General features: G+C 62.4%; 54 protein-coding genes, 1 pseudogene and 1 riboswitch (1 of these 56 only partly in view). Of the genes and pseudogenes, 31 read left to right on the top strand and 24 right to left on the bottom strand.

The window, feature by feature from the left end; translation table 11 throughout:
• On the top strand, nt 1-411 hold the final stretch of the coding sequence (locus CIW50_RS23360; RefSeq protein ID WP_149533575.1) for a DUF2855 family protein. The gene continues 684 nt to the left of window position 1, outside the view; only the last 411 of its 1,095 coding nucleotides appear in the window; the start codon falls outside the window, past its left edge; its stop codon occupies nt 409-411.
• A gap of 10 nt (nt 412-421) precedes the next feature.
• On the opposite strand, the gene CIW50_RS23355 is transcribed toward CIW50_RS23360, so the two are convergent.
• Complete coding sequence (locus CIW50_RS23355; protein WP_149533574.1) at nt 422-2,176, bottom strand: chloride channel protein; 1,755 nt, start codon at nt 2,174-2,176, stop codon at nt 422-424.
• Between the two features lie 221 nt (nt 2,177-2,397).
• Between CIW50_RS23355 and CIW50_RS23350 the strand changes: the two genes are divergently transcribed.
• Nucleotides 2,398-2,955: an HNH endonuclease gene (locus CIW50_RS23350; protein WP_149533573.1), complete on the top strand. Its 558-nt coding sequence runs from the start codon at nt 2,398-2,400 to the stop codon at nt 2,953-2,955.
• Nucleotides 2,956-2,982: 27 nt separating this feature from the next.
• On the opposite strand, the gene CIW50_RS23345 is transcribed toward CIW50_RS23350, so the two are convergent.
• The 4 genes from CIW50_RS23345 to CIW50_RS23330 are packed head-to-tail and all read right to left on the bottom strand — an operon-like array spanning nt 2,983 to nt 6,542.
• The gene (locus CIW50_RS23345) at nt 2,983-3,960 is read right to left on the bottom strand and encodes a Bug family tripartite tricarboxylate transporter substrate binding protein (protein WP_149533572.1); all 978 of its coding nucleotides are present in this window, start codon (nt 3,958-3,960) and stop codon (nt 2,983-2,985) included.
• Between the two features lie 57 nt (nt 3,961-4,017).
• Nucleotides 4,018-4,914 carry a polysaccharide deacetylase family protein gene (locus CIW50_RS23340; protein ID WP_149533571.1) on the bottom strand — a complete coding sequence of 299 codons (897 nt, stop codon included), beginning with the start codon at nt 4,912-4,914 and terminating at the stop codon, nt 4,018-4,020.
• A 35-nt stretch (nt 4,915-4,949) separates the two neighbouring features.
• Nucleotides 4,950-5,849 carry a fumarylacetoacetate hydrolase family protein gene (locus CIW50_RS23335; RefSeq protein ID WP_149533570.1) on the bottom strand — a complete coding sequence of 300 codons (900 nt, stop codon included), beginning with the start codon at nt 5,847-5,849 and terminating at the stop codon, nt 4,950-4,952.
• Between the two features lie 9 nt (nt 5,850-5,858).
• Complete coding sequence (locus CIW50_RS23330; protein ID WP_149533569.1) at nt 5,859-6,542, bottom strand: GntR family transcriptional regulator; 684 nt, start codon at nt 6,540-6,542, stop codon at nt 5,859-5,861.
• Between the two features lie 221 nt (nt 6,543-6,763).
• On the opposite strand from CIW50_RS23330, the gene CIW50_RS23325 reads away from it, so the two are divergent.
• On the top strand, nt 6,764-7,840 hold the full coding sequence (locus tag CIW50_RS23325) for a carboxylesterase family protein (protein ID WP_149533568.1): 1,077 nt from the start codon (nt 6,764-6,766) through the stop codon (nt 7,838-7,840).
• 102 nt (nt 7,841-7,942) lie between these two features.
• The gene (locus tag CIW50_RS23320) at nt 7,943-8,914 is read left to right on the top strand and encodes a S1C family serine protease (protein WP_149533567.1); all 972 of its coding nucleotides are present in this window, start codon (nt 7,943-7,945) and stop codon (nt 8,912-8,914) included.
• A 184-nt stretch (nt 8,915-9,098) separates the two neighbouring features.
• Here CIW50_RS23320 and CIW50_RS23315 read toward each other — a convergent pair whose 3' ends face one another.
• From CIW50_RS23315 to CIW50_RS23300, 4 genes are all read right to left on the bottom strand, one after another.
• Nucleotides 9,099-10,061 carry a DUF1775 domain-containing protein gene (locus CIW50_RS23315; RefSeq protein WP_149533566.1) on the bottom strand — a complete coding sequence of 321 codons (963 nt, stop codon included), beginning with the start codon at nt 10,059-10,061 and terminating at the stop codon, nt 9,099-9,101.
• A gap of 44 nt (nt 10,062-10,105) precedes the next feature.
• Nucleotides 10,106-12,310 (bottom strand): TonB-dependent receptor family protein, encoded by a 2,205-nt coding sequence (locus CIW50_RS23310; RefSeq protein ID WP_149533565.1) that lies wholly within the window; start codon nt 12,308-12,310, stop codon nt 10,106-10,108.
• A gap of 70 nt (nt 12,311-12,380) precedes the next feature.
• A complete protein-coding gene (locus CIW50_RS23305) occupies nt 12,381-12,764 on the bottom strand; it encodes a DUF2946 family protein (protein ID WP_149533564.1) in 384 nt (127 codons plus the stop codon).
• A gap of 77 nt (nt 12,765-12,841) precedes the next feature.
• Nucleotides 12,842-13,729, bottom strand: coding sequence for a cation diffusion facilitator family transporter (locus CIW50_RS23300; RefSeq protein WP_149533563.1), 888 nt, complete (start codon nt 13,727-13,729; stop codon nt 12,842-12,844).
• Between the two features lie 212 nt (nt 13,730-13,941).
• On the opposite strand from CIW50_RS23300, the pseudogene CIW50_RS29395 reads away from it, so the two are divergent.
• Nucleotides 13,942-14,052 (top strand): annotated as a pseudogene (locus CIW50_RS29395) (STAS domain-containing protein); the annotation flags it as partial.
• 332 nt (nt 14,053-14,384) lie between these two features.
• The gene (locus tag CIW50_RS23295; RefSeq protein ID WP_246664428.1) at nt 14,385-14,966 is read left to right on the top strand and encodes a L,D-transpeptidase; all 582 of its coding nucleotides are present in this window, start codon (nt 14,385-14,387) and stop codon (nt 14,964-14,966) included.
• Nucleotides 14,967-15,034: 68 nt separating this feature from the next.
• Here the strand turns inward: CIW50_RS23295 and CIW50_RS23290 are convergent, their stop codons facing one another.
• Nucleotides 15,035-15,775, bottom strand: a complete 741-nt coding sequence (locus CIW50_RS23290; RefSeq protein ID WP_149533561.1) for an SDR family oxidoreductase — start codon at nt 15,773-15,775, stop codon at nt 15,035-15,037.
• A gap of 125 nt (nt 15,776-15,900) precedes the next feature.
• Here CIW50_RS23290 and CIW50_RS23285 point away from each other — a divergent pair, with 125 nt between their 5' ends.
• The 3 genes from CIW50_RS23285 (at nt 15,901) to CIW50_RS23275 (ending at nt 19,053) form a co-directional block, all read left to right on the top strand.
• Nucleotides 15,901-16,794 carry a LysR family transcriptional regulator gene (locus tag CIW50_RS23285; protein WP_149533560.1) on the top strand — a complete coding sequence of 298 codons (894 nt, stop codon included), beginning with the start codon at nt 15,901-15,903 and terminating at the stop codon, nt 16,792-16,794.
• 10 nt (nt 16,795-16,804) lie between these two features.
• Nucleotides 16,805-17,689, top strand: a complete 885-nt coding sequence (gluQRS, locus tag CIW50_RS23280; protein ID WP_149533559.1) for a tRNA glutamyl-Q(34) synthetase GluQRS — start codon at nt 16,805-16,807, stop codon at nt 17,687-17,689.
• Between the two features lie 101 nt (nt 17,690-17,790).
• A complete protein-coding gene (locus tag CIW50_RS23275; protein WP_149533558.1) occupies nt 17,791-19,053 on the top strand; it encodes an ATP-binding protein in 1,263 nt (420 codons plus the stop codon).
• Here the strand turns inward: CIW50_RS23275 and CIW50_RS23270 are convergent.
• Entirely contained in the window at nt 18,980-19,873 is an 894-nt protein-coding gene (locus CIW50_RS23270; RefSeq protein WP_149533557.1) for a YihY/virulence factor BrkB family protein, read from the bottom strand. The genes CIW50_RS23275 and CIW50_RS23270 overlap by 74 nt on opposite strands.
• Nucleotides 19,874-20,038: 165 nt before the next feature.
• Between CIW50_RS23270 and CIW50_RS23265 the strand changes: the two genes are divergently transcribed.
• The 5 genes from CIW50_RS23265 (at nt 20,039) to CIW50_RS23245 (ending at nt 23,735) form a co-directional block, all read left to right on the top strand.
• Entirely contained in the window at nt 20,039-20,233 is a 195-nt protein-coding gene (locus CIW50_RS23265) for a twin transmembrane helix small protein (RefSeq protein WP_149533556.1), read from the top strand.
• Between the two features lie 33 nt (nt 20,234-20,266).
• Nucleotides 20,267-20,839, top strand: coding sequence for a cob(I)yrinic acid a,c-diamide adenosyltransferase (locus CIW50_RS23260; RefSeq protein WP_149533555.1), 573 nt, complete (start codon nt 20,267-20,269; stop codon nt 20,837-20,839).
• Between the two features lie 162 nt (nt 20,840-21,001).
• On the top strand, nt 21,002-21,751 hold the full coding sequence (locus tag CIW50_RS23255; protein ID WP_149533554.1) for an electron transfer flavoprotein subunit beta/FixA family protein: 750 nt from the start codon (nt 21,002-21,004) through the stop codon (nt 21,749-21,751).
• Nucleotides 21,751-22,686, top strand: coding sequence for an electron transfer flavoprotein subunit alpha/FixB family protein (locus CIW50_RS23250; RefSeq protein WP_149533553.1), 936 nt, complete (start codon nt 21,751-21,753; stop codon nt 22,684-22,686). Before CIW50_RS23255 ends, CIW50_RS23250 begins: the two co-directional genes overlap by 1 nt.
• Before the next feature lie 167 nt (nt 22,687-22,853).
• The gene (locus CIW50_RS23245; RefSeq protein WP_149533552.1) at nt 22,854-23,735 is read left to right on the top strand and encodes a 3-hydroxybutyryl-CoA dehydrogenase; all 882 of its coding nucleotides are present in this window, start codon (nt 22,854-22,856) and stop codon (nt 23,733-23,735) included.
• Nucleotides 23,736-24,024: 289 nt separating this feature from the next.
• Here CIW50_RS23245 and CIW50_RS23240 read toward each other — a convergent pair whose 3' ends face one another.
• A complete protein-coding gene (locus CIW50_RS23240) occupies nt 24,025-24,408 on the bottom strand; it encodes a tautomerase family protein (protein ID WP_149533551.1) in 384 nt (127 codons plus the stop codon).
• Between the two features lie 108 nt (nt 24,409-24,516).
• Between CIW50_RS23240 and CIW50_RS23235 the strand changes: the two genes are divergently transcribed.
• Entirely contained in the window at nt 24,517-25,368 is an 852-nt protein-coding gene (locus tag CIW50_RS23235; RefSeq protein WP_149533718.1) for a LysR family transcriptional regulator, read from the top strand.
• 70 nt (nt 25,369-25,438) lie between these two features.
• Entirely contained in the window at nt 25,439-25,633 is a 195-nt protein-coding gene (locus CIW50_RS23230; RefSeq protein ID WP_093757402.1) for a putative motility protein, read from the top strand.
• Here the strand turns inward: CIW50_RS23230 and CIW50_RS23225 are convergent.
• On the bottom strand, nt 25,630-26,619 hold the full coding sequence (locus CIW50_RS23225; RefSeq protein ID WP_149533550.1) for an AraC family transcriptional regulator: 990 nt from the start codon (nt 26,617-26,619) through the stop codon (nt 25,630-25,632). The genes CIW50_RS23230 and CIW50_RS23225 overlap by 4 nt on opposite strands.
• 68 nt (nt 26,620-26,687) lie before the next feature.
• Between CIW50_RS23225 and CIW50_RS23220 the strand changes: the two genes are divergently transcribed.
• The gene (locus CIW50_RS23220) at nt 26,688-27,902 is read left to right on the top strand and encodes an MFS transporter (protein ID WP_149533549.1); all 1,215 of its coding nucleotides are present in this window, start codon (nt 26,688-26,690) and stop codon (nt 27,900-27,902) included.
• A gap of 41 nt (nt 27,903-27,943) precedes the next feature.
• On the opposite strand, the gene CIW50_RS23215 is transcribed toward CIW50_RS23220, so the two are convergent.
• The 3 genes from CIW50_RS23215 to tlpA all read right to left on the bottom strand — a co-directional run bounded on the left by CIW50_RS23215 (nt 27,944) and on the right by tlpA (nt 29,529).
• Nucleotides 27,944-28,321, bottom strand: coding sequence for a VOC family protein (locus CIW50_RS23215; RefSeq protein WP_149533548.1), 378 nt, complete (start codon nt 28,319-28,321; stop codon nt 27,944-27,946).
• Between the two features lie 20 nt (nt 28,322-28,341).
• Entirely contained in the window at nt 28,342-28,701 is a 360-nt protein-coding gene (locus tag CIW50_RS23210; RefSeq protein ID WP_068729192.1) for a DUF1428 domain-containing protein, read from the bottom strand.
• Nucleotides 28,702-28,854: 153 nt separating this feature from the next.
• Entirely contained in the window at nt 28,855-29,529 is a 675-nt protein-coding gene (tlpA, locus tag CIW50_RS23205) for a thiol:disulfide interchange protein TlpA (protein WP_246297386.1), read from the bottom strand.
• 141 nt (nt 29,530-29,670) lie between these two features.
• Here tlpA and argH point away from each other — a divergent pair, with 141 nt between their 5' ends.
• The 4 genes from argH (at nt 29,671) to CIW50_RS23185 (ending at nt 35,507) form a co-directional block, all read left to right on the top strand.
• Entirely contained in the window at nt 29,671-31,068 is a 1,398-nt protein-coding gene (gene argH / locus CIW50_RS23200) for an argininosuccinate lyase (RefSeq protein WP_149533717.1), read from the top strand.
• 92 nt (nt 31,069-31,160) lie between these two features.
• Nucleotides 31,161-31,445: an LPS translocon maturation chaperone LptM gene (lptM, locus tag CIW50_RS23195; protein ID WP_149533547.1), complete on the top strand. Its 285-nt coding sequence runs from the start codon at nt 31,161-31,163 to the stop codon at nt 31,443-31,445.
• Between the two features lie 6 nt (nt 31,446-31,451).
• Nucleotides 31,452-32,717: a diaminopimelate decarboxylase gene (gene lysA / locus CIW50_RS23190; protein WP_149533546.1), complete on the top strand. Its 1,266-nt coding sequence runs from the start codon at nt 31,452-31,454 to the stop codon at nt 32,715-32,717.
• Between the two features lie 186 nt (nt 32,718-32,903).
• The gene (locus CIW50_RS23185) at nt 32,904-35,507 is read left to right on the top strand and encodes a TIGR02302 family protein (protein WP_149533545.1); all 2,604 of its coding nucleotides are present in this window, start codon (nt 32,904-32,906) and stop codon (nt 35,505-35,507) included.
• Between the two features lie 71 nt (nt 35,508-35,578).
• On the opposite strand, the gene CIW50_RS23180 is transcribed toward CIW50_RS23185, so the two are convergent.
• Entirely contained in the window at nt 35,579-35,956 is a 378-nt protein-coding gene (locus CIW50_RS23180) for a response regulator (RefSeq protein ID WP_149533544.1), read from the bottom strand.
• Between the two features lie 15 nt (nt 35,957-35,971).
• Nucleotides 35,972-36,835 carry an MJ0042-type zinc finger domain-containing protein gene (locus CIW50_RS23175; RefSeq protein WP_149533543.1) on the bottom strand — a complete coding sequence of 288 codons (864 nt, stop codon included), beginning with the start codon at nt 36,833-36,835 and terminating at the stop codon, nt 35,972-35,974.
• Between the two features lie 128 nt (nt 36,836-36,963).
• On the opposite strand from CIW50_RS23175, the gene ftsE reads away from it, so the two are divergent.
• From ftsE to CIW50_RS23155, 4 genes are all read left to right on the top strand, one after another.
• Nucleotides 36,964-37,623 carry a cell division ATP-binding protein FtsE gene (ftsE, locus tag CIW50_RS23170; protein ID WP_068729180.1) on the top strand — a complete coding sequence of 220 codons (660 nt, stop codon included), beginning with the start codon at nt 36,964-36,966 and terminating at the stop codon, nt 37,621-37,623.
• Nucleotides 37,616-38,587 (top strand): cell division protein FtsX, encoded by a 972-nt coding sequence (locus CIW50_RS23165; protein WP_149533542.1) that lies wholly within the window; start codon nt 37,616-37,618, stop codon nt 38,585-38,587. The genes ftsE and CIW50_RS23165 overlap by 8 nt, the downstream gene beginning before the upstream one ends.
• 81 nt (nt 38,588-38,668) lie before the next feature.
• On the top strand, nt 38,669-39,394 hold the full coding sequence (locus CIW50_RS23160) for a YdcF family protein (protein WP_149533541.1): 726 nt from the start codon (nt 38,669-38,671) through the stop codon (nt 39,392-39,394).
• A 28-nt stretch (nt 39,395-39,422) separates the two neighbouring features.
• Nucleotides 39,423-40,196 carry a lysophospholipid acyltransferase family protein gene (locus tag CIW50_RS23155; RefSeq protein ID WP_149533540.1) on the top strand — a complete coding sequence of 258 codons (774 nt, stop codon included), beginning with the start codon at nt 39,423-39,425 and terminating at the stop codon, nt 40,194-40,196.
• Nucleotides 40,197-40,206: 10 nt separating this feature from the next.
• Here the strand turns inward: CIW50_RS23155 and CIW50_RS23150 are convergent, their stop codons facing one another.
• Nucleotides 40,207-40,764 carry a gamma-glutamylcyclotransferase gene (locus tag CIW50_RS23150; protein ID WP_089267609.1) on the bottom strand — a complete coding sequence of 186 codons (558 nt, stop codon included), beginning with the start codon at nt 40,762-40,764 and terminating at the stop codon, nt 40,207-40,209.
• 127 nt (nt 40,765-40,891) lie between these two features.
• On the opposite strand from CIW50_RS23150, the gene CIW50_RS23145 reads away from it, so the two are divergent.
• The gene (locus tag CIW50_RS23145) at nt 40,892-42,082 is read left to right on the top strand and encodes a DUF2125 domain-containing protein (protein ID WP_149533716.1); all 1,191 of its coding nucleotides are present in this window, start codon (nt 40,892-40,894) and stop codon (nt 42,080-42,082) included.
• 72 nt (nt 42,083-42,154) lie between these two features.
• On the opposite strand, the gene CIW50_RS23140 is transcribed toward CIW50_RS23145, so the two are convergent.
• Genes CIW50_RS23140 through CIW50_RS23130 form a run of 3 tightly spaced genes read right to left on the bottom strand, consistent with a single transcriptional unit; the run spans nt 42,155 to nt 45,079 of the window.
• Entirely contained in the window at nt 42,155-43,096 is a 942-nt protein-coding gene (locus CIW50_RS23140) for a prephenate/arogenate dehydrogenase family protein (protein WP_149533539.1), read from the bottom strand.
• A gap of 1 nt (nt 43,097) precedes the next feature.
• Nucleotides 43,098-44,201 (bottom strand): histidinol-phosphate transaminase, encoded by a 1,104-nt coding sequence (gene hisC, locus CIW50_RS23135; RefSeq protein ID WP_149533538.1) that lies wholly within the window; start codon nt 44,199-44,201, stop codon nt 43,098-43,100.
• A gap of 26 nt (nt 44,202-44,227) precedes the next feature.
• On the bottom strand, nt 44,228-45,079 hold the full coding sequence (locus CIW50_RS23130) for a chorismate mutase (RefSeq protein WP_149533537.1): 852 nt from the start codon (nt 45,077-45,079) through the stop codon (nt 44,228-44,230).
• A 205-nt stretch (nt 45,080-45,284) separates the two neighbouring features.
• Nucleotides 45,285-45,364, top strand: a riboswitch (SAM riboswitch).
• Between the two features lie 87 nt (nt 45,365-45,451).
• On the opposite strand from CIW50_RS23130, the gene metX reads away from it, so the two are divergent.
• From metX to CIW50_RS23115, 3 genes are all read left to right on the top strand, one after another.
• On the top strand, nt 45,452-46,654 hold the full coding sequence (gene metX, locus CIW50_RS23125; RefSeq protein ID WP_149533536.1) for a homoserine O-acetyltransferase MetX: 1,203 nt from the start codon (nt 45,452-45,454) through the stop codon (nt 46,652-46,654).
• Nucleotides 46,655-46,656: 2 nt separating this feature from the next.
• Nucleotides 46,657-47,343, top strand: coding sequence for a methionine biosynthesis protein MetW (gene metW / locus CIW50_RS23120; protein WP_149533535.1), 687 nt, complete (start codon nt 46,657-46,659; stop codon nt 47,341-47,343).
• 341 nt (nt 47,344-47,684) lie between these two features.
• Nucleotides 47,685-48,329, top strand: a complete 645-nt coding sequence (locus CIW50_RS23115; RefSeq protein ID WP_149533534.1) for a TIGR02594 family protein — start codon at nt 47,685-47,687, stop codon at nt 48,327-48,329.
• Nucleotides 48,330-48,335: 6 nt separating this feature from the next.
• Here the strand turns inward: CIW50_RS23115 and CIW50_RS23110 are convergent, their stop codons facing one another.
• Complete coding sequence (locus tag CIW50_RS23110; protein ID WP_149533533.1) at nt 48,336-49,109, bottom strand: MOSC domain-containing protein; 774 nt, start codon at nt 49,107-49,109, stop codon at nt 48,336-48,338.
• Nucleotides 49,110-49,340: 231 nt separating this feature from the next.
• On the opposite strand from CIW50_RS23110, the gene clpB reads away from it, so the two are divergent.
• Nucleotides 49,341-51,980, top strand: coding sequence for an ATP-dependent chaperone ClpB (clpB, locus tag CIW50_RS23105; protein WP_149533532.1), 2,640 nt, complete (start codon nt 49,341-49,343; stop codon nt 51,978-51,980).
• 510 nt (nt 51,981-52,490) lie between these two features.
• Complete coding sequence (locus tag CIW50_RS23100; RefSeq protein ID WP_149533531.1) at nt 52,491-53,384, top strand: DUF1259 domain-containing protein; 894 nt, start codon at nt 52,491-52,493, stop codon at nt 53,382-53,384.
• 44 nt (nt 53,385-53,428) lie between these two features.
• Here the strand turns inward: CIW50_RS23100 and CIW50_RS23095 are convergent, their stop codons facing one another.
• The gene (locus tag CIW50_RS23095; RefSeq protein ID WP_246664427.1) at nt 53,429-55,489 is read right to left on the bottom strand and encodes a M23 family metallopeptidase; all 2,061 of its coding nucleotides are present in this window, start codon (nt 55,487-55,489) and stop codon (nt 53,429-53,431) included.
• Between the last annotated feature and the right edge of the window lie 689 nt (nt 55,490-56,178).

The following is a 56,178-nucleotide window of genomic DNA, read 5'->3' as shown; positions in this document are numbered from 1 at the left end:
TACGACCGCATCGATACGCTGCCCGCCGATCATCCGGTGGCCTTCGTCGATATGGCGGGCAATGCCGATCTGCGCGGCCGGCTGCATAGGCACGTCGGCGGCAAACTCGTTTATAGCGGGCGCGTCGGGCTTACCCATCAGGATGAGGGGGAGGATGCGGAGCTTCCCGGTGCCCAACCCTCGTGGTTCTTTGCGCCGGACCAGATCCGCAAGCGCGCCAGGGAATGGGGGCCGGGCGGCATCGATACACGCTTCAACGCCGCGTGGTCGGGATTTTTGCCGTTGCTGGAACAGTCGCTCGAGATTGCCGAGAGCCGCGGCCCTGTCGCCGTCGAGAAAATCTATCGCGACACGCTGGCGGGGCGGGTGCCGCCGCATCAGGGCCACATGCTGTCGTTTGCAGTCGGCTGATGCAGGATCGTCACATCTCGCCGATCGCTTCGCGGCGGCGCTGCTCGGACTCTTCGGCATAACGGCGCGTCGCGTGGGCTTCTGACAGCGTGCCGAGCACGCGGTGGCTTCCTGCCTCGACCACGGCCAGCGATTCTGCTTCAGCGCCTTCGAACACCACCATGGCGTCGCGGATGTTCATGTCGGGATGCAGCACGACGTCGCGACAATGCAGCAGGCTGTCCAGACGGAACGCGGCCACATCCGGTGAATGCGCTTCAGCGACGATGGCGAGGCCGACATAGCGGCCTTCGGGATCGACGGCGACGACCTGATTCTTCGAGCCGAGCGGGAATTTCTCGCGAAATTCGTCGAGCGGCATAGTGGAGTCGACGGTCGGCACGTCCGGGCGGAGCAGGCGCTTGACGGTGAGATCGCGGATCCACCCGACGTCAGCGGCGCTGCGGATGGTCTCGCCGCGCAGATGCAGGCGCCAGGTGGCGAAGGAGTAGCCGAACAGTTCGCGCGTCATCTGGGTGGAGATGATGACAGCGACCAGTACCGCGGTGGTGAGCCAGAGATTGCCGGTTGATTCGAGCGCGATGAAGGACATGGTCAGCGGCCCGCCGATCACCGAGGCCGAGAGCGCGCTCATGCCGATGATGGTGTAGACGGCGGGATCGATGGTGAAGCCGATGCCGGTGGCATTGAAGCCGACCGCGAATAGATGACCGCCGAGCGCGCCGAGAAACAGCGTGGCAAAAAACAGACCGCCACGAAAACCTGTGCCGAGCGAGACGATCGAGGCGAGCGTTTTCAGCACCATCACGAAGGCGACCAGCGCGACGGGATAGGCCGTCATGCCGCCGAAATGCAGCGCGCCATGTCCGGACGCCATGACTTGCGGCGTCAGGAGTGCCATCAAGCCGACCAGCAGCCCGCCCAGCGCCGGACGCATTGGCGGCCATAATTTGATTTTGGTGAGCAGTGCTTCGGTCCATGCCACCACGCGCATGATGCCGATGCCGAAGGTCGCAGCGAAGACGCCGAGCAGGGCGGCCACTGCGAGATCATGGCCGAGCACGTCACCGAATCGGCCGGCAACGACGCCAAGCGATAGTGGATCAAAGGCATGTGCAACGAAGTAGCCGGTCACCGCGGCAACGCCGACCGGCATCAGACTCGCCGATGTATAGCCGCCGATCACCAGTTCGAAGGCATAGAACGCGCCGGCCAGAGGCGCACCGAATGCGCCGGCGATTGCGGCCGCCGCACCGCAGCCGACCATTACGCGCTGGTCGCCGCGGCGCAGGTGGAAGGCGCGCCCGATGGAGGCACCGAGTCCGCTGGCGAGCTGGGTGTAGCCGGCCTCGAGGCCGACCGAGGCGCCGACGCCGCTGGACCACACGGTTTGCAGCGCGACGATGATGCTGCCGCGGAACGACATCCGCCCGCCGTGGAGCGCGTTGGCCTCGATGGGGTCGACCTCGCGGGCCGGTCGCCAGCGCGAAAGCCACAGGAAGGCGACGCCCAGCAACAGCCCGCCAAAGGTGGGAACCAGAATCGCGCGTACCGGATCGATCCAGAACTGGCTGGAGAGCCGCTGGCCCCATTCCAGATTGAACAACACCGCGTGAAGAACGCTGACCGCAGCGCTCATGCCGGCCACCACGAGCCCTCCGATCACGCCGATCAGCGCAGCCAGAATCGCAAGACTTGTTTCATGCGCGCGGACAAAGGCACGCAGCCGTTGCGGGGCCTCGAGATAGCGGGAGGAAGGAACCATCGGGCAGCGTCCGGTATTTGCGGCCGCGAACCGGGCGCGCGCCACGGGGTTTAGCGGCAGGCGCTGCGACAGACCACCCGCAGTTCCCAGAAAAGCGACCCAACACGGCGCTTTTGTGAGGGGACAAGATCTGCCCTATGCCCTTCACAACCCTGTCACGCTGCCTGTAGTATGTGGAGACGGGTTGCTTCGCAGCCATATGTGGGGGTCAGGAGCGTTACTTGAACGCACATGTCTCGCAAGGCGGTTGGCCGGTTCTGGTCCTCAATGCGGATTTCCGGCCGCTGAGTTACTACCCGCTGTCTCTCTGGTCGTGGCAAGACGCGATCAAGGCAGTGTTCCTCGATCGTGTGAATATCGTAGAGCTCTACGATCACGCGGTGCGGAGTCCTTCGTTCGAATTTCAGCTGCCCAGCGTGGTGTCGCTGAAGTCGTTCGTGAAGCCGACGACGCATCCCGCCTTCACCCGGTTCAACGTCTTCCTGCGCGACCGCTTCTCCTGCCAGTATTGCGGCTCGCATGACGATCTGACCTTCGATCACATCGTCCCGCGCTCCAAGGGCGGCCAGACCACCTGGGAGAATGTCGTCGCGGCCTGCTCGCCCTGCAATCTCCGCAAGGGCAACATGACGACACAGCAGGCGCGCATGTTCCCACGCCAGACGGCGTTCGCGCCGACGGTGCACCAGCTCCATCGCAATGGCCGGCTGTTTCCGCCGAACTATCTGCATGGCAGCTGGCTGGACTATCTCTATTGGGATACCGAACTGGATCCGTAGGCGGCGTCGGGCGCTACGCCAAGATCGCTATTCCTGCTTCAGCTCGAGCTTGCGGATGATATCGCCCCATTTGGTGATCTCTCCGCGCACATAGTTCTGGGAGTCGGTCACCGAACCGCCAACGGCCGCGAAGCCGATGCGGTCGAATTGTTCGCGGACACTTGCATCTGCAAGCACCTTGTTCACGTCGGCGTTGAGCTTGTCGATGACTGTCTGCGGCGTCTTGGCCGACACCAGGAATGCGACCCAGGTTGCATCCTCGTCGTCACTCAGTCCGAGTTCACGCGCGGTTGGGACATCCGGAAGCGATGGCATGCGCTCGCGGCTTGTTACGGCCAGCGCCTTGACCTGTTTGCCCTTCACCAGCTCCATCGCTGCGGGCAAGGCGACGCTGGCCAGAGGTGTGTGACCGCCCATCACCGCATTTAGCGCGGGACCTGCACCCGTGAATGGCGCATGCACGATGTTGGCCTTGGCGTTGAGCTTGAATATTTTTTCGGCCGACAGATGCGGCGTGGTGCCGACACCGGCAGTGCCATAGGTGAGGTTTTCCTTGGCGGCAGAGGTGATCACCTCGCGCAAGGTCGACGCTGTGAGATTCGGCGCGCCGACGATCAGATTGGGCGTGGTCGCCGCGACCGCCACGGTCTTGAATTCATCCGGCGAATAGCCGGCCTTTGCCGACAGGCTCGGATTGACGGCGAATGCGCTTGTTGTCACCAGCACGGTATAGCCATTGGGTTCGGCCCTTGCAGCCGCGCCAGCCGCGATATTGCCACCGGCACCACCGCGATTCTCGATAACGACGGGTTCGCGCCACAGGTCGTTCAGTTTCTGTCCGACAATGCGCGCGATGATATCGGCGGGGCCGCCCGGCGCGAAAGCGACCAGCAGGCGCACCGGCTGTGCCGGGTAGGGCTGCTGGGCGACCGCGGGACCAATCGCCGTCAGCAGCGCTGCGGTGATGACGACCGCGCTGGATGCGCGCTTGAAGAAGTGCGTCATGATATTCCTCCTCGATGTCTTTTCGGGAGGCTTTTGCGCCTCCTCGACGGGTGTGGTTCAGAACACCTCGTCCTTGAACCACCGGCCCTGCGCCAGCGCGTATTCCGCAATCTCCATACGCGTGCCGATCCAGACATCGTCGCGCTTGCGCGCCAGCTTGATCATGGCGTCGTAAACCCACGCACCTGCCGGGCGACCGAACACATGAGTGTGCGCGGTGACATCGAGCATGAACGGTGCCGCGTCGGCCTGGCTTGCATTGTCGAGGATGGCGCGGAACTGATCGATCAGCGTCGCCGGCGCATTGCCGTAGCGGATGCTGTGCGGCAGATCGTTCACGTCCATCGTCAGCGGAATGCCGACGATGCGCTGCTCCGGCGCATCTTTCTGCGTGATAATCGAGGGCAGGTCGTCGTCATTGCAGTCGCCGAACCAGACATAGCCTTCCTCAGCGAGCAGTTTTGGCGAAATCAGGCTTCCGGTGCCACGTGGGCTGATCCATCCTTTCGGACGTTCGCCGGTGACGGCGGCGATAAGGTCACCGGTGCGGCGGATATTGGCGCGCTCACCGGCCTCGTCGAAATAGACCGGGATGACATCCATGCCATAGGAATGCGCCACGATCTCGTGACCGGCGGCATGAAGCTCCTTCAGCACGGTCGGATGGGTTTCGGCCAGCACGCCGTTGACCATGATGCTGGTCTTCACATCGTTTGCGGCAGCGATGCGCGTGAGGCGCTGGATGCCGCGCACGGCGCCGTAGCTCGCCCAGGAATGTGCGTTGGTATCGAAAAAGCCGGGCTGCAACACGTTGCCCATCGGCCCGATGCCCGGTGCCTTACCGGGCGACCAGGCTTCATAGGCCAGATTGAAGACGATGCCGATGCGAGCGCCGTTCGGCCAGCGAAAATCCGATGTCGCGCGCTGCACGCGGAATGTCTTGGAATCACTCATGTCGTTGTCCTTGCTTTGATGAGTGCAGAGCCGTGTCAGGCCACGATGTTGTTGGAGAGGATGCCGATGCCTTCGATCTCGGCTGTGACGCGATCTCCCTTGAGCAGGAAGCGCGGCGGCGTCATCGCATAGCCGACCCCTGACGGAGTTCCGGTGGCGATCACGTCTCCGGGCTCCAGCGTGAGACCGCGCGTCAGATGTTCGATGATGGCCGGGATATCGAAGATCATGCGGCTGGTGCGGCTATCCTGGCGCACTTCGCCATTGACCGTGCTGAAAATCCGAAGGTCGGCAACATTCGGCAGCGCCGACGCATGGATCACAACCGGCCCGAACGGGCAGGAGCGATCGAGCCCCTTGCCTTTGAACCACTGGCCGTAACGGCGTTGCATGTCGCGACCGGTGATATCGTTGATGATCGAGTAGCCGAACACATGATCGAAGGCGTTCTGCGCGGAAATGTTGCTGCCCGGCTTGCCGATGATGACAGCGAGCTCGACTTCGTAATCGAGCTGCTCGGTGACATTGGCATGCTGTGGAATCGTCTCACCTGAAGCGATCACGGCGGTCGGCGGTTTGGTGAAGAATTCCGGCACGCTTGGCAGCGGGGCGGGCGCCTTGCCCTGCGCGCGCATACCTTCGTCGATATGATCCTTGTAATTGCGGCCGACGCAGAAAACGTTCTTCTTCGGCCGCGGGATCGGCGCCATCAGCGTCAGCGATGCCCGCGCTACGAGGTTTGCGGCATTCACTGCCGATGCGAGATCACGCACGATGGCGAGCCCCGCTTCGCCGGCTTCGGCGAGATCGCCGACATGGCGCGGCGCGGAGACCTGGCCTGCACCCGGCCATGCCTTCGTCAGGTCGAGAACATTGTCATCGATCAAGAGGCCCAGATGCGATCCGTCAGCGGCTGCAAAAGTGAGGAAGATCATGTTGTGGTCTCAATTCTGTTCGTGGAGGTCGAATTCTTTCAACGACGCCGCTGCCTGGTCGCGCAGCAAACGGACGTGCCGTCGCGCGAGTATTTCCGCGCGGTCGGGATCGCGCTGTGCGATCGCGTCGATGATGTCGTGGTGCTCATGAAACGATTGCGAGCCGCGATTGAGACGCTCGATGAAGCGCAGTCCCGCCATTTTCAGATGGCCGAATGACTCCCATGTCTTGCTGAGCAGGGCGTTGCCGCTCTCTTTGATCATCAGCGCATGAAAGGCCGTGTTGGCAGCTGCATATTCGGCGGGGCGTGCCAGCGCGCCGGCTTCATCGAAATCGGCAAATACGGCCCGCAGACGGGGCGCGATATTAGCCGCACCGTTGAGGGCCACTTCGCGTGCGGCCAGACCTTCCAACATTTCCCGGATCGATAGCCATTCGAGATATTCCGGCAGCGATGTCGGCATCAGCCGTGCGCCGCGGCGCGGGCGAAACGTGATCAGCCCTTCCTGTTCGAGCCTGCGCATGGCCTCGCGTACGGGAGTCCGGCTGACGCCGAGCTCCGCCGCAAGCTCCTCTTCTCGAAGCCGCAAGGGGGCTGTGAGGCCGGCCGCGCGCACCCCCAGCCTAACTTTCAAGGCCGTATAAACTTCGTCTCTCAAGTAGGGCCTGGCGGCGATCGGACTAATGCTCATAAATTTTTGTATATGTATACAAAATCGATAAGTCTACGGTATTTCAATGCTGCAATGCAGCGATTGTGCTGGAGGTGATGTGATCTGGGTGATCTGTAATTGGGGCCGACAGATCTTTCGCCGGGTGCGGAGATGGCCGCTTTGCCGTCGTATCAGTATGGTCTCTGGCCTCTCGCTCGGTCCTGGATTGATGGGGCCAAACGATTTGCCCGGAGCTTCCGATGAGCGACATAGTCGTCGACGATATCGTGGTGTTGCTGCCACCTTTGCTGCAATCACTGGAGGCGCTGCAATTCGTTGCGCGCAATCTGCATCCACCAGCCTTTGACGCAGTGATGGACGCGATCGGCGAACCCGATCAGGCGCTCAAGGCGGTGCGCGCCAGTCTTAACACATGGCCGGATGATTTTGCGGACCTGCGGGCGCATCTCGATGCGGCGAGCGACGCGGCGCTGACAGCCTTTACCGGCCTGCGTGCCGCCCGGCAGCCCGGTGGCGATCTGCCGATGGTCTTTCGTGCATTGCGTCACGCCACGCGCGCACAAGAGGCGCTCTATGCGACGGTCGCGCGGTTGCCACCTGTAAGCACGTTCTTTCTTCCGCCTGACGAGCGCGAGAACACGGCGCTGCTCGAACGGCTGGCGTCACCATCGGCCGAGAACACCGGCATTGTTCATGACGGCGAACCTGGACGTCGCGGCGGTTTTTCAATGTATGTGCCGGAAACCTACACGCCGGATCGTGCATGGCCGCTGGTGATGGCGCTGCATGGCGGCAGCGGCAACGGCGGCGCCTTTTTGTGGAGTTGGCTCGCCGATGCGCGCAGCGCTGGCGCGATTCTCATCGCGCCGACGGCGATCGGCAACACCTGGGCGCTGATGGGCGACGACGCGGATACGCCGAATCTCTCGCGCATTCTCGATCTCGTGCAATCACGCTGGCATATCGATCCGACGCAACTCTTGCTGACCGGCATGAGCGATGGCGGCACGTTCTGTTACGTCACCGGCCTGCGTGCAGATTCGCCGTTCACCCATCTGGCGCCGGTGGCTTCGACCTTCCATCCGCTGATGGCGCAGTTTGCCGATGCAGATCGCCTGCGCGGTCTGCCGATTTATCTCGTGCATGGTCGCCTCGACTGGATGTTTCCGGTGCAGACCGCGCGGGAAGCGCAGCAGGCCCTGACGATTGCAAGCGCCGACGTCACCTACCGTGAGATCGATGATCTCAGTCACTGCTATCCGCGCGAGATCAACACGGTGCTGCTGGAGTGGCTCGTAAAACGTCCCGGTGCGTAACCAAACGCCGCAGGGCCGCTAAGTTCACGGGCTGGACTTCCACGGCGGCGATCGGTTCTTATATGGCGGGGAACTGGCGCTTCCGGACAAAGGAGATTTTGCATGCCTTCACTGACCGAATGGAAAGTGCCCCCGAGTGTGCAGCCGCGCGCAGAAGATTACGGATTCGATCTCGAACAGGCGTTGGATGCGGTCGTCGGGCTGCATTGCATTATCCCGGAAGATGCATTTACCTCGGAGACGCTGGGCACCGAGCGCGCCGGCAACGGTGTGCTGATCGGTGACGGTCTCATTCTCACCATCGGCTATCTCATCACCGAAGCCGAAACGATCTGGGTGCATCTCGGCGACGGTCGCGTGGTGCAGGGGACGGTGCTCGGCGTCGATCAAGAGAGCGGCTTCGGGCTGGTGCAGGCGCTCGGCGAGATCGATATCGCGCCGCTGCCGCTCGGCGACTCGGTGGCAGCGAAGATCGGCGATCGCGTGGTGATCGGCGGCGTCGGCGGGCGCACGCGGTCGGTGGCCGGCAAGATCGCTGCGACCCAGGAATTCGCCGGCTATTGGGAATACCTGCTCGACGACGCGATTTTTACACATCCGGCGCATCCGAACTGGGGCGGTGCCGCTCTGATCAACGCCAAGGGGGAGTTGATCGGTATCGGCTCGCTACAGATTGAGCGCGAGCATAGCGGCAAGAACGAGCATCTCAACATGGTCGTACCAATCGATCTGCTGAAGCCGATTCTCGACGACCTCAAGACCCATGGTCGCGTCAACAAGCCGGCGCGGCCCTGGCTCGGGCTCTATGCCGCGGAGGTCGAGGACAAGGTTGTCGTGGTCGGGATCGCCAGGAAGGGGCCTGCGGCGCGGGCCGAGCTCAAGACCGGCGATGTAATTCTTGCCGTGAATGGCGAAGAGGTATCGGATTCCGCCGAATTTTATCGCGCACTCTGGGCGCTCGGTACCGCTGGTGTCGACGTGCCGCTGACGTTGTATCGCGGTGGCGATACGTTTGATGTCGAGTTGGTATCTACAGACCGTTCGAAGATGCTGAAGGCTCCCCGGCTGCACTAACGCCAGGTGGAATCGTAGTCTGTGACAATGGTCTGGATGGTATGTGCGGCTGTTGCGGCGCTGACGAAAAATTGGATAGCCCAGAATTGCAAACTATCCGAATCGAGACGCCCGACACAATCGCGGCCTCGTCATGGACATCGTGCGCACCGCAAGATGTGCGGTGCGCGAGATCTCGATGCGATCAGTGCGCGTGTCCGCCGCCGGCCGGTGCCGAAGCGCCGACGGCGTTGACGTCGAGTTCGACATCCACCTTGCCGGCCTTCTCGAACTGCAATTGAGCCTTCACCTTGTCGCCCTTGGCGAGCGGCTTGGCGAGATCCATCAGCATCAGGTGATAGCCGCCGGGCTCGAGCTTCACCGTGGCGCCGGGCTTGATCTCGAGCCCGTCATTGAGCGGGCGCATCTTCATCACGCCGTCGTTCATGCTCATTTCGTGTACCTCGATGCGGCTGCCGCCGGTGAAGGTGCCACCGAGCAGTTTGTCGCTGGTCTTGCCGCCATTGGTCACCGTGAGATAGCCGCCGGCCACCTTTGCCCCGGGCGGCGTCGCCCGTGTCCAGGGCGTCGATATCATCAGGTCGCCCGCATGGACCATGCCGGACATCTGCGCCATCGCATTATCAGGCGCTGCCGCCGCAAGGCGCACGATCGGCGCCGGTGATTTCAGGCTGTGCGGATCCTGCCCCGCAACCGGGATCTGCGCCCACTCCTCCGAGCCCTGCTCGCAGCTCTGTAGTGTGGGCAGATACAACGGTGCATCGGCCTTCAATGCGGCAGGCAGATAGGCCGAGAACACGAACTCGTCATAGAAGTCGTTGTCGAGCTTCCCGGTCCAGGTGATTTCCTTCACGCCCTCCGACGCCTTCAGGCCATGCATGAAATCGTAGGACTGCGCATAGGCGCCCTTCTTCACGGCGATAGTCCAGCCTGGCTTCGCCATCGGCTTCACCGCGATCATGCCTTCGGGAATCTGCACGGTGATCTTCGTCGTCGGCGAGGTGCCGCAGCCATGCGGCACGGCGAGCACAGCGCGGTAGGAGCCGCCGACCGTGGCCGGACCGCTCTGCACGAAGACATGAGCATGGGCCGGCGTGGCCGCTGCGCCCAGCGCAGTGAGAAGCAACAGCGTGGAGCGGTTGGTCATGGAACGTCCTTTCGTGAATGGAAGCATAGCTGATTTCGTCATCTTCACCACCTCGCCTTGACGCCGGCATAGATCGCGCGGCCGGTGCCGGGTTCGAACAGCGGTGATGTCGCCGTGGCCTGATTGAGAATGCTTGCGGAGGCGATGTAGCGGGTATCGAGCACGTTGCGTGCTTCGATATAGCCCGAATATGTGCCGCCATTGTCGACGCCGGCTTTCAGGCCGAGCAGCGCGTAGGGCTCGGTTTTCAGCGTATTGGCGCTGTCGACATAATAGGATTCCGGCACCCATTCGAGATTGGGACCGAGATAGAAGCCGTTGGCATGCTTGTAGAGCAATTCCGCGCGCAGATAGTGCCGCGGCGCGCCCGGCAGCAGGTTGTTGCCGAAAGTTGCATCATTGTCGAAGCGGAAGTCGTTGAACGTATAGGCCATGTTGAGCCAGAGCTTGTCCGGCTGCGGACCCGCGTCGAACATGCCCTTGAAGACAGCGATGCCAAGGCCGGCCTCGATGCCCTGATGGATGGTGCGATCCGCATTGGTGACGTTGCAATTGCCGAAGGCGCTATAAATACATTGCAATTCGTCGGTGATGTTGGCGCGATAGCCCGTCAGCTCCCATGTCAGGTCGGGTCGCCGTCCACGCGTTCCGATTTCATAGGTGGTGGCGCGCTGCGGCCGGATGCTGGTGAAGGGAATGGTCGGGATGCCCGGGCCGTTCGAACTCTCGCCGAAGCTCGGGACTTCGGCACTGCGCGAGATATTCGCGTAAGCCTGCCAAGTCGGATCGATATTCCAGAGGACGCCGCCTTTCGGACTCCACAGGTTGAATTCGGTCGCGCCCGACTGGTCGCCATCGCTCAGGAAACGATCCTGACGGTTGCGCGTGGCATAGAGGAATTGCGTGCCGCCAATCAATGCGACGGAGGGCAGCACATAGAACGAATTCTCAGCATAGACCGATGTATTCTTCGAGCGGTCGATCGATGACGACGTCAGCGCGCCCTTCTGGCCGCCGACATTGACGTACTGGTTGTTGTCGATGCGGCCGTTGATCACGTTGACGCCGGCGACGAATACGTTGCGATAGCCACCGATAGTGCGGTCGTCGGTGACCTTCGCGAAGCCGCCATAGTCCTGATAGCTGTAATCCAGATACTGGAAGATGGGGTGCATCAGGTGCCGGTCGACGCCGAAGACGCCGAAATCGATCGTGGTGTTGTCGAGACGGATCGTGGTCTTATTGGCGAGGCGCACCGTGTCGATATTGCGCTGCTGGTCGCCGGTGAGGTTGCTGGCCGCCGCCGTGGTCGGTGAGTTCAGCGCGCTGTCTTTGCTAACCGAGCCGGGAATGCGCTGACGGACGCTGTTGGCATTGAGATAGAAGCGCGTCTCGAAATCCGGCGAAAACTGGTAACCCACGTTGCCGCTGACGCGGGTGGCCTCGCCATAGCTGTGATCGCGGAAGCCATCGGCGGATTGCGTCGAGGCCGTGATGAAGCCGTCCCACGGACCATTGGCGCCGCCGGTGTTGGCCTGCAGGCGACGGAAGCCGAAAGCGCCCATGTCGACCGACGCGCCGTTCGGAAAAGGATCGCGGCCGGTGGGCGTCACAAAATTGATGGCGCCGCCGAGCGAATTGGCACCAAAGCGCAATGCGTTGCCGCCTTTGAACACCTCGACATATTTATAGGCGGTCGGATCGATCTCCTGGAAATCGCCATAGCCGTCGGCGGTGTTGATCGGGATGCCGTCCATATAGAGCTGCACGCCGCGCAGATGGAAATTGCGCGACAGGCTCGATCCGCGGATCGACAGCCTTGTATCGTCACCCCATTTTGGTTGAGCGAACACGCCGGGCACATAATCGAGGATGTCCTTGATGGTGTTCGACGGCGTCGATGTTCGCCACGCATCTGCCGTCACCAGCGCGACGCCGCCGGGTGTCTGCTGGATGTCGCGGAGTGCCTGCTGGGCGGTGAGCACAGTGAGTGCGCCCGGCACGTTCGGTGCCTGCGCGCCGACAGGAGCCGGCGTTGCCGAAGGGGCGGTGTGCGCAGTGCGGGCGTTTGGCGCAATTTGAGTTTGGCGTGGCTTGCGCGCAGCAGCGGTGCGCGGTTGCGCGGGCGCATCGACGGTGACCGCCGGCAGCGATGTGAAGGGAGCCGATTGGGCCGATACCACGCTCGGAATGAGCGTGGCCGCGGAGGCGAGCAGGGTTCTGCGCAGCCGCTTGGAAACGGATAACATGGGTGAAACTCCACCGGGATTGAACTGAGCAACGCGCGCGCGGATGCGCGGCGTCTGACGGCATGGAACGTCAGCTCAGGCGCGGTGGTGCGCGGGCCCGGTGGTCAGAAGTTGCGGTTTCCGCGACGATGCGATCGTCGGGAGCCGCAACGGGAGTGATCGCAATGGCGATGCGCGAGATGAGGAAAGTCGCGGAGGCAGGCGGGGCGCCCGGCGCATGGGTGCCGACGCAGACTGGGCAATGCACCGCCGGAGCGCCGGTGGTCTTTCCGGCGTCGTCGGGGGATGCGGCAAGGTCGGGATGGGTGAGGCAGAGCTCGAAGCCTGCAGCCTGTGCGGTCGGCGAGATCGCCGCCAGCAACAAGCTGGACAGCACGACATTGAGCACAAGCGCATAGGCAGCGGCCAAAGATGCCACGGCCCCAAACCAGCGTTTGCGCGAAACATGTGTCACGGGATCGATCCTCGCCTCCCGATTAACACGTGGGCGGAACCTGTCAAAGCCGTTGGGGGAGCGAAGTGACCCGAAATTTATAGAACGACGATGCCGGAATGCTTGGCCTTGTCGTCGGGTTCGACATGGATGGTGATCAGAGCTTCGCCGATCTCCTGGCGGATCGCGGTCTCGAGCTTGTCGCAAATGTCGTGCGCGGCACTCACGGTGGTCGATCCTGCCACCACCAGATGGAAATCGATAAAAGTCATGCTGCCGGCGCGGCGGGTGCGCAGGTCATGCGCCTCGATGGCGCCGTCGGCATGGGCCGATATGGTCTGCTTGATGCTCGCGAGCATGGCTGGCGGGATGGCCTCATCCATCAATCCGCTGAGCGACTCCTTCATCAGGCCCCAACCGGCCCACAGGATGTTGAGCGCGACGAGCGCCGCAAGGATCGGGTCGAGGACCGCGATCCCCGACAGTGCTGCCACTCCGACGCCGCCGAGAACACCGATTGAAGAATACACGTCGGACAATAAATGGCGGCCGTCCGCTGCGAGGGCAGGTGAGCGGTGAATGCGACCTTGCCGGATCAGCACCCAAGCCCAACCGGCATTGATGATACTCGCCGCCGCGTTGACGAGCAGGCCGACCCAGGGCGCTTCGACGAGGCGCGGCGCCAGGTAGCCTTGATAGGCTTCACGCAGGATCAGAATCGCGGCGAGCACGATCAGCACGCCTTCGAGCACGGCCGAGAAATACTCAACCTTGTGATGCCCGTAGGGATGATCGTCGTCTGCCGGTTTCGCGCTCAGTGTGGTCGCAAGCAGAACGACGATTGCCGTCACGACATTGACGATGCTTTCGATCGCATCGGACAGCAGTGCGACGCTGCCGGTCAGATGATAGGCGGCGTATTTCATCGCGAGGACCAGCAGGCCAACGGCAATGCTGCCTTGCGCAAGACTGCGAACGCTTGTCATCTGAAAATCTCGTTGGGGTGACGCGAAGTCTTACGCGGCTGTGTGCTCTAATATGCCGATCACAACGATGCAAGCCGTGAAATCCAGCTGCAAGTGCTTCGCATTACAATGCGCGTGTACTTCATCGAACACCTCGTCCTCCTAACGGACGTGATATAGATCCCATTATGCGAGCGGGTTTGTAGCGGTCGTCCGCGTATTGATAGTTGTGGGACGACATCGTGCTGAAACTGCGTCGTCATGGCGCGGTGGTCGATGTCATCGGTCTCAACACGGCCAGCGAGACCATGGTGGAGCGCTTCGGCACGCATCAGCGGGCATAGCTGCTGCGGTTCCGTGGGCAGGCTCGTGTTGCCCGCTCGCCGACCCTCAAAGGGGGAGCTTCAACCTGAGGTTATTTGTGCGCCTCCGCCGCTGTGGCGCGATCACCACAGCGGCGCGCAAAGTGCAGCACAGACCTGTTCCATCAGCCGAATGACATGCTGTTGAGCCTGATTTGATCGCTCAGCCCTGTATGAGATGCAGGTCGTCCGGGTTGGACGCGTTGCAGCAAGGGTTGGGAATGACAGGTTTTGGTGGATCACGCGGGCTGCGCCTTCTGGCGCTTTTGATGTTGCCCGCTTTGCTGGCGGGGTGTGCAAGCAGCGGTGGGATAATGTCGTCCACCGGTTTTGGCGGTCCGTCCGCCAGCTATGCCGAGTTGAATGACGGCGGCCACACACTGCCGGCCATCGACGTCTCCGCAATCGATTCGGCGATGCTGCGTCAGCGCGTCGCGTACCGGACCAAGGAGCCCGTTGGCACCATCGTGGTCGATACAGCCGCACGGCATCTCTATCTCGTGGAAGGCGATGGCAAGGCGATGCGCTATGGCATCGGCGTCGGCAAGGCCGGCCTCGCTTTTGCCGGGGCTGCGGTGATCAAGCGCAAGGCCGAGTGGCCGCACTGGACCCCGACGGAAAACATGATGAACCGCGAACCTGCGCGCTATCGCAAGATGGCCGGTGGCATGGAGGGCGGCATCGATAATCCGCTCGGGCCGCGCGCGATGTATCTCTATCAGGGCGAACGCGACACCATGTTCCGCATCCACGGCACCACCGAACCCGAGACCATCGGCCATGCTGTCTCCAGCGGCTGCATCCGGCTGATGAACCAGGACGTTGTCGATCTCTATAACCGTGTGAAGATCGGCAGCCGCGTCGTCGTGATCCAGAGCGGCCGCGCCGAGTCCTGAGACGCATCGTCATTATGAATATGAAACGGCGGGCATCTTCGATGGCCGCCGTTTTGCATTTGGGAAATTCAGACCAGCCCGCCATTGGCGCGCAGCACCTGGGCGTTGATCCAGCCGCCTTCAGGGCCGACCAGGAAGGCAACGGCATTGGCGATGTCTTCGGGGGTGCCGAGACGCTCCATTGGCGTCGCCTTGGCGAAACGCTCGATCAGTTCCGGTGACTTGCCATTCAGAAACAGGTCGGTCGCGGTCGGGCCGGGCGCGATGGCGTTCACGGTGATCGAGCGACCGCGCATTTCCTTGGCCATGATCCCGGTCATGGTTTCGACTGCAGCTTTGGTGGCCGCATAGATCCCGTAGGTTTCCAGCTTGGTGCCGACGACGCCCGTGGAGAAATTCACGACACGGCCGCCATCGCGCAGCCGCTTCGCCGCCTCGCGCATGGTGTTGAACGTGCCTTTCAGATTGACCGCTATCTGCTGGTCGAACGACGCATCGTCAGCATTGGCGAATGTGGCGAGCTTCATGATGCCGGCATTGTTGATCAACACGTCGATGCCGCCAAAGGCGGTCTCCGCCGCATCGAACATGCCGCGCACCGCGGCAGGATCGCTGACATCGGCCTTGGCGGTAAGCGCGCGGCCACCTGCGGCTTCGATCTTCTGTGCGACGGCTTCGGCAGGCGCGGCATTGCCGGAGTAATTGACGATGACCGTGAAGCCGTCGCGACCCAGCCGCTCGGCGATGGCTGCGCCGATGCCGCGGGATGCGCCCGTCACGATGGCTACTTTATTGGATTGGTTGGTCATTTCGCTTCTCCTCGATGAGGCGGCCGACTGGCAGTGCCGCCGTGATGGGAGAAATTTAGGCTATTCCATTATCCGGATAATGATGCATTATCTGACATCACAATTCGAATTTAACGAACAAAGAAATGGACCGTTTCGAGACGATGCGGGTGTTCATCCGGGTAGTGGAGCGGCGCAGTTTTACGGCTGCGGCTGCGGATCTCGGCCTGCCGCGCTCGACCGTCACCGACGCCGTGAAGCAGATCGAGGCACGGCTCGGCGTGCGACTGCTGGAGCGCACCACGCGGCTGGTGCGGCCGACGTTGGATGGCGAGGCCTATCACCAGCGCTGCCTGACGCTGATTGCCGATCTCGAAGACGCCGAAAGCGCGTTCTGTGGCGCCAAGCCCAAAGGGCCGTTGCGGGTGGATATGAACGGCACGCTGGCGCGTAGTTTCGTGCTGCCGCATCTGCCCGACTTTCTCGCCGAATATCCTGATATTCAGCTCTATCTCAGCGAGGGCGATCGGCTGGTCGATCTCATCCGCGAGGGCATCGACTGCGTGGTGCGTGTCGGCGAACTCCGCGACAGCGACATGGTGGCGCGTAGGCTGACCATGATGGATGAAGTCACCTGCGCCGCGCCGTCCTATCTCGCGCGCGTGGGTATGCCTCTGTCCGTCGATGCGCTCGAAGGCCATCGCATGGTTGGCTATCATTCCTCGGCAACAGGCGCAGTGCTGCCGCTGGAATTTCAGGATAACGGCACGCTGCGTTATGTCACGTTGCCGGTGGCGATCACCGTGAACAGCGCCGATAACTACGCGGCGATGGCGAAACTCGGCTTCGGTCTGGTGCAGGTGCCGCGCTATCGCATCAAGGGTGAACTGGCCGATGGCACGCTGGTCGAGGTGCTGCCGCAACATCCGCCGACACCGTCGCCCGTGTCGCTGCTCTATCCGCGCAATCGCCAGCTCTCGCCGCGGGTACGCGTGTTCATGGACTGGTTGACGCGCGCTTTCGCGCGCGAGCTCATCTAGGAAAGCCGCGATGGCCCCTGTTTTTCGCTTCGCGCCCAGTCCCAACGGCTATCTGCATCTCGGCCACGCTTATTCGGCGCTGCTGAATTTCGATCTGGCGCGCGAGGCCGGCGGACAATTACTGCTGCGGATCGAGGATATCGATGCGACGCGCTGCCGGCCGGAATTCGAGGCAGCGATCTATGAGGATCTCGCCTGGCTCGGCATCGACTGGGAGCAGCCGGTGCGGCGACAGTCGCAGCATTTCGCCGACTACCGTGCTGCGACCGAGCGGCTCGCAGCCATGGGACTGCTCTATCCTAGCTTCGAAAGCCGTGCCGAGATTGCGCGACTGATTGCGACGGAAGAGGCGAAAGGCCCTTGGCCACGCGATCCCGACGGTGCGCCGGTGTATCCCGGTGTCGCCAAGTCGCTGTCGCCGCAGGTCGTGGCCGAACTCAAACAGGCGGATGTCCCGATGGCACTGCGGCTCGATATGACCAAAGCCATCCAGGCCAGCGGTTCGCTGACCTGGACCGACCAGGGAGTGGGTCCGAGCGGCGAGACCGGGACCGTTGCCGCACGGCCGGAGGCCTGGGGCGATGTGATCCTGGCCCGCAAGGAAACACCGACCAGCTATCATCTCTCGGTTGTGATCGACGATGCGCTGCAGGGGGTGACCCATGTGGTGCGTGGCCAGGATCTGTTCTGGTCCACCAGCATGCACCGGCTGTTGCAGCAACTGCTCGACCTGCCGCAGCCGGTCTATCGGCATCATCCGCTGGTACGCGATACTGGTGGCGCCAAACTGTCGAAGTCGACCGGCTCCACCAGCCTGCGGGAGTTGCGGGCCGGGGGCACTACACCAGCCGATATCCGGCGCTTGGTCGCTTTGCCCCGCCGCGCCGCAAGTTAGTCGCAAGCCAGCCGCAAGAAATCCGCAAGTCCGATTGGGCCTGCGGCGTGACTCCGCGCGCCCCGTCGTGGCATGGTGCCGCCGGGACGGGTGGGCAACATATGGCGCTGACATCGCGCTCGCCGCGCAAGACGCGGACGCGCACTAAGCAAACGCTGAAAAAACGCGTGGCCAAGACGCGTGCGGCAAAGAAGCCTGCATCGAAGCCGCGCGCCAAGCGCAGCTCGCCGCGTGCCGATACGATGGTGGAAACCGCGCTGGCGGTGTTTGCCCATGAGGTGCGCACGCCGCTCACCGGTATTCTTGCGGTCAGCGAGTTGCTGGCAACCTCCGATCTCGATGAACGTGAACGGCGCTGGGTCGAGACCATCAAGGCCGGCGCCGAGCATCTGGCAAGCCTCGCGACGCTGTTCGTTGATGCCGCCCGCACCGGCACATCCAGGCTCGAAGTGCGGCAGGACTTCTTCGATCTGCGCACACTTGCCCGCACGATCGGCGACTCGCTGGCGGGCCGCGCGGCTGCCAAGGGGTTGCTGTGGCGGGTCGCGATCTCCGACAGACTGCCGGTGTTTGTGATCGGCGATCCCGTGCGGCTGCGCGCGGCACTGGAAAATCTGATCGACAATGCGGTGAAGTTCACCGAGCAGGGTAATGTGGCGCTGAAGGTCTCGCCTGTGCGCATGGCGGGCAAGGTCGGCGTATCCTTCACCGTCTCCGATAGCGGCATCGGGCTCACGCTCGCCGAAATCAAGCGACTGTTCAAACCGTTCTCGCAAGCCAATGTCTCGATCGCGTCGCGTTTTGGTGGTGCCGGTCTCGGCCTATCGTCGGTCAAACAACTCGCCCGCGCCATGGGTGGCGACATCACGGTGGTGCAGAGCCGTGGTGGTGGGACAGTGTTCACGTTGACGGTGGCGCTTGCCAAGGCGAGCGGTTCGATCGCCATCATGTCGAGTGCCGACGATGCTTCTTTTGCGCCGGGAGAAGCGCTGCGGGTGCTGAGCGTGGAGGACAATCCGTTCGGCCGTGTCGTGCTCAACGCCATCCTCACCGAACTAGGCCACCAGGCTGAATTCATTGGCCGCGGCGAGGCTGCGGCCGAGCGCGTCATGCAGGGCACGTTCGATGCGGTGCTCATGGACATGGTGCTGCCGGGTATCGACGGCGTCGAGGCGATCCGGCAGATCCGTGCGTTGAAGGCGCCGCATGGCCGCGTCGCGATCATTGGGGTGTCCGGTCGCGGTGAAGACGAAGCCGCATCACGTCAGGCCGGCGCCGATGCGTTCCTTATCAAACCGGTGTCTCCGCGGGCGCTAGCGACTGCGCTGCTTGAAGCGAGACGCCGCGGGGCAGCCGCGACTTGATGATGGCGGCATTGAGTTCGCCGCCGAACACGAATATCGCCGCAATAAAGTACAGAAACACCAGCGCGATAATCACCGACGCCAGGCCGGCATACATCGTCACGTAGTTGTTGGCGAAGCGCGCCAGATAAAGACCGAAGCCGATGCCCGACGCCAGCGAGGCCAGCATCGTGAAGATGATGCCCGGCAGGATCTGGACGAAGGTGCGACGTCCCGCCGGCAGCCACGCATGCAGGATGAACAGGGCGGTCACCATCGCGACGATGGTGATGCCGTAACGCGCGACCGTCAGCAGTCGCTCGTTGTTCTCGACCATCAGCGGCACATAGCGCCTGATGATTTCAAGCATCAGCGGGCCGAGCACGATCAGGAACGCCATGGCGAGCGCGGTGAAGGCAGCGACCAGCGTGTAGCCGATCGATTCCAGCCGCAACCAGTACCAGCGCCGCGGCTCGATCACCGAATAGGCGCGGTTCAGCGCGACGCGCAGGCTCTCGACGCCATTGGAGGCAAAATACACCGCGAGGACGAGGCCGATGGTCAGTGCATCGCCGCGCGTGGTGGTGAGGACGTCGTGGATCTGTCCCGACAATGCGCCGGCCACCTGATCCGGCCAGATCTCCAGCAGCAGGCCGACGGCCTGGTCGGCGAGATTCTTGGAGCCGAAAAAGCCGGCCAGCGAGGCCAGCACGATCAGGAACGGAAACAGCGCCATCAGGGTGGAGAGGGCGATATGGCTGGCAATCGCCCAGCCGTCATCGGCGAGAAACGTATAGAAGGCGTCCAGTACGACATCGTAGACGGTGCGTATCTGCCTCACAGTCCACCTGGTTCGGGATCGGCCGGCAAATCACCGGCGTTCATGTTAGCTTCTGATATCTAACGCGAAAAAGCCAGATCGTTGCATTGCAGCCTGCGCTTGACCGCTCAGCCATTTTGATGGCCGGCGATAGCGAAGCCTGTGACGCAGTGTTATGTAGCCGATATGACATCAACGCTCAGCAATATCATTCTCCCCATCGCGGTCGGTGCCGTTGCGCTGGTTCTGCTGCTCGGCCTGTTCAATATGATGCGCGGCGGCTCGCCGGATCGCTCGCAAAAGCTGATGCGATGGCGCGTGGTGCTGCAATTCGTCGCCATTATCCTCACCATGGTCACCGTCTGGGCCATGGGCCGCTGACACAAATTCCTTAACTGGCGCTGGATCAATTCGATGGTCGTTCTCAACCGCATCTATACCCGCACCGGCGATGATGGCACGACAGCTCTCGGCACCGGCGAGCGTCGGCCGAAATATGATCTCCGGGTCAGCGCCTATGGAACCGTCGACGAGACCAATGCGGCGATCGGCGTGGTGCGGCTGCATCTCGCCCATGCGCGGTCCCTCGATGCGATGCTCGGGCTGATCCAGAACGATCTGTTCGATCTCGGGGCTGATCTGGCGGTTCCGCAGCGCGAGGGTAAGGCCGAGCGGCTGCGCCTGCTGGCGAGTCAGGTCGAGCGGTTGGAGAACGATATTGATATGCTCAACGCGCCGCTGGCCGATCTGACCTCGTTTGTTTTGCCTGGCGGAACACCGGCTGCGGCCCATCTCCATGTGGCGCGGACGATCTGCCGCCGTGCGGAACGGATCATGGTGGAACTCGCCGCCCAGCCCAATGAACCGGTCTCGGATGCTGGTATCCAGTATATGAACCGACTGTCGGACTTCCTGTTCGTCGCCAGCCGCTCGCAGAACGACAATGGTGCCGGCGACGTGCTCTGGGTGCCCGGGCAGAATCGCTAGATTGTGCCCGGCCAGAACCGGTAATTTCGGCTAAATCGGCTGGCCTAGAGACATTCGATTTTAGGGTCTGGCGCGTTGACCCCGTGTGGCAGGGGCTTTAGGTTCCGCGCCCAAGCTTCCGAGCAAGCTCTGAAACAATAAAACTCACACGAAAGAGGATCGATGAAGGTTCTGGTCGCGGTCAAACGGGTGGTCGATTACAACGTCAAGGTTCGCGTCAAGAGCGACGGATCGGGCGTCGAACTGTCCAACGTCAAGATGTCGATGAATCCGTTCGACGAAATCGCTGTTGAGGAAGCCCTGCGCCTGAAAGAGGCCGGCAAGGCAACCGAAGTGGTGGTGGTGTCGATCGGTCCCGCACAGGCGTCCGAAACTCTCCGCACCGGCCTCGCAATGGGCGCCGACCGCGGCATCCTCGTTAAGGTCGATGGCACCGTCGAGCCGCTCGCCGTGGCGAAGATTCTCAAGGCCGTCGCCGATGAGGAAAAGCCGGGCCTCGTGATCCTCGGCAAGCAGGCGATCGACGACGACGCCAACCAGACCGGCCAGATGCTGGCTGCGCTGCTTGGCTGGCCGCAGGCGACCTTCGCCAACAAGCTCGTGATCGAGGGCGACGAAGTTACTGTGACCCGTGAAGTCGACGGCGGTCTGCAGACCGTCAAGCTCAAGGGACCGGCCATCGTGACTACCGACCTTCGTCTGAATGAGCCGCGCTACGCGTCGCTGCCGAACATCATGAAGGCGAAGAAGAAGCCGATCGACGAGAAAACCGCCGATGGTTACGGCGTCGATATTTCTCCGCGTCTCGAGATCATCAAGACCAGCGAACCGGGCGGCCGCAAGGCCGGTGTCAAGGTCAAGGACGTCGCCGAACTGGTATCGAAACTCAAGACTGAAGCCGGGGTGCTCTAATGCCGACATTGCTGCTTGCCGATCACGACAACGCCACCCTGAAGGATTCCACCAACAAGGCGCTTACCGCTGCGACCCAGATCGGCGGCGAGGTGCATATCCTCGTTGCCGGCCAGAATGCGAAGCCGGCCGCGGAAGCTGCCGCCAAGCTGCAGGGCGTCACCAAGGTGCTGCTCGCCGACGACGCCTCCTACGCCCACGATCTAGCCGAGCCGCTGGCCGCGCTGATCGTGTCGCTGGCGCCGGGTTATGACGTGCTGATCGCCGCTGCGACCACGCGGTCGAAGAACGTCATGCCGCGCGTCGCCGCTTTGCTCGACGTGATGCAGGTGTCGGAAATCACCAAGGTGGTTGCGCCCGACACCTATGAGCGTCCGATCTATGCCGGTAACGCCATCCAGACCGTGAAGTCCAAGGACGCCAAGAAGGTCATCACGGTGCGTACCTCGACCTTCGCAGCAGCCGGTGACGGCGGCAGCGCGGCGGTGGAAGACGTCAAGACCGCCGAGAATCCCGGTCTGTCGACCTTTGTCGGTGAGGACATGGCCAAGAGCGATCGTCCGGAACTGACCTCGGCGAAGATCATCGTGTCCGGTGGCCGCGCCATGCAGAGCCGCGAGAACTTCACCAAGTATATCGAGCCGCTCGCCGACAAGCTCGGCGCCGGCGTCGGCGCGTCGCGCGCCGCGGTGGATGCCGGCTATGCGCCGAACGACTGGCAGGTCGGCCAGACCGGCAAGGTCGTGGCTCCGGAACTGTACATCGCCATCGGCATTTCCGGCGCGATCCAGCATCTCGCCGGCATGAAGGACTCCAAGGTGATCGTCGCGATCAACAAGGACGAAGACGCGCCGATCTTCCAGGTCGCCGATTACGGACTGGTCGCCGACCTCTACCAGGCCGTGCCGGAGCTGACCGAAGCACTCGGCAAGTGAAGGCTCTGCAAGCGAGGATTTGGCAAATAAGGCCTTGCTGAATAAGGCCTTGCGCCTCATTTAACAACATCGGCCGGAGTAACTGACTCCGGCCGGTGTTTTATGTAAAGATGGCTTTTCCGAACGTGGCATGCGCGGGCGGTGTGTTCCCAGAGATGACAGGCAAGATGGCGGTTATGATCAAGAAAGTCGGCGTGATCGGCTCGGGCCAGATGGGCAATGGCATTGCGCATGTGGCTGCATTGGGCGGCCTCGAAGTCGTGCTGAACGACGTCTCTGCCGACCGCCTGAAATCGGCCATGGCGACCATCAACGGCAATCTGTCGCGTCAGGTGTCGAAGAAGGTCATTACCGAGGATGCACGCAAGGCCGCGCTGGATCGCATCACCTCCTCGGACACGATGGATGGTCTCGCCGATTGCGATCTCGTGATCGAATCCGCCGTCGAGAAGGAAGAGATCAAGCGCAAGATCTTCCACGATCTCTGCGCCGTGCTGAAGCCGGAAGCGATCATTGCCTCCAACACATCGTCGATCTCGATCACGCGCCTTGCCGCATCGACCGACCGTCCCGAGAAGTTCATCGGCATTCACTTCATGAATCCGGTGCCGTTGATGGAACTGGTCGAACTGATCCGCGGCATTGCCACCGATGACGCGACCTTCGACGCGTCCAAGGACTTCGTCACCAGACTAGGCAAGCAGATCGCCGTCTCGGAAGACTTTCCGGCCTTCATCGTCAATCGTATTCTTTTGCCGATGATCAACGAGGCGATCTACACGCTGTATGAAGGCGTTGGTAACGTCGAGGCCATCGACATGGCGATGAAGCTCGGTGCGCATCACCCGATGGGCCCGCTCGAACTCGCCGATTTCATCGGCCTCGATACGTGCCTGTCGATCATGCAGGTGCTGCATGAAGGCCTCGCCGACTCCAAGTATCGGCCATGCCCGCTGCTGGTGAAATATGTCGAAGCCGGCTGGCTCGGTCGTAAGACCCAGCGTGGCTTCTACGACTATCGCGGCGAGAAGCCGGTCCCGACGCGCTAAGCGTCGCGCGCCGTAAACATTACGCGCTGTCGCTGCTTTAAAGCGCTGTCATTGCCGGGCCTGACCCGGCAATCCACCTAAGATGCCAAAGTGAAAGTGGATCCGCGGGTCATCTAGCGAAACTTGTTTCGCGCTGCCCGCGGATGACGACGGCGTGTGTGGCGGGTCTTGCGGACTTAGTAAATAAAAGCCCGCACCAGCTTTGTCACCGCCGGCACGAGGCCGACAATCGTCGCCATGCCCATCCCGACACCGCACAGATGCGCCATGAGCGTGATGCGCAGCGTGATCATTTGACGTATTGCGCCACGCCGTTGCCGAACGACCAGTTCTCCGGCAGCACCTCGACAAGGTTGATGAAGACGTCTTCGGGCCGCAGCCCCGGCGATGCCGTCAACCGGTCGACGATGCCGCGATAGAGCTTCTGCTTTTGCTCCACGCCGCGCGTATTGCTGACCGTGAGTTGGATCAGGACCAGATCGTCGGTGCGCTGGATGCCGAGATAATCGGGGCTGTAGCTGAAATCGTCGTCGTCATGCTGATGGGTGACGATGAAGCGATCGTTCTCCGGGACGCCGAACGTCTCGATCATCGCCTGGTAGACGCTGTCGGCGATGGCCTTGCGATAGGCTGCGGGCTTGCCCCGCTTCAGTGAAATGCGAACGAGCGGCATCTTGGATCCTCCTGTCGGTTAATCCGATGCAGGAAATCTAGTCGGCCATTGATCATTGTAAAATGGTATGAAATAATATTTCAATGATAACGAAATGAAATGATTGCGATGAAGACGCTGGATATCGAGGCGGTTCAGGCCTTCGTACTCGTGGCCGATCTGACCAGTTTCACCCGGGCGGCTGAAGCCTTGGGCAGCACCCAGTCGGCCATCAGCCTGAAGATCAAGCGGCTGGAGAGCGGGCTTGGCAAGCGCCTTCTGGAGCGGACGCCGCGGTTGGTGCGCCTGTCGGCCGAGGGGGCTGCCTTCCTCGCCTCGGCCCGCAACCTCGTTGCCGCGCATCAGTCGGCCATCGGCTCGTTCGCAGTGAAACAGCGGCGCCTTGTCGTCGGTATCAGCCAGCATCTCGTCGGTGCCGATCTGGCGCAGGTGCTGAAACGCATGAGTGTCACCGATCCCTCGCTGGTGATCGAGCTGCGCATAGAAACCTCGCGAGCAATGCTGCAGGCCTATGATAGCGGTGATCTCGATGCTGCAATCGTGCTGCGGCACGACGCGCGCCGCCGCGATGGCGAGGTGCTGCTCGAAGAGGAGTTCGGCTGGATCGCTGCGCCGGATTTCAATCATCCGCCCGGTGAGCCGCTGCGGCTGGCGACCCAGGCCGAGCCTTGCAGCGTGCGCGCCATGGCGGTTGGTGCGCTCGATGCCGCAGGGATTCCCTGGACCGAAGTGTTTGTGGGCGGCGGTGTGGCGACGATCGGCGCTGCGATCTCCGCAGGTCTTGCGATCGGTGCACTGGTCCGCCGTGTCGCACCGGCCGGTAGTGTTGATCTCGGTCCGCGCCTCGCACTGCCGAAGCTGCCGAACTGCGACGTCATTCTGTATTCGAATCTCGCGGACGCTGGCGCCCGCGGTGCGCTGCGCACCTTGGGTGCGGCATTTCGTGCAAATGCGGGATGAGAGACACAACGTCAACATTCGTTAACCCCGCACCGCTATACCGGCGGTACGTCGTTACGGAGTATTTCTGATGGATATGGCCTTGGTTGCCAGCGCGCTTGCCATGAAGGCAGCGGGGACGCAGCAGCAGATTTCGACCTCGATCATGAAGTCGAATGCCGACATGGAAAAGAACACCGTGCTCACGCTGCTCGGCGGCGCACAGCAGGCCTCCCAGGCCAATCTCGGTGCAGGCGTCGGCGGCAACGTCGATATTGCCGCTTAAGGTGCTGTCGAACCTGGCTGCTGGTCGTTGGAAGCAGCGGTCAGTGTCGCGCGAAAATGGCTCGGTGGCGCGCCGATAATGCGCTTGAAGGCGCGGCTGAACGCGGCTTCCGATTCATAACCAAGCCGGCGCGCGACGACCGCGATCTTCAAGCGGTCGCGAGTGAGCCACTGCTTTGCTTCCTGCATTCGCAATTGCGCGACGTAACGGGCCGGTGTCTGGCCGACGACGTTGGCGAAGCGCAATGCGAACGCCGAGCGTGACGCATGCATGACGTTCGCCAGCGCCTCGACGGTCCAGTCCCCGGTCGGATCGCGGTGGATCGCAGCGAGAACTCGCCCGATACCGGGGTCGCGCGCCGCTGCGACCCAGCCGGCAGAGCCGCAGCCTTTCTCCACCCAGTTGCGGATCAGTGCCGCGGCGACAACATCCGCCAGCCGCGTCAGCATGCCGCCGGCACCGACGCGATCCAGCGCCAGTTCGGACGTCATGGCTTCGAGCAGATGCGGGATGGCGGGTTCGTCGGTGGCAAGTTCGTGCATCTGCATCAGCTCGGGCATCATCAGCAGTAAGGGATGCTGGCTGTCGAGGTTGAAGGTCATGCCGGCACCGAACAGCACGGTCTCTTCGCCATTGCTGTTGCCGCCGCTGCAGGTGTCGAGGATGCCGCAGCACACCGGCTCGAACTGGCAATTCTCGACCGGTGCGGGGAAGGCATCGGGTGAACTCGCCAATGCGTGTTCCGCGCCGCGCGGCAGCAAGACCGCATCACCTGGTTCAAGGCGAACCCACGCGTTATCCAGAGTTCGCAGCCAGCAGCCGCGTTCGGCGACGAAGTGGAATTGCGCCTTCGGCCGTGCCGGGAATACCAGCCCCCATGGCTCGGTCATGCGGCAGCGGACGTAATCGACGCCCTCAATCTTCAACCCCCGGAGCATCTCGGTCAGGGGGTGAGTAGTGACAGGTGTGGACGAATGATCAAGCATTGCGGGTTTTCTAGCATGGAAACTCCAGAAGGTCACCTCCATCTCCGGAGTCCCTTCTGGAGATTGCCATGACTGATTCCGCCACTGCTGCACTTGAGACCGATGTTTCTCCAATAACCAATGAGCGGACAAACGCGGCCTGGGCGGCTGTCGTTTCCTTGATGCTTGGCGCGTTCAGTCAGGTCACTGCCGAATTCCTGCCGGCCAGCCTCCTCACGCCGATCGCCAGTGATCTCGGTGTCTCGGTTGGCGCTGCCGGGCAGGTGGTGACGGCGACATCCCTTGTCGGGATCATCGCCGGGCTTGCAACGGCCATTGTGACGCGCGCCATGGATCGCCGCCTTGTCCTGTGGCTACTCACGGTGCTGCTGATTGTGTCCAACTTGCTGTCGGCAACCGCCAGCAACCTTACGCTGCTGCTGTTTGCCCGCGTGCTGCTCGGCATCAGTCTCAGCGGCTTTTGGGCAATGGCAACCGCCACCGCGATGCGGCTTGTTCCGGCCGAGGCGCTGCCGCGCGCGATCTCGCTGATTTTCAGCGGTGTTTCGATCGCCACCGTCAGCGCCGCGCCGATCGGGGCATATCTCGGCGATCTCTGGGGTTGGCGGAACGTGTTTTTGCTGGCGGCCGCTGTCGGCGCCGTCGTGCTCGTCTTTCAGATGCTGACGCTGCCGCGCTTGCCGCCGCTCACATCACCGGATGTGCGCACGCTGTTTGTGCTAATGCGTCGGCCCAGTGTCCGGCTCGTGATGATCGCAATCGCCGTCAGTATCTCGGGCCACTTCGCCGGTTTCACTTACGTCCGCCATTTCCTCGAGCAAGTGCCGAAGCTTCCGGTCACTGCGATTTCGCTCGTCCTGCTTGCTTATGGCGTTGGCGGCTTCTTCGGCAATTTCGCGGGCGGGGTACTTGTCGCCCGTAGTGCGAAAATTGCGATCGTCACGGGATCTGCGGCAATCGCTGTGCTCGCGTTGGTGCTGTTTGTCTTTGGCAGTTCGGGCCTTGTCGCCGGCATCGCGGTTGGTCTCTGGGGTTTTGCTTTCGGCGTGCTGCCGGTCGGCTTCCAGACATGGATGGTGCGGGTCGCATCGGACGAAGCCGAATCTGCGGGCGGCCTGCTCGTCTCGGCGTTTCAGGTCGCGATCACGGTCGGCGCGGTCGTTGGCGGCATTCTGGTCGACGGTTTCGGCCCGTTCGGTGCCGTTGGTTATCTCGCAGCGGCGACACTGGCGGGCGCGCTGCTCGTGTTGCTGTCGCGCAGCGGCGGCGAAGTGCCGGCTTGAAGCGCGAAGGGAGGCAGCAGCTTGCTGCCTCCCGGTTGCTCTTACGCGAACGGCGTGATCCAGCCGATCCCGGCGCCGCCGGGCTGCAGGAGGATTGCGAGCCGGCCGACGTCGGGAATGTCGAATACCGGCCGCATCAGCGTAGCGCCGGCAGCGACCGCCTTCTTCACCCTGATATCGACATCGTCGACCGCCAGATATGGCATCCAGCCGTCTGGCACGGTTTCGTAGCCCGGACCTTCCGCGTGGAAGATGCCGCCGACCGGCACATTGTCCATCATGGCGATCCAGTAGGTGCCGCCGCCGGCGAGGCACTTGGCCTGATAGGTCCAGCCAACGGTCTCCTGATAGAAGGCTTTCACGCGCTCGGGATCACGCGTCACGAATTCATTCCAGTTGAAATGGCCGTGCGGCGTCATGGCGTCCTCCCACTATTGCATCAGACCGAAACCAGCGTCTTGAAGCCACCATAGATCATGCGCTTCATATCGAACGGCATCGCCTTCGGATCCATCATCTTGGCGAGGCGCGGATCCTTCATGACCTTGGCGTTGATGCGGTCGCGATCCTTGCGTGTCTTGTAGATGATATAGGAAAACACGACGGTCTCGTCGGGTTTTAGTTTCACGCTGCGCGGGAACGAGGTCCATTTGCCGACGCTGACGTCATCGGCGACACATTCCTGATAGTCGAGTGCGCCGTATTCGCGCCAGATTTTGCCGGCCTTGCGCGCGATGGCGGCATAGGCTTTCAGCTTCTTCTTCGGCACTGGAACGAGGAATCCGTCGATATAGGCCATTGGTCGTTTCTCCCTGCTGTCATGCGTCGGCGCCGGGCGCGCGTGGCCCGGTTGTTTTCAAGACGAACGCAATTGCGTTCATCCGACAGCATTCTGGAGAATTTTGCGATCCGCGCAGGCGGCCGTATGTCGCAGTCGTCTGTGCCGTGGTCTTCAGAAACTGGCCGCGGCGGGCTTCACCGCCGCTTTCAGCAGCTTGATGGCATCTTCGCTGTCCCACTCGGCAGGGCCGGCGATGGTCGCGATCTCGCAGCCCTTGCCGTCGATCAGCACCGAGGTCGGCATACCCAGTGCACGGCCGATGCCCTTGAGGTCCTGGAACACCTTGGCTGAGGTGTCGGTGAAATAATCCAGCCGGTTGAGGCCGCCGTCTTTCAGAAAGGCCTTCGGCTTCTCGGCGTCGCGGGTGTCGATATTGATCGCAACGACCTGGAAATCCGGGCCGCCGAGCTTGGTCTCGAGGTTGTTCAGCGCCGGCATTTCCTTGCGGCAGGGCACGCACCAGGTGGCCCACAGGTTCACCAGCACCGTCCGGCCGCGCCAGTCGGACAGCTTCTTCTCCTGGCCGTCGGCATCCCTGAAAGCGAGGTCCGGCAATTTCAGCGGCGTTCTGGCCATGGTCAGGCCGGCGACTTCGCCGCGTGCCAGCGGCTCGATCTTCTTCGACAGTGCGATGGCCGGCGCGCAGGTCGGATCGCCCGGCGCAGCCTGCTGCCGCAGCCGATCCATATTGGATACCGCGGCAAAGCCGATCACGGCGCCCACGAGCACCGCGCCGAGCACGATCAGACGGCGTTTGGCCGGACGGGGGGCAGGCTGGTCGGGCATAGGGTTTGTCATTCGGTCTCAGTTAGGGCTATGCAACGGTTGGCGACGGACGATCCGTCGGCTGCGGTTAAAGATGAGTGACAATTCATGGCTTCGCGCAAGGGCAACGGCAAGTCCAGCAATGACGGTAAGGGCTCCAATGTGAGCAACAAGATGTGGGGCGGGCTGTTCGATGAAAGCCCCGACGCCATCATGGAGGAAATCAATGTCTCCATCGACGTCGATCGCCACCTCTATGCCCAGGACATTACCGCGTCCAAGGCACATGCTGCGATGCTTGCCAGGCAAGGGATTATCACCGCGAAAGATGCGAAAAATATCGCAGGGGGTCTAGACACGATCCTGTCAGAGATCACCAAGGGGTCGTTCACATTCAAGCGTGCGCTCGAGGACATTCACATGAATGTGGAGAGCCGGCTCGGCGAACTGATCGGCCCGGCCTCCGGCCGCCTGCATACCGCGCGTTCCCGCAACGACCAGGTGGCGACCGACTTCCGCCTGTTCGTGCGCGATACCATCGACGAGATCGACGTGGCCTTCGCCTCGCTGCAGCAGGCATTGGTCGACCGCGCGCTGGAACATGCCGGCACGGTAATGCCCGGCTTCACCCATTTGCAGACCGCGCAGCCGGTGACCTTCGGTCATCATCTGCTGGCCTATGTGGAAATGGTGTCGCGCGATCGCGGCCGTTTTGCTGATGCGCGCAAGCGCCTCAATGAAAGCCCGCTCGGCGCGGCCGCGCTGGCCGGCACCTCGTTCCCGATCGACCGCCATGCCACCGCCAAGGCGCTGGGTTTTGATCGGCCGATGGCGAATTCGCTCGATGCGGTGTCGGATCGCGACTTTGTGCTGGAGACGCTGTCGGCCGCGTCCATTGCCGCAGTGCATCTGTCGCGCTTTGCCGAGGAGATCGTGATCTGGACCTCGCCGCTGGTCGGTCTCGTTCGTCTCTCGGACAAGTTCACCACCGGCTCCTCGATCATGCCGCAGAAGCGCAATCCGGATGCCGCCGAACTGGTGCGCGCCAAGACCGGCCGCGTGATCGGCTCGCTCACCGGATTGTTGATTGTCATGAAGGGCCTGCCGCTGGCCTATCAGAAGGACATGCAGGAAGACAAAGCCGGTGCGATGGAAGCCTATTCGGCGCTGTCGCTGGCGATCCGCGCCATTGCCGGCATGGTCCGCGATCTCGTGCCCAATGAGGAGCGCATGAAGGCCGCCGCTGGCGAGGGCTATGCCACCGCGACCGATCTGGCGGACTGGCTGGTACGGACGCTGAAAATGCCGTTCCGCGAGGCGCATCATGTCACCGGCCGGATCGTCGGCATCGCCACCAAGAAGGGCGTGGCGTTGCACGAGCTCGACTTGAAGGAGATGCAGGCGGTGGAACCGAAGATCACTGCCGAGGTGATGAAGGTGCTGTCGGTGGAATCGTCGGTGAAGAGCCGGGTCAGCTATGGTGGCACGGCGCCGAAGAATGTGACCTCGCAGGCCAAGAGCTGGCTCAAGCGACTGGAAAAAGAGCGGAAATTGGGCTGATCGGGCCTGACGTGCGAAAATTCAATGGATTTCGGGGTCTCGCCAGAGCGCGGCAATCTTTGTATGGTGCGCCCGCATTTGGGGATTTCGCTGTGACTCGTCCGACCCGCCCTGCGTCCGCGCGATGGGCCATTTTCGTTCTGACCGCTTCTGCTTTGGTGCTGGCTGGCTGTGGCCGTAAAGGCGGCCTCGATCTGCCGCCACAGGCGTCCGCACAGCCGATGGGCGCCGGCGCTCCGGCGGCCGATCCCGATGCACAGTCGGCTGCCAGCAAGGGCAGGGACGTGTTCGCGCCCTCGAACGGCGTCGATGACGGCCCGCCGGCGGCGACCCGTGGTCGCAAGAAGCCGTTCCTGCTCGATCCGATCCTGGACTAACTCGCCATGCGCCATTTCGACTATCGCAACGGCGTGCTGCACGCCGAAGGCGTTGATATTGCCGAAATGGCGGATGCCGTCGGCACGCCATTCTATTGCTATTCGACCGCAACGCTGGAGCGGCACTACCGCGTCTTCACCGAGGCCTTTGCCGATACCAAGGCGCTGGTCTGCTACGCCATGAAGGCGAATTCCAACCAGTCGGTGCTGCGCACGCTGGCCAAGCTCGGCGCGGGCGCTGACGTGGTCTCCGGTGGTGAATTGAAGCGCGCGCTGGCCGCCGGCATTCCGCCGAAGAAGATCGTGTTTTCCGGCGTCGGCAAGACCGCGGACGAGCTGCGGTTGGCGCTCGATGAGGATATTCTCTGCCTCAATATCGAGTCGGAGCCTGAACTCGTATTGCTGTCGGAGATCGCCAGCGAGACCGGCCGTACGGCGCGGATCTCGATCCGCGTGAATCCCGATGTCGATTCCGGCACGCATGCCAAGATCTCCACCGGCAAGTCCGAAAACAAGTTCGGCATCCCCATCAGCAAGGCACGCGAGGTCTATGCCCGCGCTGCGAAGCTGCCGGGGATTGAGGTCACCGGCGTCGATATGCATATCGGCAGCCAGATCACCGATCTCGCCCCGATGGAGCAGGCATTTCGCATCCTGGCCGATTTCGTCACCGTGCTGCGCAACGACGGCCACACGATTTCGCATGTCGATTTCGGCGGCGGCCTCGGCATTCCCTATTACGAGGACCGCGCCGCGCCGCCGGAGCCGATGGCCTATGCGGCCATGGTCAAGCGCGTGACGCATAATCTCGGCTGCACGCTGATGTTCGAGCCCGGCCGCATGATCGTCGGCAATGCCGGCATTCTCGTCGCGCGCGTGATCCATGTGAAGCATGGCGACGGCAAGACCTTCGTCATCATCGACGCGGCCATGAACGATCTGATCCGGCCGACTTTGTACGAGGCCTATCACGAGATCCTGCCGGTAGTGGCGCCTGCACCCGGCGCGAAGCTCGCGGCCGTCGATGTCGTCGGTCCTGTCTGTGAAACCGGCGATTACCTCGCCCTCGACCGCAAACTGCCGGAGCTGAAATCCGGTGATCTGCTCGCGATCATGACCGCCGGTGCCTATGGCGCCGTGCAGGCGGGAACCTACAATACCCGCGCGCTGGTCCCGGAAGTGCTGGTGAAGGATGATCAGTATGCGTTGGTCCGCCCGCGCATCGAGGTCGAGCAGTTGATCGCCATGGACAAGGCCGCGCCCTGGTTGTGAGGTCCTGATCCCTCCCTCAAGCGCGGCTTCGCCTGGGGACTACCGCCGGTCCCCCTCACGCCTTCGTGACCCTATACGCTCGGAATCGACTTAGGCTCAGGCTTTGCATGTGCACGGATGGCCCCGTGCCATGCCTCATTGCCGCCGCCGTGCTAGTGTGTCGTGCCGTAACATCGGAGATCGTCGTTGAGCGCTGCGCCCCCCGACCGACCACAACCCCCTCACGATCCTGGTGCCGATCGTCAAGCGGCGGCACAGCTTCAGCTCGCGCAGGCGTTGCAGCGCGCCCGGCTGGCGATTGGCTGGGAGCGGGGGTGGCCGCATCTGGCCCGGCTGCTCAGTGTCGTCGGGTTGTTTCTGGTGGCGTCCTGGGCCGGTCTGTGGCTGACGCTTCCCTTCACTGCGCGCGCCATCGGTCTTGCGTTGTTCGTCATCGCCGCGCTGGCGACGCTCGTTCCTCTCCTGAAGTTTCGCTGGCCGTCGCGTGAAGAGGGCTTGTCGCGTCTCGATCGCGGTACCGGCATTGCACATCGCCCCGCAACAGCGCTGACCGATACGCTGTCGTCGCAGGACCCGATGGCCCGGGCGCTGTGGCTGGTGCAGCGCGAACGTACGCTGGCCTCGCTCAAGAAAATCCGCGCCGGCCTGCCGTCGCCGCGCCTCGCGATCCATGACCCCTGGGCGCTGCGCGCCATCGTGGTCGTACTGTTATTCGCCACCTGGTTTGCTGCCAGTGGCGAGCGCGGCGCGCGCATCATGGCGGCGTTCGACTGGAACGGCGTGCTGGCGCCGGCGAATGTGCGCGTCGATGCCTGGATCACGCCGCCGCCTTACACCGGCAAGCCGCCGATTATTCTCTCCGCCGCCAACAAGGATGCGTCCACAGCCGATGCGGCGGCACTGCCGGTGCCGTCGGGCTCGACGCTGATCGTGCGCTCCAGCGGTGGCACGCTCGATGTCGTTCTCACCGGTGGCATCGCTGAAGTGGCGCCGACCGCGGAAGCGCCACAGGGCACCAACGAAAAGCATTTCACCATCACGTCTGACGGCACGGCACATGTCCGTGCGCCGTCCGGCCAGCCGCAGTGGAAATTCACGGCAACCGGCGATTGTGCGCCGACCATTGCGCTCGCGAAGGACCCGGAGCGTCAGGCGCGCGGTTCACTGCAGATGTCCTACAAGCTTGAGGACGATTACGGCGTTACCGAAGCCCATGCGCAATTCGCCGCGCGTCCCGCCGAGACCAAGGATGGCGTCAAGGAGGCCGCCAAGCCGCGACCGCTGTTTGATCCGCCGTCATTTGCGCTGGTGCTGCCAAATGCGCGCACGCGCAACGGTGTCGGCCAGACCGTCAAGGATCTCAGCGAGGATCCCTATGCGGGCGCCGATGTGACGCTGACGCTGACCGCGAAGGATGAAGCTGGCAACGAGGGCAAGAGTGAGCCGTTCAGCATGCGTCTGCCGGAACGGCTGTTCACCAAGCCGCTGCCGCGTGCGCTGATCGAACAGCGCCGCATCCTGGCAGTCGACGCCAACCAGCGCGGTCAGGTCTCCTACGCGCTGCAGGCCCTGATGATCGCTCCGGAAGTGTTCACGCCGGAAGCCGGCCATTATCTCGGGCTGCGCAGCGTTGCCACCCAGATCGAACGCGCCCGCACCGACGCGGCCCTGAAAGAAGTCGTTGCCAGCCTGTGGGCGCTCGCCGTCACCATCGAGGACGGCGACATCACCGATGTCGACAAGGCGCTGAAGGCGGCACAGGACGCGCTGAAGCAGGCGCTGGAGCGCGGCGCCAGCGACGAGGAGATCAAGAAGCTCACCGAGAACCTGCGCGCGGCGCTGGACAATTTCCTGAAGCAGCTCGCCGAGCAGATGAAGCAGAACCCGCAGCAGCTGGCGCGTCCGCTCGACAAGAACACCAAGGTGATGCGGCAGCAGGACCTCAACAACATGATCGAGCGCATGGAGCGACTGTCGCGCTCCGGCGACAAGGATGCCGCGAAGCAACTGCTCGAACAGATGCAGCAGATGCTGGAAAATCTGCAGATGGCGCAACCCGGCCAGTCCGGTGACAGCGAGATGGATCAGGCGATGAATGAGCTTGGGGACATGATCCGCAAGCAGCAGCAGCTTCGCGACAAGACTTTCAAGCAGGGCCAGGACCAGCGCAACGAGCGCCGCCGTGGCAAGCAGGGCGAGCAGAGCATGGGCGATCTGCAGCAGGATCAGCAGAATCTGCGCGATCGCCTCAAGCAGTTGCAGGACCAACTCGCCAAGCAGGGCATGGGCCAGGGTCAGAAGGGCCAAAAAGGACAGCAGGGGCAAAAAGGGCAGGGCCAAGGTCAGGGTGGCGATGATCAGGCCGATGCAGATGGTGACGGCGAGGGTGATGGTCTCGGTGATGCCGACAACGCCATGGGTGATGCCGGCGGCCAGCTCGGCGATGGCAATGCCGACGGCGCGGTCGGTTCGCAGGGCAAGGCGCTCGATGCGCTCCGCAAGGGGGCCCAGAAGCTCGCACAGGCCATGCAGCAGGGCGACGGTGAAGGCCAGAATGACGGCCCCGGCAACAATCCCGGCCGCCAGCAGAGCGGTGGCCGGCAGAGCGACCCGCTCGGGCGCCCGCTGCGTGGCCGCGAACTGGGCGACGATCTCACAGTGAAGATCCCCGGCGAGATCGACGTGCAGCGCGTGCGGAGAATCCTGGAAGAACTGCGCCGTCGTCTCGGCGACACCACGCGACCGCAGCTTGAACTCGATTACATCGAGCGACTGCTGAAGGATTATTGAGGAAACGTTCGTTTCGTCATTCCGGGTTGGCGTGCACAAAGATGCGCCCGCGCCCCGGAATGACGAGGACGCTACCCCTTGTTCTTCACCGCCAGTGCGTCTGCCACCGCAGTGCGGATATCTGCCACCGAAAACGGTTTCGTCACCACGTCGTGCACGATCGCATTGAGGCCCGTCGCGCGTTCGCGCTGGTCGGCATAGCCGGTCATCAGCAAGATCGTGAGCTCGGGAAAATCCCGCGCTGTGGCCAGTGCCAGCGCGATGCCGTCCATCACAGGCATCTTGATGTCGGTCAGCAGCAGGTCGAAGGCGCCCTGTTGGTCCGTGAGAATCTCCAGCGCTTCGGCGCCGTCCTCGGCAGTAACGATCTCGTGACCATCCATGGCGATGGCGCGGCCGACCAGCAGCCGCATTGATTCTTCGTCATCAGCAATCAGGATACGCGCCACAACAACTCCTTGGACCTACGCGCCGGCGACGTCGCGCTTGTTGAAGAAGCGGACGTCGATACTACGGCCCTCGGCAGGCGGCGAGGCCAGCCGCGAACGGAACCATGTCTTGTCGCCGGGATTGAGGCCGGGTTGCTCAAGCACGGAGTTCCAGCCATAGATTTCAATGCCTTTCTCGTCACGTACCACGAAACGCAGGCGCGGCAATGCGGTGGGCGTGCGGGTCTCGGACACGATCAGGCCTTCGATGAGCAAAACCGACTTGCCGTCGACGGTTTCGGTGGTGACCTTGACGTCCTTGAAGGCGAGGCCGCGTATATTCACGTCGAGACCAACCGCCTGATAGAAGGTGGCGGTCTGCGGCATCAGTCTGACCAGATCGACGCGCCAGATGACCAGCGCAAGCAACAGCGACGCCATGGCAGCGGTGGCGATGGGCAGGCTGTGGCGCGGCATGACAAACAGGCGTGGCATCGACGGCACGAAACGGCCCAGCGCTGCAAAGCGCGATGGCGCCGTGCCCCGCATCGCGGCCACCGCGTCGTGCTGCGCCAGCGTGGCCCAGTTGGCGTCCTGGGTGCGATCATTGGCATCGACCGGCCAGTCGGCTGAAATCGAGGGGCTTTCGACCACTGGAACGTTCGGCGCGGAAGCGTCGTCGTCTTCGGTCACGCCCCAGGCGCTCATATCCTCGTTCGGATCGGGCTCGCTGGCCTTCGCCGCCATGGCGGGAATACGGGCTTCGGCGCGGGACAGGTCCTCCGGCCGCGCCAGCCAGACTTCCTTGCAGCGGGCGCAGCGCACCGTCCGTCCGGCATCGCCGAACGTGGCCGGGTTCACGGCGTAGGACGTCGTGCAATTGGGGCAAACGATATGCATGGAGCCGATAGCCGATGACATGGCCGGCAGGCTACAAGACGACCGTTAACGAATCGGAAACCATAACGGCCGCACAAGCAATTGACCGTCTTTTTGAGGCTTTTTGAACCCATCGAACGGAGCTGAATGTGGTCCGGTTCGAAAATGTTGGTCTGCGCTACGGGCTTGGCCCGGAGATTCTGCGCGACCTCAATTTCCAGATCCCTGCGCATTCGTTCCAGTTCCTGACCGGTCCCTCTGGCGCCGGCAAGACCTCGCTGCTGCGTCTGTTGTTCCTGTCGCTGCGGCCGACCCGCGGGTTGGTCAATCTGTTCGGCCAGGATATCTCACTGCTCGGCAAGGATGAGATCGCCGACCTGCGCAAGCGCATCGGTATCGTGCTGCAGGATTTCCGTCTGCTCGACCATATGACGACCTATGAGAATGTCGCGCTGCCGTTCCGGGTGATGGGGCGTGAGGAGTCCAGCTATCGGCGCGAAGTCATCGATCTCCTGAAATGGGTGGGTCTGGGCGATCGCATGGATGCGCTGCCGCCGATCCTGTCGGGCGGCGAGAAGCAGCGTGCCGCCATTGCGCGCGCGGTGATCGCACGTCCCATGCTGCTGCTGGCGGATGAGCCGACGGGCAACGTCGATCCGACGCTGGGCCGGCGTCTGCTGCGGCTGTTCATCGAACTCAACAAGTCCGGTACCGCGGTGATTATCGCGACCCACGATATTACATTGATGGATCAATACGACGCGCGGCGCATGGTGCTGCACCAAGGCCGGCTGCATATCTATGAGTAGAATCGGCGAAGAACACGGCCCGCTGATGGACCTCGGCACCGATCGCCCGCAGGTCCCGGCGAAGGCGCGCAACGCATCGCCGATCGTGCCGCGCGGCTCGATCGCGGGCCGCGCATTGGTTGCCGTCGTTGCCATCATGACGTTCCTTGCCTCCATCACTACAGGCGCGGTGCTGCTGATCAGCGCCTCGGCGTCGGAGTGGCAATCGGAAGTCGCCAGCGAAATCACCATCCAGGTGAAGCCGCTCGGCGGCCGCGATCTTGATCGCGATACCCAGGCGGTGACCGAAGCCATTCGCGGCCAGCCGGGGATTGTCGAGGTGCAGCCCTATAGCAGGGAGCAATCGGCACAGTTGCTGGAGCCGTGGCTCGGCACGGGACTGTCGCTCGACGACCTGCCCGTGCCACGCGTTATCATTGCGCGTGTCGCACCGGGGACGGCGCTGGACATCATCGGCCTGCGCCAACGGGTGACGCAGGCCGTGCCCTCGGCTAGCGTCGACGATCACCGCGCCTGGGTCGAGCGGATGCGGTCGATGACGTCGGCAACGGTGCTGGCTGGGCTCGGCATCCTTGCACTTGTGATCATGGCCACCATTATCTCTGTATCCTTTGCGACACGCGGCGCGATGGCGGCGAACCGGCCGATCGTCGAGGTGTTGCATTTCGTCGGTGCCGGCGACCGCTATATCGCCAACCGCTTCTTCCGCCACTTCTTGCGGCTTGGCCTGCAGGGCGGCATCATCGGCGGCGGTGCTGCGATGCTGATGTTCGGGTTTTCCGAGTCGATCGCGAGCTGGTTTTCCGGCACGCCGGTAGGTGACCAGTTCGCCGCATTGCTGGGGACGTTCTCGCTGCGGTCGTCAGGCTATCTTGCGGTGGCGGGGCAGGCGCTCCTGATTGCGGGAATCACCGCATGGGCATCGCGCCGCACGTTGTTCTCGACGCTGAACGATATCGAGTAACGCGTCAGGCGGCGGGCCTTGGCATCGCCAAACCGCCGGAAAATACCTAATATTGTCATCAAAGGACTGAACGCGACATCAATGACCTCGCTCGATGACCAGAACACCACGGAGATGCCCGTTGCCGCGCCACCGCGGCGGCGCGTCATCCGTGCGGCGATCGTGGTCGCGTTCGCGCTGTCCTTCATGTTCGGCGCGATCGGCTTTGTTGCGTTTCTCGCGCAATTGCGCAGCGGCGAGCTGAAGCCTTCCGCGAATGCCGATGGCATCGTGGTCTTGACCGGCGGTTCGTCGCGCGTTGCGGATGCACTCGAACTGCTCGCCAATGGCTTCGGCAAGCGATTGCTGATCTCCGGGGTGCATCCCACCAACGGTGCCGCCAATATCTCGCGTACGCTGCCGGACAGTCAGCGGCTGCTGGATTGTTGCGTCGATCTCGACCGCTCCGCCGTCAACACCCGCAGCAACGCGGTGGAGACCAAACGCTGGGCTCATGAGCGCGGCTTCAAGTCGCTGATCGTGGTGACCTCGAATTATCACATGCCGCGCGCGATCGTCGAAATGTCGCACGAGATGCCGGATATCGAGCTGATTCCGTTCTCGGTGATTGGTGACAAATGGCGTGACGAACCGTGGTGGACCAGTGGCCCGACGCTGCGGTTGCTGCTATCGGAATATGTCAAATATCTCGCGGCCGAAGTGAGGGTGCGGCTGGCGCATATCGGGATCGATTTGATGCCGGATTCCGCTGGCGACCAGCAGGGAGTCGCGCCGCTGCGCAGGCCAGCGACGGCCTCCGCCAGCTAAATTGGCCAACTGAGTTGATCGGATCACCATGACTTCGATATTCGTGCGTTCGTTGATCTATAACGTGCTGTTCTATCTGCTGCTGGTGTTCTGGATACTGGTCGCGATTCCGACCTTCGTGATGCCGCCGCGCGCCTTCATGGCGATCGCGAAGGCATGGGCCACCAGCAGCATCTGGCTGATGCGCGTCGTCTGTAACACGAAGGTTGATTATCGCGGGCTTGAGAAAATTCCGGCGGGACCGCTGATCGTAGCTTCGAAACATCAATCGATGTGGGAGACCTTCGCGCTGATGCCGTTCTTCGATCGGCCGTTGTTCATTTACAAGCGCGAGCTCGGCCAGATCCCCTTTTTCGGCTGGTATCTGAAAAAATCGAAAATGGTCGGCGTCGATCGCGATGGCGGTGCGCGTTCGCTGATCGATATGGCCAAGCGTGCGACCGAAGAAGTTCAGCTCGGCCGCCAGTTGATCATCTTTCCTGAAGGCACGCGCCGTCCTGTCGACGCGCCGCCGGATTACAAGCCGGGTGTCGCGCAGATCTACGCCAAATGTGGCGCGCCGTGTCTGCCGGTGGCGCTGAATTCCGGCCTGTTCTGGCCGCGCCGCACCTTCCTGCGCTATCCCGGCACGCTGGTGGTGGAGTTCCTCGATCCGTTGCCGCCCGGCCTACCGCGCAAGGAATTCATCGCGGCGATCAGTACGTCGATCGAGGCCGCCACAGATCGGATCGTTGCAGAGGCGCGCGCCGAACAGGCGACGATCTTCGGGCGTGTGCCGAATGTCGCGGTGAAAGAGAGTTAGCCGCGCTCTCTCACTCGTGCAGCATGGCCGCGAGCTGATGCAGCTGCGCGTCGCGAAAACCTTCGGCCTCGATGGCCTTCACGGTCGAAAGCACGTAATCGCGGTTCAGCCCGGAACGGCCGTGGCCCTGCCGCACGAAGTGCAATTGTTCGCTGAGGCTGAGACGCCCCGCATACTGCACATGGCCGCGATCGACCACATAGGCCAGCGCGCTGACGCGGGTGCGCTCCACGTCATCCAGCCAGACCGAGCGCATGACCTCGCGATAGACATGGGTGGTCTGCTCGCGTTCCCTGAGATAGGCGATGGTGTCGTGGCGCAGCTTGGCCGCCACGCGAAAGGCAATGCCGCGGCAGGCGCCGCCGCGGTCCAGGCCGAGCACGAGGCCAGGCTTTTCCGGCGTGCCGCGGTGGTCAAAGGAATAGACGCAGAGCGCCCGATGTTCGCCGATCAGCCGGGCCGGGACCTGTTCGATGAATTCGAAGCCTGGCCGCCACATCAGCGAGCCATAGCCGAACACCCAGAGATCGCTGTCCGAATCGGGCTCGGCGGTGATTTTCGCGGTCATGGTGCCGACCTAGCAGAAACCTTGGGCCCGGGCGATCCGGATTTCCTGCAACGTGGCCCTGCGACCGCAGGATAACCGCATGAAAGGGATCGCCGATTTGACAAAATCGTGCGATCTACGTCCCGCCATGTCCGAATATGCACAACCTGCCCAGCGCCGCCTCTGGCCGATTTTCATCCTGCCCGTCATCATCGTCGTCCTTGCGGCGGCGTGGAGCGGCTTCTGGTTCTATGCCGCGTCCAAGGTCGCCGAGAACGTCGATATCTGGCGCGCCCGCGAGGCTGCGGCCGGCCGCGTCTATGATTGCGCCAACCGTTCGGTCTCCGGTTTCCCGTTCCGGCTGGAAGTCCGCTGCAGCGGCGTCAGCGTTTCGCTGACGTCGCAGACCGCCACCCAGAATGCGACACAGATTCCGATCACCGCGAAGCTTGGCGAGATCGTCGTAGTCGCGCAGATCTATACGCCGCGGCTTCTGATCGCCGAATTCACTGCGCCGGCCGTGTTGTCCGACCGCGGTCAGCCGGCGATGGTGATGAATTGGGGCTCGGCGCGCAGCAGCATCACCGGTCTGCCCGGGACGCCCGACAGCGCCGATATCGTGTTCGACGACGTGTCACTGGATCGTTTCTCTGGGTCGGTGCAGGCGCCGACCGCACGCGCCAAACATGTCGAATTGCACGGCCGCACGGCGGCGAGTTCGACGCCGGACAAGCCGGTGATCGAGACCGCATTGCAGATCACAAGCGGCAGTATTGCCGATGTTCATCCGATCCTTGCAGCACCATTCGATGCCGATATCCGCGCACTGCTCAGTGGCCTCAAGGATATTTCGCCCAAGCCCTGGCCGCAGCGTTTCCGCGAGCTTCAGGCCGCCGGGGGCCGCGTTGAGATCGTGCAGTCGCGCGTCCAGCAGGGCGAGATCATTTCGCTGGCGACGGGCTCGCTCGGTCTGACCGCCGCGGGCAATCTCGATGGCGAATTGCAGATGACCGTGGCCGGCCTCGACAAGGCCGTTACGGCGCTCGGTATCGACAAGCTGCTGGAAGTCGGCGTGCCGCAGGAGACGCTCGATCGTCTCGCGCCGGGCGTGAGATCGCAGGACGTGAATAATATTTTGGGCGCTTTGGATCGTGCGATTCCCGGCCTCGGCAATTTCGCGCGCAGGAATGCCGGGGCAGGGCTGGCCGCCGGGGTCAATTCGATCGGCTCACCGGCGACGCTCGAAGGCAAGCCGGCACGGTCGTTCCCGCTGAAATTTGTCGATGGCGCGGTGTTCCTCGGGCCGCTGCGCGTGGCGCAGATTCCGCCGTTGTTCTGAGCCTTATATGTTCGTCATTCCGGGGGCGCGGCTTCGCCGCTTCGGTGCGCCCCGGAATGACGAGCGACGTTTCTATTCCGGCTTCTTCGTCAGCGCCTGATGCTTGCGTCCGAAGTCCGGCGCAGCTTCATCCTGGCCGATGCTGACGATGCCGCGGCGGATGGCGCGTGTGCGGGTGAAGTGCTCGAACAGCGCATCGCCATCATCGCGGCGGATCGCGCGCGTCAGCTTCGACAGGTCTTCCTGGAAGGTGCCTAGCATTTCCAGTACCGCATCCTTGTTGGCGAGAAACACGTCGCGCCACATGGTCGGGTCCGATGCTGCGATACGGGTGAAATCGCGGAAACCGCCCGCGGAGAACTTCAGCACTTCCGACCTCGTGACGTCTTCGAGCTCGTCGGCCGTGCCTACGATTGTATAAGCGATCAGATGCGGCAGGTGGCTGGTGACCGCGAGCACCAGGTCGTGATGCGCGGCCTGCATGATCTCGACATTGGCGCCCAATGCAGCCCAGAAGCCGGTGAGCTTCTCGACGGCCGCAGGGTCAGCGCCCTCGGGCGGCGTCAGGATGCACCAGCGGTTCATGAACAATTCGGCGAAACCGGAATCCGGGCCGGAATTCTCCGTGCCGGCTACCGGATGCGCTGGAATGAAGTGGACGTTATCCGGCAGATATTCGGCCATCGCATGCAGCACGGAGGCCTTTACCGAACCGACGTCGGACACGATGGCTCCGGGCGGGAGATGTGCCGCGATGCTTTTTGCCACGTCGCCCGCCACGCCGACTGGCACGCAGGCGATGACCAGATCGGCGTCCTTCACCGCGCTGGCATTGTCGTCGGCGATGCGGTCGGCGAGCTTGATCTCGGTGGCGCGCGCACGCACGGCCGCCGAATTGTCGGTGGCGACCAGTTCACCGGCAAGGCCGAGCTGCTGAATGCCGCGCGCCAGCGACGAACCGATTAGGCCGAGGCCGATCAGCGCGATACGTTTGAAGGGCGGCGTGGCGCTCACGTCATTGCCCCGAATTCGATGCCATGAATTCACGCAGCGTCTCGATCACCAGCCTGTTGGCTTCCTCGGTGCCGATGGTCATGCGCAGCGAGTTCGGCAGGCCGTAATTGGTCACCGCGCGCAGCACCAGCCCGCGCCTGGTCAGGAACGCATCGGCATCCACTGCGGTCTTGCCGGTCGCCGGAAAATGCATCAGCAAGAAATTGGCCACGCTTGGCGTCACCTCGATGCCGAGCTTGGTGATTTCCTCGGTCAGGATGCTGATCCACTTGGCGGTGTACGTGCGCGACATCTCGACATGGCCGGTGTCCTCGATCGCCCCCACCGCGGCCATCATCGCCGGCGCCGAGACGTTGAACGGCCCCCGAATCCGGTTCATGGCATCGACGATGTGGGCAGGGCCGAACATCCAGCCGATCCGCAAGGCGGCCAAGCCGTGCACCTTCGAGAAGGTGTAGGTGGCGACGGTATTCTCGGTGGTCTTCGCCAGTTCCAGGCCGTTATCGTAGTCGCCCTTGGTCACGTAGTCCCAGTATGCGGCGTCGAGCACCAGCAGCACGTGCTCGGGCAGGCCGGTGCGCAGGCGCTTGATCTCGGAAGACGGCAGATAAGTGCCAGTCGGGTTGTTCGGGTTCGCCAGCCACACCAGCTTGGTGCGCGGCGTGACGCAGTTCAGGATCGCGTCGACATTGCAGGTGAAGTTGGTTTCCGGAGCGACCACATTGGTGGCGCCGTTCGCCTGGGTAGCAATCGGGTAAACTAGGAAGCCGTGCGCGGTCGAAATCGCCTCGTCGCCGGGGCCGAGATAGACATGCGCAATCAGGTTGAGAATTTCGTCGGAGCCGGCACCGCAGATGATCTGCGCGGGATCGAGGCCGAAGCGGTGGCCGAGCGCCTCGCGTAGCACCTTCGACGTGCCTTCCGGATAATCCTCGAGATGCGCGACAGTGGTGGCAAAGGCGTCCTTGGCGCGCGACGATGGGCCGAACGGCGTCTCGTTGGCCGACAGCTTGTAGGTCTTGCGGCCGGGCTCCACCACCGGGCTCTTGCCCGGGGTGTAGGGCGCGATATCGAGAATGCCGGGTTTCGGCACGGGACGGGACATCTTCAACTCCAGAACGTCAGATTGGCTTACGAACGCGGTGCGTCGTTGGCGGCCACGGTATAGCGGGTTGCGTGGCTGCCGACGAGGGCCGTCGAGCGCACCGAGGCGCCGGCTTCGATCAGCGCCGACTTGATCTTGTCGAGGCTCGAGGCTCGCGTGATCGAGATCAGCAGCGCCGCGCCGTCAAAGGCGGTATCCGGCACGGCGACGATTTCGGCCAGTGGCGACAGCGCGCGCGCGGTCTCGGCATTCCAGCCGGACACCCGCACGCTCCACATCTCGACCTCGGTCACCATGGCACTGTCGGCGACGCGCGACACCACAAACACGGGAAGCGCGGCCGGATGGTCGGCGCGTTCGATGAACGGCAGGCGCGCGATGATCTTCGGGGCACCCTGTGCTTCCAGCGGGATCCACCAGGGCGTGCGGCTGGACGTTGCCGAGACCAGTGCGAGATCACCCTTGGACTTCGCCACCGCCTCGACCGCTGCAGCGGCGCTGAAATGCGCGACGTAGGGCACGGTGAAGCCGAAGTGAAAGCGTGCAGAATCCCGCATCGCGCTCTCGCCGAGCGACAGATCCGCATGTACCGAGAACGGCGCCTGCACGTAAGTAAATGTCGAGATAATCACCCGCCAGATGCTCTCGACGGTGTCGATCGGCAGGATGCCGCGATGGCGCTGCACCAGACGGCGCATCATGTCGGCCTCACGCGCCGGCCGGAAGGCGGAGCCGACCTCCTGGGTCTGCTTCACTGAAATCAGTCGGTCGATGATGTCGCCGCGCTGCATCAACAGGGCGTGAACCTGCGCGTCGATGCTGTCGATCTCTTTGCGCAGCTCGTCCAGCGAGGGCGGGGCAGGTGGTAATTTCGACATGTTCAAAACCTTCGGAACGGGAGGCGTGAATAGGTCCCGTCAAGCTTGGCCGGCCGGCTCCAGGGAGCCAGCGGGCACGGCCATTGATTAGGTAAGACGGTGCCGGAAAGCAAAGAAAACATGGCGGATTTGGCCGCAGGGCAGTTGGGCAATTTGACCGGGCTATCCCTATATTGACGGGAGGCGAGCGTGGGACTAATATCTTCATCACTTCCGTGGTCATTTGAGCCGGCCGGCTTGCAGCCACGTTAAACAACTTGCTAAACAGGCCGGGGACAGTTTGATCCCGGCCGAACTATTTGTTCAGGCCGGGTTTTTTATGGCCTGATTCCGGTTTTGGTTTGAGAACCTCCTGAGGAGGCCGGTATCAAGATGGTAAATGTCGAACTGGTGAAGAGTCCTGTCGTGCGGCCCGATGAGCGCCGGCAGGAAGTGGATCATCCGACCTCCCTGGTCGCCGCCTTTGGCATGGATCAGCCGTTGCGGCTGGATTGTGGTGTTGATCTCGCGCCGTTCCAGATCGCGTACCAGACCTACGGAACTCTCAACGCCGACAAATCCAATGCCATCCTGGTCTGCCACGCGCTGACCGGCGACCAGCACGTCGCCAATATCAACCCGATCACCGGCAAGCCCGGCTGGTGGCAGACACTGGTGGGCCCGGGCAAGGCGCTCGATACCGAGCGCTACTTCATCATCTCCTCGAATGTGCTTGGCGGTTGCATGGGCTCGACCGGCCCGGCGTCGACCAATCCCGCTACCGGCAAGATCTGGGGGCTGGATTTTCCGGTCATCACTATTCCCGACATGGTGCGTGCGCAGGCGATGCTGATCGACAGCCTCGGTATCGGCCAGCTGTTCTGCGTCGTCGGCGGCTCCATGGGCGGTATGCAGACGCTGCAATGGACTGCGGCCTATCCGGAGCGCGTGTTCTCCGCGCTGGCGGTCGCCTGCAGCACGCGGCATTCGGCGCAGAACATCGCGTTCCACGAACTGGGTCGTCAGGCCGTGATGGCCGATCCCGACTGGCGCGGTGGGCGCTATTTCGAGGAAGGCACGCATCCGCATCGCGGCCTCGGCGTCGCGCGCATGGCTGCGCATATCACCTATCTGTCGGATGCCGCCTTGCACCGCAAATTCGGCCGCCGCATGCAGGACCGGGAGTTGCCGACCTTCTCCTTCGATGCGGATTTCCAGGTTGAAAGCTATCTGCGCTATCAGGGCTCGTCCTTCGTCGAGCGCTTCGATGCCAATTCCTATCTCTATCTGACGCGTGCGATGGATTATTTCGATATCGCCGCCGATCATGACGGCAAGCTATCGGAAGCGTTTCGCGATACGCAGACGCGCTTCTGCCTGATGTCGTTCACGTCCGATTGGTTGTTTCCGACAGCGGAATCGCGTGACGTTGTGCATGCGCTGAACGCTGGTGGCGTGCGCGTGTCCTTCGCGGAGATCGAGACCGACAAGGGCCATGATGCCTTCCTGCTCGACGTGCCCGAATTTCTCGATATCGCCGGTGCCTTCCTGAACTCCGCAGCCTCCGTGCGCGGCCTGCCGGTCGTGGGAGCATAGAGATGGAGCTTCAACAAAAGGTTTTGCCGTTGAAATCCGCGGTGGCGACGCCGGCGCCACGCGGCACGCAGGACTATCGCGGCGATCACCTCCTGGTCGCGGAGATGATCAAGCCGGGCTCGAAGGTGTTGGACGTCGGCTGCGGTGACGGCGATCTGCTTCAACTGCTCGAAAGCCGCGGCATTGATGGCCGTGGCATCGAATTGTCGCGTGAGGGCGTCAACCGCTGCGTCGGCAAGGGTCTTGCCGTGGTGCAGGGCGATGCCGATACGGATCTCATCAACTATCCCGACGATGCGTTCGACTACGTGATCCTGTCGCAGACGCTGCAGGCGACGCGGCAACCACGCGTCGTGCTGGAAAATCTGCTGCGTATCGGCCGCAGCGCCATCGTGTCGTTTCCGAATTTCGGTTTCTGGAAGATGCGCGTCCAATTGCTTGTCGGTGGCCGGATGCCACGCACCGAGAACCTGCCGGCGACCTGGTACGACACGCCGAATATCCACTTCTGCACCATCAAGGATTTCGTGCAGTTGTGCGATGAGATCAACGTTAAGATGGAGCGCGCCGTTGCACTCGATCTCTATGGCCGTCCGCTGCGTCTTAATGCGCCGTGGTGGTTCTGGAACATGTTCGGGGAGCAGGGTGTTTTCCTGCTGAGCCGCGCGAGTAAATCTTCGCAGCCCTGATAGCGTGTAGATTTCTGCCGGATGGAAGCAGAAATACCGCGTCTTGCGCGATCTTTTTGCCGTGTGCCGCAAGGCGATGCACGCCAAAGGTGTGCTTAAAAAGCTAATTTAAAAAGGTAATATAGGTGCGCCTTGCGTGAGGCGGGCGGCTGCTATGTCTATACGTATTGCAACCGTTGAAGTTGAGGCGATTCACTCTGTTGTCGCCGTTAAAAAAACGTCATCTGCACCGTTAGAGGTCTTGTTATCGCCATACCAACTTCGTTACCACGCCCGTCCCGATTGTTGGCCCGCGTATTTGGGCCGATGGGGTTCGGGGGTGTTAAGAGGAAAAATTCGGTATGGTTCAGTTCTATGCGTATCGCCGTGCACTTCGCATTTCGGCTCTTGCGGTGTGTTCGGCGGCAGTACTCGCTTCGGTCTCTCCTGCGTCAGCACGACCCCAGCACGGCGCATCGCGTCATTCGCATCACGTCGGCAAGTACACACACAGCACGCGTCATCACGTCCGGCATCGCGCGCGCTATGCGCGGCGTAGTGCCCAGGTCGAACAGCAGGCGCCTTCGTTCGGCGACTCCGCTAATTTCAATAACGCCAACGCAAGCATGAACCAGCCATCGGGCGGTTTCGGCGGTTCCGGCATCGTTGACGCTGCACGCAGCTTCATCGGCCGCGGCAATCCGACGGCGCGCGGTCGCTTGTGGTGTGCAGCGTTCATGAATCTTGTCTTGAAGCGTACCGGCCATCAGGGCACCGGTTCGGATATGGCGCGCTCGTTCTCAAGCTACGGTCAGCGCATCTCCGGCCCGCAGGTCGGCGCCATCGCTGTGATGTCGCGCGGTCGTCGCGGCGGTCATGTCGGTGTCGTCTCGGGCGTCGATGCCAAGGGCAACCCGATCATCGTCTCCGGCAATCATGGTAACCGCGTCGCCGAGTCCGTCTATTCGAAGGGCCGCATCTACGCTTACGTGATGCCGACGAGCTGAGCTCATCTATTCTTCGACAACGATCTTATCACCGGCGGCGATCGTGCCGCCGGTGATGACCTCAGCGTAAATTCCGCAGTCGGCATGGCCGTAGGTCTGCAGCAGCGTCTTCGGAATCGTCAGATCCCGTGCTGCCGTATCCGGATCGACATTGGTCGCCGCGCAGCGGACGATGCGCTTCACGACTTTGAGCCTGACACCGCCGATGGCGAGCGTCCGGTCGATCAATTCGAATTCATGCCAGGCAGGCCAGCCCGCTACATGCAGGTTGCCGCGGAAGCGGAGCGGATGCACCGGCTGCCCGACGGCCTTTTCGAGATCTTTGACGCTGGCAAGGTTGATGATCGACACCACCTTGCGCGGCACGTCCGAAAAGCTATGGCCGTCCGCGAACAGCATCTTGGGTGGTCCGCGCAATTCATCGGCAAAATTCGCAGCGAAGAACGCTTCGATCTCCGCACGTCCTTCGGCCGTCTGCAGATCGGCTCGCGCTGCCTCCACATTGTCCTGCCGGATCGTCAGCGTGTGGCTGGCGTCGTCGTAATGGCTGCGCAGCGCCGCCAGGCGTTCGTTGCGCATCAGCATCAGAAACTGGGTCTTGGGAAAATATTGCGGTGCTGCCGGGTCGAACCCGATCGGGCCGTTCTCGATGGCATAGCGGCGGTCGGCCGGCAGGGTCTGGCCGGGCGTCAGCGTGACTTCTTCCAGACGTTCGGGCGTCAGGCCCTTTACGGGGTAGCGGTAGATGCTGGCAACGCTGGCGTAAGGCTGTTCGGGCATGGTTCCGGTCTTAAGAGATTTGGGCCCGCGGCGCCATCGCCTGGCCGATTGGAATTTTATGCGGACCCCTTCCGTTTTCGGAACCCACTGCCCACATTTGCATCAAGCTGGATTTGACGCCAGCGACGACCGCGGCCGATTGACGACTATCAATGCGGCCCGTGGAAACCCAATGAAGATGCCCCATCCGTGCTTTCGAGGCGGGCAGGGCAGGCCGAGGGACAACATACGATGAATATTGAGAAATACACCGAACGAGTGCGCGGCTTTATCCAGTCGGCGCAGTCACTGGCCGTGCGCGAGGGCCATCAGCAATTCTCGCCGCTGCATATTCTGAAAGTGCTGCTGGACGACAGCGAGGGTCTGGCCGGCGGCCTGATCGACCGCGCCGGTGGCAACTCCCGCGCCATCCTGAAGGCGACGGAAACCGAACTGGGCAAGATGCCCAAGGTCTCGGGTGCCGGGGCCGGTCAGGTCTATCTGGCGCCAGCGACGGCGCGCGCTTTCGATGCTGCCGAACAGGCCGCCGACAAGGCCGGCGACAGTTTCGTCACCGTGGAACGGCTGTTGCTCGCGCTCTCGCTCGACAAGGATTCGGAGGCGGGCAGCCTGCTCAACAAGGGCGGCGTCACCCCGCAGAATCTCAATGCTGCGATCAATGCGCTGCGCAAGGGCCGCACGGCGGATTCCGCAACGGCCGAAAACGCCTATGACGCGCTGAAGAAATATGCCCGCGACCTGACCCAGGCCGCGCGCGACGGCAAGCTCGATCCGGTCATCGGCCGCGACGAGGAAATCCGCCGCACGATTCAGGTATTATCGCGTCGAACCAAGAACAATCCCGTGCTGATCGGCGAACCCGGCGTCGGCAAGACCGCCATCGTCGAAGGTCTCGCGCTGCGCATCCTCAACGGCGACGTGCCTGATAGCATTAAGGACAAGAGCCTGCTGTCGCTGGATCTCGGTGCACTGATTGCCGGCGCGAAATATCGCGGCGAGTTCGAGGAACGGCTGAAGGCCGTGCTGGGCGAGGTCACCGCGGCCGAAGGCGGCATCATCCTGTTCATCGACGAAATGCATCAGCTGATCGGCGCCGGCAAGGGCGATGGCGCGATGGATGCGTCCAACCTCTTGAAGCCTGCGCTCGCCCGCGGCGAATTGCATTGTATCGGCGCCACCACGCTCGATGAATATCGCAAGCATGTAGAGAAGGACGCAGCGCTGGCGCGGCGTTTCCAGCCGATCTTCGTGGCGGAACCGACCGTCGAGGACACCGTCTCGATCCTGCGCGGCCTCAAGGACAAATACGAACAGCATCACGGCGTCCGTATCACGGACTCTGCGCTGGTCGCCGCCGTGACGCTGTCGAACCGCTACATCACCGATCGCTTCCTGCCGGACAAGGCCATCGATCTGATGGACGAAGCCTCGGCGCGGCTGAAGATGCAGGTCGATTCCAAGCCTGAAGAACTCGACTCGATGGACCGCGAGATCATCCGGCTCAAGATCGAGCAGGAGGCCTTGAAGAAGGAAACCGACGCCGGCTCGAAGACCCGGCTCGAAAACCTTGAAAAAGAACTCGCCGATCTCGAAGAGAAGTCGGCAGCGCTGACGCAGCGCTGGTCGGCCGAGAAAAACAAGCTGTCGAATGCGCAGAAGCTCAAGAGCGAGCTCGACGGCCTGCGCCTTGAGCTCGCCGAGGCACAGCGTCGTGGCGAATATCAGCGCGCGGGGGAGCTCGCCTATGGCCGGATTCCCGACCTTGAAAAGCGGCTGGCTGATATCGAAGCCAACGAGAATGCCGGCGAGATGATGGAAGAGGCGGTCACCGCCAACCACATCGCGCAGGTGGTTTCGCGCTGGACCGGCGTGCCGGTCGACAAGATGCTTGAAGGCGAGAAGGACAAGTTGCTGCGGATGGAGCTCAGCCTCGGCGAACGTGTCGTCGGCCAGGCCGAAGCCGTGCGTGCGGTCGCGACAGCCGTTCGTCGTTCGCGTGCGGGTCTGCAGGATCCGAACCGGCCGATTGGCTCGTTCATGTTCCTCGGCCCCACCGGCGTCGGCAAGACCGAACTGACCAAGGCGTTGGCGTCATATCTGTTCGACGACGAGACCGCGATGGTGCGCCTCGATATGTCCGAATATATGGAGAAGCACTCTGTCTCCCGCTTGATCGGCGCGCCTCCGGGCTATGTCGGCTATGATGAGGGCGGCGCGCTCACCGAAGCTGTGCGGCGCAGGCCCTATCAGGTCGTGCTGTTCGACGAGGTCGAGAAGGCGCATCCGGATGTGTTCAACGTGCTCCTGCAGGTGCTCGACGATGGCCGCCTGACCGATGGCCAGGGCCGCACCGTCGATTTCCGCAACACGCTGATCATCATGACGTCGAATCTCGGTTCGGAATTTCTGGTCAATCAGCCTGAGGGTGAAGATACGTCAGTGGTTCGCGAACTGGTGATGGGCAATGTCCGCGCGCATTTCCGGCCGGAATTCCTCAACCGCGTCGACGAGATCATCCTGTTCCACCGCTTGCAGAAGAGCGAGATGGGCCGGATCGTCGAAATCCAGTTCGCGCGGCTGCGCAAGCTTCTCGAAGATCGCAAGATCACGCTGGTGCTGCAGGACGATGCCCGCGACTGGCTCGCCGACAAGGGCTGGGATCCCGCCTATGGCGCCCGCCCCCTGAAGCGCGTGATCCAGCGCAGCGTGCAGGACCCGCTGGCCGAGATGATCCTGGCCGGCGACGTCAAGGATGGGGACCATGTCGACATAAGCACCGCCGGCAACGTCCTCACCTTCAACGGCAAGGCCTCGCAGACCGCCGAAATCGCGGCGTTTGAGACGCCGGTGCCGAAGCGGAAGCTGAACTGAGGCAGATGAAGTTAAAGAGAAAGCCCCTTCCCGCCGCGCGGGGAGGGGCTTTCCCGTTTTTAATCTCAAAATCTATCAAGACTTACGTGGTGATCGTCATCATCGGTAGCGGCGGGCGACAATGAAGCGGCTCATCTAGCTACGCGGAATCTCTGACAACAGCTTCGCCAATGGTTCCGTCGGAATTGTCACAACTTCGCCAGTTGACATCTGGAGTCCGAGTAATTGTATTCCGCGCATGGGGATTGCGATCTCCCCACGAGGCGACATGCTGAAGTATCGCGTCCCGTTTTTCACGAGGGCGCAGCCGTGTCGACACAGATCTCGAATTCCATCGATAAGCCCGCAGTTCGATCGGTACGCTCATGCCGACGGCGCGTCGTCAACTGCGCGCTGCCGCCATGCTAGCCAGCATCCTTCGTAAGCTAACCAACCGATCGACAATAACTCCGAGCAAAAACTTCGGGCAAACAATGACAACGAGGGCCGGGCGTTACAAGGAGATGAGCCATGAAAAAACTGCTGTTCAGGCTGATATTGGCAGCCGCAACAAGCTATCCCAGTCTCGCGGGCGCTGCAGACATCGATTGGAAGAAAGTCGATGCGGCGCTGGGAAAGAATGCGACCGTTTCGGGTGATATTCATCGTTACGGTTTGCCCAGATCCGACCTCAAGGTGACGCTCGAAGGCGTCACCATCAAACCTGCCCTAGCGCTCGGAGGGTGGGTCGCCTTCGCGCCAATGCACGGCGGGGCGATGTTGATGGGCGACCTGGTGTTGCTCGAAACCGAAATCACACCGGTCATGACCAGGTTGCTCGACAGCGGGCTCGACATCACCGCCATTCACAATCACATCCTGCGGGCTTCACCCGCGACTTTTTACATGCACGTTGGCGGTCACGGCGATCCCGAGAAAATGGCGACCGCCATTCGCTCGGCGCTGGCGTCTGCCAGCAAGACACCATTCGACCCGCCGCCAGCCACGCCAAGCCCGGCACCGGCTGTCGATCTCGATACCGCCAAGCTCGACACCTTGCTGGGCGGCAAGGGCCTGGCCAATGGAGGCGTCTATCAATTTAACATCCCGCGCCGTGATCCTATTATTGAAGCGGGTATGACCGTGCCGGCGGCGCTCGGCGGCGCCAACGTCATCAATTTTCAACCGACGGGCGACGGGAAGGCCGCCATCACCGGCGACTTCCTGGTGACAGGCGACGAGGTGAATCCGCTGATCCGTGCCTTGCGGGCGGGGGACATCGAGGTCACCGCCATTCACAGCCACATGCTCGATGAACAGCCTCGGCTGTTCTTTGTCCACTTCTGGGCCAACGACGACGCCCAGAAACTCGCACGCGGCGTTCGTACCGCCTTGGAAAAAACCGCGATCGCCAAAATCCAGTGAGCCTGATTACAGGCTTCGGTATAGGGGGCCGGCCGGCAAAAAGCTCAGCGGTTGCTGGTCTGCCGGACCGGCAATGGCCCGGCGGTACCGGTCGCGTCCGAGACCCGCGCGCTGCCGCGGTTGCTCATCTGGGCGTCGAGACGGTCGCGTTCTTTCTCGAAGCTGGCCATCAGCGGGCCTTCGAGTGAGCGGCCGCGCGGCAGTTTCACGCGCATCGGATCGACGAAGCGGCCGTTGACCAGAATTTCGTAGTGAACATGGGCACCGGTGGACATGCCGGTCGAACCGACGAAGCCGATGACCTGGCCCTGCCGCACGCGCTTGCCGGGCTCCATGCCCTTCGCGAAGGCCGACATATGACCGTAGGCAGTCTCGTAGCCGTTATTGTGCTTGATGCGGATATATTTGCCGTAGCCGCCTTCCCAGGCGGCCTTTTCGATCACGCCGTTGCCGGATGCGAAAATCGGGGTGCCGTAGGGCGTCGACCAGTCCACGCCGGTATGCATCTTGGTGTAGCCGAGGATCGGGTGGCGGCGGCCGCCGAAGCCCGAACGCATGATGGCGTTATTGACGGGTTTGCGGACCAGGAACTTCTTCGCGCTCTTGCCGGTCTCGTCATAGTAGTCGACGACGGAGTCGTCAGCGGTCTGGAAGCGATAATATTTCTTGGTTTCGCCGCCCACCGTGAGCGAAGCGAACAACACTTCGGTCTTTTCGGTGATGATGGCGCCTTCGTCTTCGCCGGCAAAGAACACGTCGAACGAGTCGCCCGGCTGGACTTTGCGCTGGAAATCTACGTCATAGGAGTAGATTCGGATCATGTCTTCGATGACGGTGGCCGGGACCTTGTTGCGTAGCGCCGTCTCGTAAATGCTCTGATAGAGCCGCACGCCGGTGCCGTCATCCTCTTCGTCATCATCGGAAGCGCTCGGCGCTTCGGCGACGGTGTTCATGCTGGAGACATCGACGGCGACGTATTTACCGAGATCCGAAAGCGCTGCGACCGCCTCGATGGTGGACTCGTTGGCGACAATCACGCGGTAGGGCTGCAAACGTTGGCCCGGTCCGGCCGGCGACATCAGAATGCGAACTTTCTGGCCTTCCTTGAGGCCGCCGTCGCGGCCGCGGGCGCCCAGCGTCGTAGCGATCGCCTTGGCTTCCTCGGCCATCGCGCCTTGGTCGCGCAGGATGGTCAGGATGGTGTCGCCCTTCTTGACGATGTGGATGCGTTCGCCATTCGGGTTGCCGCCGGTGACCTGCTCTTTGGTCTTTGCCAGCAGCGTGACGTTTTCCGGCACAATACGGGTTTCGAAGCCGGCATAGGGATCGGCCGTGGTGCCTTCGGCGGCGTAGGCCATCTTCATATCGGGCTGGCCGCCGATATCGCCGGTGGCGCTGGCGACCGTCGTGTACCGAACGCCGGTATTGCCGCGCCAGTTGGAGGCGTCGCGCACGCGCATCAGCACTTCATCGATGGCAACGCTGGCGCCGATCTTGGCTTTCGGCAGCACCTGACCGAGATCGCGGGTGACGAAGGAGACTTCGGCATCGGGCTCGACGGCATTCGGATTGATCGCGGCGTCGTCGCTGTTGGGAGCGGGGCTGCCGACATCGGTCAGCAGGCGCTGTGCATTGAAGGGCGGGATCTTGGCGCTGAGATCGCTGGTGGCCATGACCAGATTGCCGGAGATCCGGATGAAGGGCCGTACACGCATCACGTCGCGATTGCCGACGCGGGTCACGGTAGAAACCTTGAGTACCTGGCGCGCGGCGGAAGACTCACTCGGCGGCGGCAGGCGATCGCTCTTGTGCAGGCTGGCTTGTTTGTCGCTGGCGCTAAAGGCGCCACGCAGCGCGCCTTCGACACGCTCGGGTACTTTGGCAAAAGTCATTTCGCCGTCGAGCGATGCAAAAACGGCGCCGCCGATCAGAGCCGCGCCGCAGAGACCTGTGAGGATAGTACCGCTGAACCATTGTACCGAGACGCGGCGGCGATCGATCACCGCAGCTTCGGAGCCGTCAACGGAAAGCGGCGGCTCGTGGCCGAGATCGATCATCCCGGTCTCACGATTATAGGCGCCACTGCGTGACAGTCCGTGGTTCAAACCGACATCCCCCGAATTCCCAGCATCATGCGAAGAGTCTTCCCCAGGCACATCGCATTAATGGTCGAACAGTGCGCGCCAAAATGCTGGCCGAATGGACGAACGTCAATGCCGCAAACTCTTTCGCTGTCTTCTCGGCCCAGAAGAGCGGTGCGATGACGCAGCTCGTTCCCTGGGGAGGCCAATGAGCCCAGATCCCGTCCGACTGACCCCGAAAAAGTTTCAGGGGCGACGCAGAATCTTTGCACAAGGCATGCTCAGAACGTCGGAGGAATGTGGCTCTTGTACGGCGTCACCCCTGAAAAACCTACGCTTTTTGCCTCGCCGGGCGTCCTCCACAGCACGTGACGATTTTCTGACGAAGGGCGTTGACAGTTTCGGGTGAGGGGGCCTATAACCCGGCCACTGAGCGCGGCGGCGCCGGGGCCCACCGGCCCGGGCGGTTGTCTGTGTCTCGGAAGCTCATCACCGCGAAGAGTGCTTCAGTAGCCGATAGGTGTCGGCTGCTGATCTGTTGTCGGGTGATTGTGCGACAAGAATTTCTCCCTTGGTGGAGAGTGACGCTTCGGCGTTGGGCTGTTTGACAAGTTAAATTGAAGAAAGAGAAACGTGGACGGCGGAGTCCTTGCGGATCTCGTCTGATGAAGCTTCGGCTTCTGAAGCGAGGTCGGACGAAAGACTTCGGCGGT

This window comes from Tardiphaga sp. P9-11, from assembly GCF_008329525.1.
Taxonomy (GTDB): Bacteria; Pseudomonadota; Alphaproteobacteria; order Rhizobiales; family Xanthobacteraceae; genus Tardiphaga.
This window is presented reverse-complemented; position numbering and strand designations above follow the sequence as displayed.

Bases quoted from the DNA above. Each gene is read 5' to 3' on its own strand.
- CIW50_RS23355 (WP_149533574.1), bottom strand. From the start codon at position 2,176: ATGGTTCCTTCCTCCCGCTATCTCGAGGCCCCGCAACGGCTGCGTGCC.
- CIW50_RS23345 (WP_149533572.1), bottom strand. From the start codon at position 3,960: ATGACGCACTTCTTCAAGCGCGCATCCAGCGCGGTCGTCATCACCGCA.
- CIW50_RS23340 (WP_149533571.1), bottom strand. From the start codon at position 4,914: ATGAGTGATTCCAAGACATTCCGCGTGCAGCGCGCGACATCGGATTTT.
- CIW50_RS23335 (WP_149533570.1), bottom strand. From the start codon at position 5,849: ATGATCTTCCTCACTTTTGCAGCCGCTGACGGATCGCATCTGGGCCTC.
- CIW50_RS23330 (WP_149533569.1), bottom strand. From the start codon at position 6,542: ATGAGCATTAGTCCGATCGCCGCCAGGCCCTACTTGAGAGACGAAGTT.
- CIW50_RS23325 (WP_149533568.1), top strand. From the start codon at position 6,764: ATGAGCGACATAGTCGTCGACGATATCGTGGTGTTGCTGCCACCTTTG.
- CIW50_RS23320 (WP_149533567.1), top strand. From the start codon at position 7,943: ATGCCTTCACTGACCGAATGGAAAGTGCCCCCGAGTGTGCAGCCGCGC.
- CIW50_RS23315 (WP_149533566.1), bottom strand. From the start codon at position 10,061: ATGACCAACCGCTCCACGCTGTTGCTTCTCACTGCGCTGGGCGCAGCG.
- CIW50_RS23310 (WP_149533565.1), bottom strand. From the start codon at position 12,310: ATGTTATCCGTTTCCAAGCGGCTGCGCAGAACCCTGCTCGCCTCCGCG.
- CIW50_RS23300 (WP_149533563.1), bottom strand. From the start codon at position 13,729: ATGACAAGCGTTCGCAGTCTTGCGCAAGGCAGCATTGCCGTTGGCCTG.
- CIW50_RS23295 (WP_246664428.1), top strand. From the start codon at position 14,385: ATGTCGTCCACCGGTTTTGGCGGTCCGTCCGCCAGCTATGCCGAGTTG.
- CIW50_RS23290 (WP_149533561.1), bottom strand. From the start codon at position 15,775: ATGACCAACCAATCCAATAAAGTAGCCATCGTGACGGGCGCATCCCGC.
- CIW50_RS23285 (WP_149533560.1), top strand. From the start codon at position 15,901: ATGGACCGTTTCGAGACGATGCGGGTGTTCATCCGGGTAGTGGAGCGG.
- gluQRS (WP_149533559.1), top strand. From the start codon at position 16,805: ATGGCCCCTGTTTTTCGCTTCGCGCCCAGTCCCAACGGCTATCTGCAT.
- CIW50_RS23275 (WP_149533558.1), top strand. From the start codon at position 17,791: ATGGCGCTGACATCGCGCTCGCCGCGCAAGACGCGGACGCGCACTAAG.
- CIW50_RS23265 (WP_149533556.1), top strand. From the start codon at position 20,039: ATGACATCAACGCTCAGCAATATCATTCTCCCCATCGCGGTCGGTGCC.
- CIW50_RS23260 (WP_149533555.1), top strand. From the start codon at position 20,267: ATGGTCGTTCTCAACCGCATCTATACCCGCACCGGCGATGATGGCACG.
- CIW50_RS23255 (WP_149533554.1), top strand. From the start codon at position 21,002: ATGAAGGTTCTGGTCGCGGTCAAACGGGTGGTCGATTACAACGTCAAG.
- CIW50_RS23250 (WP_149533553.1), top strand. From the start codon at position 21,751: ATGCCGACATTGCTGCTTGCCGATCACGACAACGCCACCCTGAAGGAT.
- CIW50_RS23245 (WP_149533552.1), top strand. From the start codon at position 22,854: ATGGCGGTTATGATCAAGAAAGTCGGCGTGATCGGCTCGGGCCAGATG.
- CIW50_RS23240 (WP_149533551.1), bottom strand. From the start codon at position 24,408: ATGCCGCTCGTTCGCATTTCACTGAAGCGGGGCAAGCCCGCAGCCTAT.
- CIW50_RS23235 (WP_149533718.1), top strand. From the start codon at position 24,517: ATGAAGACGCTGGATATCGAGGCGGTTCAGGCCTTCGTACTCGTGGCC.
- CIW50_RS23230 (WP_093757402.1), top strand. From the start codon at position 25,439: ATGGATATGGCCTTGGTTGCCAGCGCGCTTGCCATGAAGGCAGCGGGG.
- CIW50_RS23225 (WP_149533550.1), bottom strand. From the start codon at position 26,619: ATGCTTGATCATTCGTCCACACCTGTCACTACTCACCCCCTGACCGAG.
- CIW50_RS23220 (WP_149533549.1), top strand. From the start codon at position 26,688: ATGACTGATTCCGCCACTGCTGCACTTGAGACCGATGTTTCTCCAATA.
- CIW50_RS23215 (WP_149533548.1), bottom strand. From the start codon at position 28,321: ATGACGCCGCACGGCCATTTCAACTGGAATGAATTCGTGACGCGTGAT.
- CIW50_RS23210 (WP_068729192.1), bottom strand. From the start codon at position 28,701: ATGGCCTATATCGACGGATTCCTCGTTCCAGTGCCGAAGAAGAAGCTG.
- tlpA (WP_246297386.1), bottom strand. From the start codon at position 29,529: ATGCCCGACCAGCCTGCCCCCCGTCCGGCCAAACGCCGTCTGATCGTG.
- lysA (WP_149533546.1), top strand. From the start codon at position 31,452: ATGCGCCATTTCGACTATCGCAACGGCGTGCTGCACGCCGAAGGCGTT.
- CIW50_RS23175 (WP_149533543.1), bottom strand. From the start codon at position 36,835: ATGCATATCGTTTGCCCCAATTGCACGACGTCCTACGCCGTGAACCCG.
- CIW50_RS23165 (WP_149533542.1), top strand. From the start codon at position 37,616: ATGAGTAGAATCGGCGAAGAACACGGCCCGCTGATGGACCTCGGCACC.
- CIW50_RS23160 (WP_149533541.1), top strand. From the start codon at position 38,669: ATGACCTCGCTCGATGACCAGAACACCACGGAGATGCCCGTTGCCGCG.
- CIW50_RS23155 (WP_149533540.1), top strand. From the start codon at position 39,423: ATGACTTCGATATTCGTGCGTTCGTTGATCTATAACGTGCTGTTCTAT.
- CIW50_RS23150 (WP_089267609.1), bottom strand. From the start codon at position 40,764: ATGACCGCGAAAATCACCGCCGAGCCCGATTCGGACAGCGATCTCTGG.
- CIW50_RS23145 (WP_149533716.1), top strand. From the start codon at position 40,892: ATGTCCGAATATGCACAACCTGCCCAGCGCCGCCTCTGGCCGATTTTC.
- hisC (WP_149533538.1), bottom strand. From the start codon at position 44,201: ATGTCCCGTCCCGTGCCGAAACCCGGCATTCTCGATATCGCGCCCTAC.
- CIW50_RS23130 (WP_149533537.1), bottom strand. From the start codon at position 45,079: ATGTCGAAATTACCACCTGCCCCGCCCTCGCTGGACGAGCTGCGCAAA.
- metX (WP_149533536.1), top strand. From the start codon at position 45,452: ATGGTAAATGTCGAACTGGTGAAGAGTCCTGTCGTGCGGCCCGATGAG.
- metW (WP_149533535.1), top strand. From the start codon at position 46,657: ATGGAGCTTCAACAAAAGGTTTTGCCGTTGAAATCCGCGGTGGCGACG.
- CIW50_RS23115 (WP_149533534.1), top strand. From the start codon at position 47,685: ATGGTTCAGTTCTATGCGTATCGCCGTGCACTTCGCATTTCGGCTCTT.
- CIW50_RS23110 (WP_149533533.1), bottom strand. From the start codon at position 49,109: ATGCCCGAACAGCCTTACGCCAGCGTTGCCAGCATCTACCGCTACCCC.
- clpB (WP_149533532.1), top strand. From the start codon at position 49,341: ATGAATATTGAGAAATACACCGAACGAGTGCGCGGCTTTATCCAGTCG.
- CIW50_RS23100 (WP_149533531.1), top strand. From the start codon at position 52,491: ATGAAAAAACTGCTGTTCAGGCTGATATTGGCAGCCGCAACAAGCTAT.